Genomic DNA, 57,671 nt, shown 5'->3' on the forward strand with positions numbered 1-57,671 from the left:
AACCGATGCACTGGGAAGAACCGCTTGCGCGCAGATCTCCCGCTTCTCCTCATCAGACCAGCTCCGCCGCTTTCTTCGCTTACTCATTAAGGGCCCTTAAATGTCCATTTAGATAAGTGGACACTTAAGGCACCAAACGGCAACATGTTAGGTCGGGTTCAACGGACGCTCACTCGCGACAGGAGGAAAACCAATTTCATCAACCTTATACATAGCTCAGATCCTCGCCCCCTCAAAAGCGGCCGGCCGGGCAGACGCCCGGCCGGATTTGCGTTTGTCAATGGGCCAGGATGGCCAGGAGCAGGAGGGCCATGATGTTGGTGATCTTGATCATGGGGTTCACGGCTGGCCCGGCTGTATCCTTGTAAGGATCGCCGACCGTGTCGCCGGTCACCGAGGCCTTGTGGGCCTCCCCGCCTTTTTGGTGGGTCACACCGTCCTTGTCGGTGAAGCCGTCTTCAAACGACTTCTTGGCGTTGTCCCAGGCGCCGCCACCAGCGGTCATGGAGATGGCGACGAAGAGGCCGGTGACGATCACCCCGAGCAGCATGGCCCCCAGGGCGGCAAAGGCATCGGCCGGGGTTGCCACCACGCGCACCACATAGAAGACGACGATGGGCGACAGAACCGGCAACAGCGAGGGAATGATCATTTCCCGGATCGCCGCTTTGGTGAGCATGTCCACCGCCCGGCCGTAATCCGGTCGTTCCGTGCCCTGCATGATGCCCGGCTTTTCCTTGAACTGGCGCCGGACCTCCTCCACCACGGCCCCGGCGGCCCGTCCGACGGCGGTCATGGAAATGCCGCCGAAGAGATAGGGCAGCAGGCCACCAAACAGGAGGCCGGCCACCACATAGGGGTTGGAGAGAGAAAACAGGGTATCCACATTGATGCCCGCGAAGATTGATCCTTCTTCAGCAGTGCTGGAAAAGTATTTCAGATCCTCGGTATAGGCAGCAAAGAGCACCAGCGCCCCGAGCCCAGCCGAGCCGATGGCATACCCCTTGGTGACCGCCTTGGTGGTGTTGCCGACCGCATCCAGCGCGTCCGTGGTCGTACGCACTTCGTCCGGCAATTCGGCCATTTCCGCAATGCCCCCGGCATTATCGGTGACCGGACCGAAGGCATCAAGCGCCACCACCATGCCCGCAAGGGCCAGCATCGTGGTCACCGCAATGGCAATGCCGAACAACCCGGCAAAGCTGTAGGTCACCAGAATCCCGGCAATGATGATGATGGCTGGCAGCGCCGTGGCCTCCAGCGAGACCGCGAGCCCCTGGATCACATTGGTGCCGTGGCCGGTGACCGAGGCCTGGGCAATAGAGCGGACCGGCCGGTATTCCGTGCCTGTATAATACTCCGTCACCCAGATGATCAGCCCGGTGACAACCAGACCGGCCAGACCGCAGATGAAGAGGTCAAACCCGCTGAAAGTGGTGCCGCCGGAGGTGGTGTATTCGGTGCCGCCTCCAAGCCAGCCAAACACAATCACGGCCAGGGCGACGGCGGAAAGCACCGCTGTAGCGATAAAGCCCTTGTAGAGCGCCCCCATGATGGAATTGTTCACGCCCAGCTTGACGAAAAACGTTCCGATGATGGACGTCACCACACAGCTGGCGCCGATTAACAGCGGTAGCAGCATCAGATCCGTTGCCTGGGTTCCGGTGAAGAAGATCGAGGCCAGAACCATGGTGGCCACGACAGTCACCGCATAGGTTTCAAACAGATCCGCAGCCATGCCCGCACAGTCGCCGACATTGTCACCCACATTGTCGGCAATGGTGGCCGGATTGCGCGGATCATCTTCAGGAATGCCCGCTTCCACCTTGCCGACCAGATCACCGCCGACATCAGCGCCCTTGGTGAAGATGCCCCCGCCAAGACGGGCGAAGATGGAAATCAGGGAAGCCCCGAAGCCCAGGGCCACGAGCGCGTCGATCACGGTCCGGTCGGTGGCCTGGTAGCCCATCACTCCCGTCAGCAGCGCATAGTAGACGGCGACCCCCAACAGCGCGAGGCCGGCAACCAAAAGGCCGGTGACGGCACCGGCCTTGAACGCAATTTCCAGCCCTGCCCCGAGGCTTTGGCTGGCGGCCTGGGCCGTGCGCACATTGGCGCGGACCGAGACCATCATTCCGATGTAGCCGGCTGCTCCGGACAGAACTGCCCCAATGGCAAACCCGATGGCCGCCGGACCGGACAATAGGATCCAGGCCAGAACGAACACAACCGCTCCGACAATGGCGATGGTTGTATACTGACGGTTGAGATAGGCACCGGCGCCTTCCTGAATCGCTTCTGCGATTTCCCGCATACGGGCATTGCCCGCATCCGCCGCCATGACGGACTGAATGGCCCAGGCGCCATAGGCGATGGACAAGAGGCCACAAACAATGATGACAACAAGCTCGATCATGCTTCCTCCCAGAGCTACGGCGGACTGATTTCATTGTATTTTTGGCCGCCTGACTGCACTTCACGGCCATTCCCTGACGTGAAGACCCACACGATAGCAGCAAAGCAGCTTGGCTCGTCAAGCTCTCCCATCGTTTAATTTTTAAATTACGCTACGTAATTTATTTGATGCACCGCAGTAAATATGCTGCACCAGCGAGGGCTTTTTTCGAGAATGCTTTAACCGGTTGTAACGCCTCGTCTTTCAGCCAAAACGAGCCAGACAAGAAGTCCTGTGCACAGCACAACAAACGGGAAAACCAGCATGTTGACGGCGAACCAGCCAAACGCATTCAACAGGGCCCCGGAGGAAAAAGAAGCGGCTGCAACACAGCCAAAGACGAGAAAATCATTGACCGCCTGCACCAGATTGCGCTCTTCGGGCCGGTAGGTATCGGTCAGCATGGCGGTTGCGCCGATAAAACCGAAATTCCAGCCGAGCCCCAACAGGATCAGTGCGCCCCAGAAATGCGCCAGGTCAATGCCGGTCAGCGCCACCGCAGAGCAACCGGCAAGCAATGCCAGGCCAATGGCAACAATCCGTTCCTTGCCAAACCGCGTGATCAGGCCACCGGTGAAAAAGCTAGGCCCGAACATGGCCAGCACATGCCACTGAATGCCAAGCGCCGCCTGTGTTTCGGAAAAGCCGCAACCGATCATAGCCAAAGGCGTTGCGGTCATGACCAGGCTCATGAGCGCATAGGAGCAGATCCCGCAGGCGGCCGCCACACCAAAGCGGGGCTGCAGCATGATCTCCTTGAGCGGACGGCCTCCAGCCTGGACCCGGGACTGGCGGGGCGGCTTCGGAATCTTGACAAAGGCGACGAGGCACAGGGCCGCCAGCGCCAGTCCGGCCTGTGCCAGATAGGTCCCGGCAAACAGCAGCGGGGCAAACAGGTCCTTGGTGGCAATGACCGTTTGCGGACCAACCACCCCGGCCAGAACGCCCCCGGCCAGCACCCAGGAGATGGCTTTGGGCTTGAACGCGTCACTGGCCGTATCAGCGGCGGCAAATCGGTATTGCTGGACAAAAGCGCCGGCAATACCGCCCAGGCAGCAGGCCAGGGCAAACAGGACAAACTGATCCAGATAAACCGCAAAGGCGGCCAGTAGGCCGGACCAGATCCCCAGGAAAGCAGCCCCGGTGAACCCGGCCCGGCGGCCGAAGCGGCGCATGATCATGCCCGCCGGAATGGTGCCAAAGGCGGTGCCGAGAACCATCGCGGAGACCGGCAGGGTTGCCAGGGACTTGTCGTCCTCCAACATCATGTAGCCGACGAGCGGCCCGGTCGCGATCACGATGGATGCAGATGCCCCGCCCAGCGCCTGGGCAAGAGCCAAAAGAACGGCATTGCGTTTGGCAAGACGGTCATCGACAAAAGGAGTCTCAACAGAGGAAGCCTGTGCAGCGGTCATTTTGGGATCAGCTTTCGGGGTTGGCCAAGAGAAGCAGCGGCGTCGCAGTCAGATCGCCAGCAGGACATGCCCTAGCATGACGCGAAGCTCTCTTGAAAGGAAAGACTTTGACCCGGACGCGTCACGCTGTCCGGACTCCGCCGCTGGCGAAAGCCGCGTTCATCGCGTCTTTCTTTCGCTGCCTGACATCAAACATGCCGGCTCAAAGACGAAATGGTTTGGTACCAAACAAAGGTGGCACGCTTTAGAAATGCGTAAACCCGCCGTCTTCACCGGTCTTAACAGGATGCCCGTCCTGCAGCAGCGAAACCTCTCCCGGCCCGTCCGTCACACAGCCAATGGCGGCCATATCGCAGCCAAGCGCGAAGGCCTTGCGCTGGAACTCTGCCGAGACATCAGCAGGCACCGTTGCCAGAATTTCGTAGTCATCGCCGCCATTCAGACAATTTGCGAAGATCCCGGCCGCACGGGTTCTGAGCGCGCGCAGGGCATCGGACAGCGGAACTTTTTCCATATGGATCTCAAGCCCGGCGCCAGAGGCCTGCGCCATATGCCTGCTGTCGGCCAGCAACCCGTCCGAAACATCCATGGCTGCGGTGGCATGGGTGCGCAACAGATCCGCCAGACATTGCCGGGGCCGGGGCAGCAAATACCGGTCGAGAATATGCTGCTCCTCCTGCGCGGTGAGCCCGTTTTCGCGGCATAGAAGCGGATCCAGGCGGGCCAGAAGCCCCGCAGCCGCATCGCCAATGGTTCCCGACACGAAGAGCACATCCCCCGGCCGGGCCCCGGAACGGCGCACGGCCTGCCCCGCCTCCACTTCCCCAAGCGCGGTGACGGAAATCTGCAGGCCGTTTGAAGAACGGATGGTGTCCCCGCCCAGAAGCGTGATGTTATAGGCAGCCTGATCCGCCGTCAGCCCCAGGCAGAACCGGCGCAGCCAGTCCTCCGTCCAGTCCTCGGGCAAGGCCAGGCCGAGCAGATAGCCCCGGGCACGGGCGCCCTTGGCAGCCAGATCGGACAGGTTTACCCTAAGGGCCTTGGCCGCGATGGCCTCGGGCGCATCATTTTCAAAAAAATGAACATTGGCGGCCAGCAGGTCCTTGGTCAGAACCAGCTCGCATCCGGGCGCGGGTGCCAGAACAGCTGCATCATCGCTCAAGCCAAGGCTGCCCGGCTCCCCGGCCAGAGGCGCAAAATACGCCTTGATCAGTTCAAACTCCCCGGGGCGCCCTTCAGCCATGATCAGCTGATACCATCCGCCTTGCCATCATCCAGCTCTGCGTCGCGCAGTTCATGGGCCAGCCGGTCCAGAACCCCGTTGACCAGACCCGGTTCGTCATCTTCGAAAAACGCTTTGGTCACGTCGATATATTCGGAAATGATGACCTTGGCCGGAACATCCTTGCGGCGCAGCAGCTCATAAGACCCGGACCGCAAGATGGCGCGCAGGAGACTGTCGATCCGCTTCAGCGGCCAGTCTTCCGTCAGCGCCGTGTGGATATAGGGATCCAGGAATTTCTGATCCTGAACCACCCCGGCCAGAATTTGCTTGAACCATTGCTCGTCCGCGTCGCGGTATTGTGCGCCGTCGATTTCCTTGCCGAGGCGAAAGGCGGTGAATTCGCTGACCACACTGGTCAGGGGCGCTCCGCCCACATCCATCTGGTAAAGGGCCTGCACGGCGGCCAGCCGCGCAACACCGCGCTTATTGGCAGGGCGCACAGTCTTAGCCTGGTTCTCCGGGTCGGCTTTTCCGGTCATGCTCTCTTAAACTCCAAGCCGTTCACGCAGGGCGATCATGTCAAGCGCCGCCCTTGCCGCTGCGCCGCCCTTGTTCTTGTCGCCCACTTTTGCGCGGGCCCAGGCCTGGTCGCTGTTTTCAACGGTCAAAATACCGTTGCCAACCGCAAGATCCGCATCGACGATCAGGTCCATGATGACCCGGTTCGACTCGTTGGCGACAATGTCGTAATGGGTGGTTTCGCCGCGGATGACCACACCCAGCAGCACAAAACCGTCGTAAAGCTCACCGTCATTTTCCATCGCCGTCATGGCCATGGACAGTGCCGCCGGGATTTCCAGAACGCCCGGAACGGCGATCCGGTCAAAGCGCGCACCCGCAGCCTCGATTTCCTGGACCGCACCTTCGGCGAGGGCATCGGCGAGATCCTCATAGAAGCGGGCTTCAATGATCAGCAGTTTCGGTGCAGCGCTCATGTGTCATGATATCCTATTCAGGGCCGCGACAGGAACCATGTCCGTCCCGGTTTGTCCAGTCTCAATCCTGCAGGGCAGCCAGAACCTGACAGTATGCTTACCGCATCAACTGGCGCGCTCTGCCTGCGCTCTGGCCGGTTGGTCACTGGTGGTGCGTTGTCCCCTACCCGGCTTTGGGGAATTCCGCAAGCCGCGCCGCGTAGCGAGCCATCATATCCACTTCCAGATTGACGCTGTCTCCGGTCTGGCGCGCGGACCACGTGGTCACATCCAGCGTGTGCGGAATGAGAAAGACGGAAAACAGCGTACCGTCCACCTCATTGACCGTCAGCGAAGTGCCATCAAGGGCCACGGAGCCCTTCCTGGCGATGAAGGGGGCTGCCTCTCGCGGCGCCTCGAACTGGAAATAGACAGATTGCGGATGATCCTGCCGTTTGACGACCCGCGCCAGCCCGTCCACATGGCCCAGCACCAGATGGCCGCCCAGCTCCGCACCCAGGGTTAGGGAGCGTTCCAGATTGAGTTTCTGGCCGGTTTTCCACTGCGATACATTTGTCAGCGCCAGCGTTTCCGCTGCGCTTTCAACCTCGAACCAGTTGCCATCGGCTGTATTCTCCTTGGCGGTCACCGTATGGCAGACACCCTGGCAGGAAATTGAGGCGCCAATGTCGAAGGTCTGTGTGTCATAGGCGGTTTTGATCCGCGTGCGCTGTCCCGCCGGGATGGGGTCAATGGAGAGGATTTCGCCGAGATCGGTCACAATGCCGGTAAACATGTCAGGCTTCCCGCCGTCTGAGATAAATGTAGGTGTCGGAGCCGAAATGCCCGGCGTCGATCCGTTTAAATTTGGGGTCGGCGCATACATCCGCAAGGCTCATGCCGTGCAAGGCAGAGATGCCGCCAGCGCCGATGGTCGTGTCTCCGGTCACCACGCACAGATCATCCACGAGGTCCGCAGCGAGAAAAGCAGACGCCATGCGTGCGCCGCCCTCGACCATAACCCGCGTGATGCCCCGTGTCGCCAGGGCGCCCAGAAGGATGGCCGGGTCGATGGACGTCTCTGCCGCCGGCACACGGATCACATTGATGCCAGCCGCCACCAGCAGCGCCAGCTTGTCCGGGTCCGCATCATTGCCGCTGATCAGCCAGACCGGCACATCCGCACAGGTTCGCACAAGTTTCGAGTCAAGCGGAAGGCGCGCACAGCGGTCGACGACGACGCGCACCGGCGATCGTTCAGACAGTCCCGGCAGGCGGCAGGTCAACTGGGGATCATCGGCAAGGGCTGTGCCCGAACCCACCAGAATGGCATCATACTCGGCCCGGAACCCGTGCACCTTGCGCATGGAGAGCGGTCCTGAAATGCGGACCTGCCCCTCCCCCGCCCGGCCGATATAGCCATCTTTCGAGGCGGCAAATTTCAAGAACACCTGCGGACGCTGCTTCAGCTGGCGCAGGGCAAACCCGGTGTAAAGAGCCCGTATCCGGGCCTCCCGGACCCCAACCGTAACCTCAATTCCGGCCTCGCGCAGCATCGCCACGCCCCGGCCCGCGACACGCGGGTTAGGGTCCAGCATACCGACAACGACCCGCTTGACGCCCGCCTTGATCAGCGCCAGGGAACAGGGCGGCGTGCGGCCATAGTGGGAACAGGGTTCAAGCGTGACATAGCACGTTGCCCCCGCCGCAAGGGCCCCGGCCTGGCGCAGGGCATTGACCTCCGCATGGGCAAGCCCGGGCCGCGAAGTCACACCGCGTCCGGCCAGAACCGGCGTTCCGCTATCCGTGCGCACGATGAGGGCCGCAACAGAAGGGTTCGGCCAGACCCGGCCAAGCCCCCTCCGGGCAAGACGTTCTGCGGCGGCCATGAAACGGCTGTCAATCGTGTCCTGAAGCGGCATGAAGGTCCGATACTACTCTTCGCTCAGCGGTCCTGTTCGAGATCCTCGGAATCGCTGAGTTCATCCAGCAGCGCTTCGAAATCCCTGGCCTCGCGGAAATTCTTGTAAACGGAGGCAAAGCGCACATAGGCCACATCATCGATGGCCTTCAGCCCTTCCATGACGTGGTTTCCGATGGTTTCTGCCGTGATTTCACTTTCGCCCGCGCTTTCCAGCTGGCGGACAATGCCGCTGACCATGCGCTCAATCCGGTCCGGATCAACCGGCCGCTTGCGCACGGCAATCTGAACGGAACGCATCAGCTTTTCCCGATCGAACGGCACCCGGCGGCCGGAGCGTTTGAGCACCATCAGCTCGCGCAGCTGAACCCGCTCGAACGTTGTAAAGCGGCCGCCGCAGGTGTTGCAGATCCTGCGGCGGCGGATGGCTGTGTTGTCCTCGGTGGGGCGGGAATCCTTGACCTGGGTTTCCTCACCCCCGCAAAACGGACATCTCATGTTTCAAAGCTCCTGAGCGAGCCGGCTATGATCATTCCCCGTAGATCGGGAACCGGGCTGTCAGTGCTTCTACCTTGGCTTTAACGGCCGCTTCAACCGCCGCATTGCCCTCTTCACTGTTTGCGGCTTTCAAACCGTCCAAAACTTCCGTGATCAGGGAGGCCACTTCGCGGAATTCGGCAACGCCGAAGCCCCGTGTGGTGGCCGCAGGGGTGCCAAGGCGCACGCCGGAGGTCACAAAGGGCTTTTCCGGGTCAAACGGAATGCCGTTCTTGTTGCAGGTGATGTTGGCACGGCCAAGCGCCTTTTCGGCAATCTTGCCGGTTGCGTTTTTCGGGCGCAGATCCACAAGCATCAGGTGATTGTCCGTGCCGCCGGACACGATATCGAAGCCGTTTTCCTTCAGCGCTTCGGCCAGGGCCTTGGCATTCTCGGCAACCGCGCGGGCATAGGCCTTGAAGTCCGGCTGAAGCGCTTCCTTGAAGGCCACCGCCTTGGCGGCAATCACATGCATGAGCGGCCCGCCCTGAAGGCCCGGGAAGACAGCAGAATTGACCTTTTTGGCAATCACCTCGTCATTGGTCAGGATCAGGCCGCCGCGCGGTCCGCGCAAGGATTTGTGCGTGGTGCTGGTGACCACATGGGCATGGGGCACCGGAGAAGGATGCACGCCGCCGGCCACAAGCCCGGCAATATGGGCCATGTCGACCATAAGATAAGCCCCGACACTGTCGGCAATCTCGCGAAACTTCTTCCAGTCCCAGATGCGGGAATAGGCGGTGCCGCCCGCCAGGATCAGCTTCGGCTTGTGTTCATGGGCCAGGCGCTCGATCTCTTCCATGTCGAGCAGATGATCGTCTTCGCGAACACCATAGGAGACCACGTTGAACCATTTTCCGGACATGTTGACCGGCGAGCCGTGGGTCAGGTGACCACCCGAATTCAGGTCAAGGCCCATGAAGGTGTCGCCCGGCTGCAGCAGCGCCAGGAACACGGCCTGGTTCATCTGGGAACCGGAATTGGGCTGGACATTGGCAAACTGGCAGCCGAACAGTTCCTTGGCCCGCTCAATGGCCAGCGTTTCGGCGATATCGGCGAATTCGCAGCCACCATAGTAGCGCTTGCCCGGATAGCCTTCGGCATATTTGTTGGTGAAGATCGAGCCCTGCGCTTCCAGAACGGCGCGCGAGACGATGTTTTCAGACGCAATCAGCTCGATTTCATGCTGCTGCCGCCCCAGTTCCTTTTCAATGGTGCCGAAAATATCCGCATCGGCCTCGGCAAGACTGCGGGTGAAGAAACCGGAAGAAGACGGGCCGGAGCTTTCCATCAAAGACATCGCATGATCCTTGTGTTCAGATACGGGGCACCGGACCCCGGCTCCGCACCCCGGTTTGCTGGGGGCGCCCGCCGGGCGGCAACATGGCGCGAGGACTTAACACAGCCCCTCAGAAGAACCAAGAGGCATAGCGACGCGGCCGATTTTGATTGCGACACTTGCGGGCGCATTGGGCGCCTTTGGAGCCAATGATTCCGGTTCGGCGGCGCAATCAAGATATCAATAAAGGTTCGGATCCGCCTGTTGCGCGCTCTGGGCGGCGACTTGCTCAATGCGCCGCTGCAGCTTGCGCACCGCAATGCGCCTGAGATCCGTCTGGGCGGCGGAGGCCGGACCGAAGGTGGAGACTTCAATGCCGGTCGCCGCGTCGATCGCGGTGACTTTCACCTGCTGACCGATCGGATGAAATTCAAGATAGATCTCGCCCGGCCGCGGCTCGCGACTCATGCTGTTACTCCGGCTTTGCTTTGCCCCAAAAAGCCACGAAACGCCGAACTGATCAAGACCGGCGTTTCTAGAAGAGCTCGATAGACCCGTCTTGGCTTTACAGGCGGGCTTGGCTTCCGGTCCCGGACAGATCGTCCCGGTTATAGATGTCTTCGCGGAAGTGAACCACACCATCCGCATTGGCCCAGGCCGTCACATAGGTCAGGTAAAGCGGAATGGTTTTTTTCAGCTTCACGTCTTCCCGCTCTCCGGTCCGGATGACTTCATCCACCCGCGACCGGTCCCAGTCCGGCGTGGTCGACTGCAGCAGCCAGGTTACCAGCTCGCGCACGTTTTGAACCCGGACACAACCGGAGGAATGGAAGCGGTAGCCTTCGCCGAACAGGGTCTTGGACGGCGTGTCGTGAAGATAGACCTGATGCTTGTTGTGGAAATTGATCCGCACCGAGCCGAGAGAGTTTTCCGCACCCGGGTCCTGAGTGAAGCGGTACTGTGTCGCTTCATCGGTGTTCCAGTCGATCTGCTGCCAGGACAGTTCGTTGCCGCTCCAGTCGAAGATGCGGATGTTGTTCTTGGCCAAATATTGGGGGTCTTCCTTCATCTTCGGGATCAGGTCCTTGCGGATGATGGAAACCGGAACCGTCCAGTAGGGATTGAAATTCAGTTCGTAGATCTTGCTGTTCAGGATCGGGGTCTGCCGGTCAATCTTGCCGACTACCGCCGTATGGCGGGAGCGGACCCGGCCGTTTTCCACAGCCTCGATCTCGGCAGCCGGGATATTGACCATCACATAGCGGTCGCCCAGGAAGCTTGACATGGACTTGACGCGGACCAGATTGGTTTCCAGCTGGCGCAGCCGCACATCCGCCGGGATGTTGAGCGCCTTGACTGTGTCCTCGCCCATGACCCCGTCCGGGATCAGGCCGTGGCGCAGCTGAAACCGCCGCAAGCCCGCATCCACATAGGAATCGAACGTATCGGAGAGGCCGGCCTGCTGCTCCAGATCGCCGGACACCATCAGGCGGCGGCGCAATTCCACAACGCGCGGGTCGCGCACCCCGATGCGCAGGGCTTTGCCGCCCCCGCTCACAGTCCCCCAGCCCCCCGCCTGGACAATCCCCTGGTAGCGGTCAATGGCGACAGCCATATAGTCGGCGGTTTGCGGCGACAGGGTCGGCGCGGACGACTTTACTTCGGTGATGTGGTCTGTGGCGATATCAAAATTGTCGGTCCACTCAACGTTCTGGCGGTTCTGCTGCAGCGATTGCAGCGCGGTCTGGGCGCTTGCAGACAGGGTTCCGGCCAAAAGGGCTCCTAGTCCCATGGCGCAAACGCTCAAAAACGTTTTTCCCGTCCTCTTTCCGGAGAGGGGATGTGTCCCGGATTGTCCGGCTGCAAGGTGCATTGCCAACCTCTTTCGCTGCGCCTTCAACATTGTCTTCTCATCGTTCAGGCCGATTTAGCACACGGCATAAGGCCGATGTATCTTCGGGGTGCCCCGAGCGTCAACCTTGTCTTGTAACGAATGGGCCTTAACAAATCGCATGATTTTTTAACCATGCCAGGGCCACCAGCGCTGAACAGGCCATTTTTTTGTGACCACAAAATGTCGGTTGCCCTCGCGAAGCAGCAGACACCAATGCGGAAACCCCTGATTTCATGACAGCCACCCATCCATAGGCGGAGATGGTTGCAAGACAGCCGCGGGCAAACGCACAATCCCGTGAGACCGGTAAAAAACGTTCACAAAAACCAAGCGCCGCCCATTGGGGATCCCAATGGGCGGCGCTTTGACATCCAGATGAACCGCAAAATTACAAGCGGTAGAGAATCTGATCGGTCCAGAAGCGCTCAAGACGGCGCAGGGATTTGTTGAGAACAACAAAGTCTTCCGAACCGATTTCTCCGACCTGTTCCACGGACAGGATGTGGCGCTCATAAAGATCATTGACGATCTTTGCCACTTCCTGGCCCTTGTCCGTCAGGCTGACGCGGACGGACCGACGGTCCATGCGGGAGCGCTGATGGTGAATGTAGCCGGTCTCAACCAGTTTCTTCAGGTTGTAGGACACGTTTGATCCGAGATAGTAGCCACGGGTGCGCAGCTCGCCGGCGGTCAGTTCGGCATCGCCAATGTTGAACAGCAGCAAAGCCTGCACGCTGTTGACATCGGACCGGCCCATCCGGTCGAACTCGTCCTTGATGACGTCCAGAAGACGACGGTGCAGCCTTTCAACGAGGGTCAGAGCTTCAAGATAAAGCGGTTTGATTTCCGCTTCTTCCGCTTCGCCCGGTGACACAGCTTCGACTGCCCTACTTGCGGTGATCATTTGATTGCGCCTCTTGTAGTACCTGTTGTTGGACGGATATTTTCCCGCCTTGATCAGCAATCTAGACGACTGTTTCTAAAATCCGCTTAAGAGACACACTGAATCATTCGTTAACATTCAAAGGGTGTTTGACGGGTCTGATTCAGATTTTGTTCATAAAGATCCCCGGAGGAAATTCACGATGCCGGAGAAGTCCTTTTCGTCCCCGCCCGCGTTGCAGAACAGGCTGTAAAGCGCAGATGCCTCTGCTCCCAGAGGAGTCGCCGCCCCTGCACTGCTGGCAGCTTCCTGGGCCAGTTTCAGATCTTTCAGCATCATGGCTGCCGCAAATCCGGGCTGGTAGTCCCGGTTCGCCGGAGACGACGGCAGTGGCCCGGGCACCGGGCAATAGGAGGTCAGCGACCAGCATTGCCCCGAAGCGGTGGAAGAAATGTCGAACAGTTTCTGAGCATCAAGGCCCAGCTTTTCCCCAAGTACAAATGCTTCACAGACACCGATCATCGAAATGCCGAGGATCATGTTGTTGCAGATCTTGGCCGCCTGCCCGTTTCCGGCCCCGCCCGCATGGACGATGGTTTTGCCCATGATATCGAGAAACGGCCTGGCGGCCGCGAATGCCTCTTCACTGCCGCCCACCATGAAAGTCAGGGTGCCGGCTGCGGCCCCGCCAACGCCTCCGGACACCGGTGCATCGACCATTTGCATGGCCTTGTCTTCGGCCGCAGCGGCCACCACACGCGCGCTCTCAACGTCAATGGTGGAGGAATCGATCAGAACCGTGCCGGGCCTTGCACTGGCCAGAATGCCGCCATCGCCCTGATAGATCTGGCGCACATGTTTGCCCGCCGGCAGCATGGTCACCACCACGTCAGCCTGCTCTGCCATCTCTGCGATGCTAGCAGCCGTTTCACCGCCAGCGGCCGCGTGGGCCTCCAGGGCTGCCTCCGACAGATCAAATCCCAGCACACGGTGCCCGGCCTTGACCAGATTGGCGGCCATCGGCCCGCCCATATTTCCAAGACCGATAAAGCCGATCGTGCTCGCCATTTGTGTTCTCCCGAATGATTTTATGAGTCCTTTGAATCGGTTGCCCGATTCCGTTGAAGGGGTTTTTCAGGTCCTCGCTGATCACAGCGCGCTCGACCCACCAGGCCAGAACAGCCCCCTCAGGCAGTCCGGCCCGTCAGACGCTGCCGCCTGACAGGCCTTTAGGCAGCCCGGGTTTCCCGGTGCGTCAGATAGGCAAGCCCCGCATAGACCGCGATGGTGCCCAGCAGAAAGGCGATCTCGTAAGGCCGGCGGCCATAGAGATCGGAAAAGGCCGTGTGCATCACGATCTGGCAAAAGCAGCGGAAGATCCACATGACCGTGCCCCAGGACACGGCGAGCCACAGACCGGTGGCCGCCACCAGATCCAGAACGGCAAAAAAAACGATGGCCACCTGAAGGGCAATCGGCATTTCCCAGAAGAAATGCCCGCGCCATTCCACAATGCCGACAATGCGGGCCCAGTAGATGACCCCGCCCCCGATCAAGATGACGGCGATGACCCGCAGATACCAGACCAGGATCGAGTTCCAGGGCGGGCGGGCGTCAAGAAGGTCCTGAAAACTGGTGATCATGGCCGGTCCGGGTTCGGGTCAAAGGGGCAGGTCTCCGTCAGACGGTTCCTCGAAATACGACGCCAGATCCGCTCTGTCCACTTGTCCCATGTCATTAGGCGACCATTTTGGCGCATGATCCTTGTCGACCAGCACGGCACGGATGCCTTCGTAAAACTCCGTGCCCTTCAAGATGCGCGACACGATCCGGTATTCCAGCCGCATGCAGTCTTCAAAAGTCATCTGCGCTCCGCGCTGCATCTGCTCAAATGCAATCAGGACGCTGGTGGGCGATTTTGAGCGGATCGCTTCGGCCGCCTTGTGCGCAAACGGGTCTGCGGATCCGTCCAGCCGCGCCAGGATGCCGTCCACGCTTTCAGCCGAAAAAGCCGCTTCGATCAGGTCCTCATTCGGCTTCAGCTCGCCGCCTTCGGGCGCGGTTTCAAACGGCGCCAGGGCCGCATCAATATCGTCAGCCGTCTCCAGCACCTTTTGCAGCTCCGGCAGACTGTCTGAAGAGACCGCATGGGTCAGAACCCCCGCCCACAACGCATCGGCCTGTTTCAGCCGCCCGGCGCTCAAGGCGCAATAGACACCTGCTTTGGCCGGCAGGCGCGGCAGAAAATAAGTGCCGCCCACATCCGGAAAGAACCCGATGGCAGTCTCGGGCATGGAAAACAGTGTTTTTTCCGTGCCGATCCGGTGGCTGCCATGCACCGAAACCCCGACACCGCCGCCCATGACAATGCCGTCGATCAGCGCAATATAAGGTTTGGGGAAGGTTTTGATGAGCGCGTTCAACAGGTACTCGTCCCGGAAGAACGCGCTGAGCTCCTCCCCGCCCCCGGCCATCTTGGCGTCATAGACACTGCGGATGTCACCACCTGCACAAAAGGCTTTTTCCCCGGCCCCGCGGATCACCACATGAGCCACCTTCGGGTCCTGTGCCCAGCGCTTCAGCTGCTCCGACAAGGCTGTGACCTGCCCATGGCTGAGCGCGTTCAGGGCGCGGGGCCTGTTCAAGGTGATGAACCCGGCCTTGCCGCGCAGCTCAAATAGGATGTCTTCGTTCATACTCTAGCCTGACAAATAGGAGTCTTTTCAAAGGGAAGCGGAGCGTCGGTCCATCAATCTTTCAACAGATGGCGGGCAATGATCAACCGCATGATCTCGTTGGTGCCTTCCAGGATCTGATGAACGCGCACGTCGCGGAAAAACCGCTCGATCGGATAGTCCCGCAAGTATCCGTAGCCGCCATGAAGCTGCAAGGCCTCGTTGACCACCTTGAACCCGGTATCGGTGGCCAGACGCTTGGCCATGGCCGCAAGTTTGGTGGCTTCCGCCGTCTTGCCGTCCACGGCGCTGGCGGCCTTGTGCAGCAGCAGACGGGCTGCCTCCAGCTCCGTGGCCATGTCCGCGAGGCGGAATTGCAAGGCCTGGAATTCGGCGATCGGTTTGCCGAACTGCTTGCGGTCTTTCACATAGGACAGCGCGTGCTCCAGACAGGCTTGCGCGCCCCCGAGCGAACAGGCGCCGATGTTCAGGCGGCCGCCATCCAGCGCGGCCATGGCGATCTTGAAGCCCTGGCCTTCTTTTCCGACAAGATTGGCCTTGGGCACCCTGCAATCCTGGAAATTGACCTGGGCCGTCGGCTGGCTTTTCCAGCCAAGCTTGACCTCGTTCGCGCCGAAACTGAGCCCCGGCGTGCCTTTTTCAACCAGAAGGCAGGAGACCCCGGAGGGGCCCTCGCCGCCCGTGCGCACCATCACCGCATAAAGATCGCTGACACCGCCGCCGGAAATGAAGGCCTTGGATCCGTTGAGCACATAGTGATCCCCCTCTGCGCGGGCGCTGGTGCGCAGGCTGGCCGCATCGGAACCCGATCCCGGTTCGGTCAGGCAATAGCTGGTCAGACACTCCATGGCGCACAGCCGACTCAGATATCTCTGGCGCAGCTCTTCAGACGCGAATGTGTCAATGATCCAGGCGACCATGTTGTGGATCGACAGATAGGCCGCCGTGGAGGTGCAGCCCTTGGACAATTCCTCAAAGATCAGCGCCGCATCCAGCCGGGTCAAAGCGGACCCGCCCACGTCCTCGCGCACATAAATGCCACCAAAGCCAAGCTCTGCGGCCTGTTTCAGGGTCGGGACCGGAAAGTGGCTTTCCTCGTCCCATTGTTTGGCATGGGGCATAAGAGCGTCCCGGGCGAAATTCGCGGCCATGTCCTGAAAGGCGCGCTGGTCCTCATTGGGTGTAAAATCCACAAGTGTCCTCCCGTTCGTGCCGGAGCATCCGATTCCGGCCCTGAAGCCTCTTTGAGCGTTCGGGCTGCACTAAAGCACATTTGACGCAAACGTCAAACAAACTCTTTTTCCTTATACTTTTCAGCTATCTTGACACAAGTTGGATTGCGCCGATCTGCGTGATAGATTGGCGCTCCGCTGTTGTTAAACAGGCGTCTTTCCACCGCCATTGCCGAGTTCGAATTCTCCATGCCGTCCAAAGCCCCGCTCCCGCCGATCACTTCCGACCATATGGACACGCTTTTGTCGGGCGTCCGATTGCGCCGGAACCGGCGCACCGACTGGTCCCGGCGGCTGGTCCGGGAAAACACGCTCACCGTGGATGACCTGATCTGGCCGATCTTTCTGGTGGACGGGGAGAATGTGCGCCAGCCGGTCACCTCCATGCCCGGCGTAGAGCGCCTCTCCGTGGATGAAGCAGTACGCGAGGCGGAACGGGCGGTCCGGCTGGGCATACCCGCTCTTGCTCTCTTTCCCTATACGGACCCGGACCTTCGGGACGCCACCGGTTCGGAAGCCTTGAATGACGAAAACCTCACCTGCCGCGCCCTGAGAGCGATCAAGGCCGAAGGACTGGACGTGGGGCTGATGACCGATGTGGCGCTGGACCCCTATACAAGCCACGGCCATGACGGGCTGATGGCCGGGGAAACGATCCTCAATGACGAGACCGTCGACCAGCTGTGCCGCCAGGCCCTGGTCCAGGCTGAGGCCGGGTCCGACGTGATTGCCCCGTCCGACATGATGGACGGCCGGATCATTGCCATCCGGCAATCCCTTGACAAGGCCGGCTTCCGCGAGACACAAGTCATGTCGTATGCAGCCAAATATGCCTCGGCCTTCTATGGCCCCTTCCGCGATGCGGTCGGCACCTCAGGCACCTTGATAGGCGACAAGCGCACCTATCAGATGGACCCAGCCAATACAGATGAAGCCCTCCGTGAAGCCGGCCTGGACATCGCGGAAGGGGCGGACATGGTCATGGTCAAGCCCGGAATGCCCTATCTCGACATTGTCAGGCGGATCAAGGACCAGTTCCAGGTCCCAACATATGCCTATCAGGTGTCAGGAGAATACGTGATGATCATGGCGGCAAGCGGCAATGGCTGGCTCGATGGCGAGCGGGCCATGCTGGAAAGCCTTTTGGCCTTCAAACGGGCCGGTGCCGACGGCATCTTGACCTATTTCGCACCGAAAGTGGCCGAAAGTCTGGCCGCCAGCAAATGAGTGCCACAGCAGAAAAAGACCACAGCCTCCCGGTCTGCCTGGAAGACATTCAGGCTGCGGCCGACCTTATCCGGGACGCCGTTCTGGAAACCCCGTTTCTGGAAGCTCCCAGACTGTCCCAGCTCACCGGGGCAGAGGTGTTTGTCAAATACGAAAATATGCAGGTCACCGGCGCCTTCAAGGAACGCGGCGCCCTGGTTAAGCTCTCCAGCCTGAGGCCGGAAGAAAAGGCGCGGGGCGTCATCGCGGTCTCCGCAGGCAACCATGCGCAAGGGGTCGCCTACCACGCAGGCCGCCTCGGCATTCCGGCCACCATCGTCATGCCGGTCCTGACACCCTTCGTGAAGATATCGGCAACGCGTGGCTATGGCGCGCAGGTGGTTCTGGCCGGCAACACGCTTGCCGAAGCCAAGGCAGAAGCGGACCGGCTGGCACAAGACAACAATCTGGTTTGGGTGCATCCCTATGACGATGCCCATGTAATCCAGGGCCAGGGCACGATCGCCCTTGAAATGCTGGCAGCCCGGCCGGATCTCGACATGATGGTCGTTCCCATTGGCGGCGGAGGACTGATTGCCGGCATGGCAACCGCTGCCAAGGCACTGAAACCGTCCCTGGACATTATCGGTGTGGAAACCACCCTTTATCCGGGCATGTGGGGCGCCTTTTACGGCAAGGAGGTGCGCTGCGAAGGCGCCACCATCGCCGAGGGCATCGCCGTGCGCGACATCGGCACGCTGACCACCCGGATCGTCAAGACCCTGGTTGATGATGTGGTTCTGGTCTCAGAGACCAGCATCGAACAGTCGATCAATGCCTATCTGACCTTGCAGCGCACGATTGCCGAAGGGGCCGGGGCTGCGGCCCTTGCCGCGCTGCTTTCCGACCGGAAGCGTTTTTCAGGCAAGAAGGTCGGTCTGGTCCTGTGCGGCGGGAATATCGACCCAAGGCTTCTGTCCAAGATCGTGGTGCGCGAGCTCGCCCGGGATGGCAAGCTTGTCTCCATCCGGATCGACACGCCGGACCGGCCGGGCACTTTGGGAGAAATCGCAACCGTGATCGGCGATCTTCAGGGCAACGTCGTCGATGTGGAACATCACCGGCTATTTTTGAATGTTCCCGCCAAGGGTGCCACGCTGGACGTGTCTTTTGAGGCTTTCGACCGGGACCATGGCGAGCGGATCGTAGCAGCCCTCCGCGCGCGCGACTATGTGGTGCGGTATCTGGAAATCGGTGAACGCATGGACTGATCGCCAAGAGCATGCCGCGTTCATCCGGTTTCAAACTCGTTTTGTCTCTTGCGCTGACATCTGTGATCTCAGGCTGCGAATCACAAATCAGATGAAACGCGATTTGCTTACAGCGATCCTGTGCCGGAAAATCAGCTCTGGCGGCCCGCAGGCAGCGGGCCATTTGAGATGTTGGCCGCCCGCGTCAAAAGCCCTGCCTGCGGCAGACAGAAAATTCAGGCTTTCCTGCCCTTGCGCCCCCTCCAGACCAACAGGCCGAGGCCTGTCGCCAGCAGCGGCAATCCGGCAGGCAGCGGCACAATGGCCGGCGCAGTGAAGCTGTAGGTCAGTTTCAACGCCTCCGTGTCCGAGTCCGCGCTCGTCGGAGTTCCTGAATAGTATGGACTAAACCCCCGGGCCGTTGCGAGATTTCCGGCATTCAGGATCAGCTGAGCCCCGGAAGCGAACTCAAAGATCAGGTCGGACATGAGGCGCAATTGTGCGGAATAGCAAAAACAGCCCGCCCCGCCGAGAGAGTTGATTTTCGACCGGTAAAGTCCGGACAAGGTTGCGGACTGGGACAGTGTTTCCGTGCCATCACTCACGGTCACCGTTACCGGCTGGGACAGACGCGCAGTCCGGTTGGCATTGACCGCAAGGGCCGTAATCGTAGACGTTGAAGATGTGGCGCTTTTCCTGAAGTCTCCATCTTCGGCCGAAAAGGAAAAATTCAGCGGATTCCAGGTCATGAGTCCAGACAAACCGGCACCGGCATTTGACGTCACCGTAAGTGTTGCCGCATTTCCAAGAGCCGGCAATAAACAAAAAACAAGCACTGCAACGTATTTCATGAAACCCATAATAAACACCTCTCAGCCACAAAAATAAATACATTCACCACATTAACTTAATATTATTTTAATCTCAAGTTCTTTTAGGTTTTTTTTAAAAAACTCACCAATGAAACAAACTTTTTTCAACCAATTTAAAATTTTTCAATTTAAAATTGAATCATTTTCGAAACTCTATCTTGGATAGCCTTCCGTTCTGAGATCGGCAATTGCACCGTCAAGCGGTTCCTTACGTGCCGCCTTGAAAGGTCTCTTCACCAATTTCCGGGGCTTAGAGCCCGGCCCCATAAATTATGCCTTCAAGCCGCAGAGGAAGTGAGCTTCTTCAAGGCGTAAAAGATCAGAAAATCTAAATCGTTTTCAAGCTTTCTCAACACTGAAGAGGGCTATTTCCTTCGAGAATTTTCAGACGCAAACCGGATTGTGGAAGACTTAGTCAAAAGCTTTGCCCCATGCCTAGCATTGTTCCGCAGTTTTTTCCTGACTTTCTATGTCCGAATGACGCCCGGACACCAAATTCTATAAATCCATCCCTAGTCCGTCTTTAAGGCAACTTGTAGACACACTGTCTCTGTATTTTGGGAAATTTGCCTTTTTGAGCATAAACCCCCACATGATGGTTCAGACATGTACAAGGAGCTATTTGATGACTGCCGCCACAGCCGACCAGCCGCGCCAGGATGTTTTTGATCCGGGTCAGCATCCGGACCTGTTTTCGGGCGTACGCAGCCGTCGGATCTTTGCCTTTTTCATTGACGCGATTGTCATTGCGATGCTGATCTGCGGCGCAGCCATTCTGGTGTTCTTTCTCGGAATTTTCACCCTAGGACTCGGCTTCCTGCTCTATGCTATTCTGCCCGCATCGGTCGCCCTGCTTTATGTCGCCTTCACCTTGGGCGGACCGCAGGCCTCAACCTTTGGAATGCGCGCCATGGGTCTTGAAATGCGCCTGTGGTATGGGTCCAAGCCATATCCGTTGCTGGCAGCCGTCCATGCCCTTTTGTTCTGGTTTTCCGTCTCGCTGCTGACACCTCTTGTGCTGCTGGTTTCCCTGTTTTCTGACCGCAAACGTCTGCTCCACGACATCATTCTCGGCGTGGTGGTGATCAACTCGGAGTATCACCGCAGCTTTGTGCAAAGCCCCGCCTGATCAGGGCGCGTGCAAGACCTGCGTCAGTTGAGCCAGCCGAGCGAGACATTCAATAGAGCGGCAAAGCCGACCCAGAGCGCATAGGGGCAGAACAACAGAGCGGAGACCCTGTCTGCCCGCTATGCCGTGCGGATAAACAGCACAACCACTCCCAAAAGGGCCATAATCACCCCAAAACCGGCCCACATCAGATGCAGCCCGAAAAAAACCGGTGACCAGGCCCAGTTCAGCCCCATCTGAGCGCCCCAAAGCGCCATCCCCAGGGAGCGCGGCGCCCGCATCGCTGTGCGCCAGCCTGCAATGGCGATAAAGATGTAAAGCACCGCCCAGACCGGCCCGAAGATCCAGTCCGGCACGATAAAGACCGGTTTATGCAGCCTTTGATACCAGCTGCCAGGTGTGACCATCAGCCCAATGGCAATGCCCACCCCGAGAACACTGATCACAAACACCGCAAACACTGCAACAGAACGCAGGGTTGAGAGCGGTTTGGGCGCAGCAGCAGGCACAGGTCAGGGTCCCGACACATTAAAAGAGCCTCAGACTTGCGCAAAAGTCTGGACGGATTCAAGCGCCTGCCCGTGTTCGTATGTGCCCCAGACCATCCGCGACTTCCAGGCGACAATGGCCTCAAAGCCTCTCAAACGATCAAATTTCTGAGTCTCAAGCTCCATTTTTTGAAAATAGCCTGTGCTCAACCTCAAAACATGAATATTAGAGTCGACTTTACGGTTCAGCTTTGCTAACGCTGCGCCGCTAACAAACCAACAGGAACATCAAATGTCCCTTTTCAAACGCGTTGGCGCAGTGACATGCGCATTCGTGGCCGGTGCCCTATTGGCTGCACACTCCACATCCGCTTCGGCAGAAGCCCTGACCTTTACGGATATTGCGGGCCGCGAAGTCACCCTCGCGGACAAGCCTGAGCGCATCATCCTTGGCGAAGGCCGCATGATGTACGGCATCTCGGCTGTCACCGAGGGAAATCCATTCGAAAAAATCGTCGGCTGGAACAATGATCTGATCCTCTACGACCCGGACGGCTACAGGAAGTTCCGGGAGGTCTTTCCGGAAGACGTCGACCGGCAGATCAATTTCGGCAACCCTTATGCTGGCGACTTCAGCATCGAAGCCGTTCTGGAAGCCGATGCGGATCTCGTGCTCCTGGAGGCCGGCAGCCTGTTCAAGGCCGAAGAAACCGGCCTGATTGACAAACTCGGCACTGCGGGCGTTCAGGTCGCCTTTATCGACTTCCGCCGCAACGCAACCGAAAACGCCGTGCCCTCGCTGCTGATTCTCGGACGCCTGCTGGGGGAAGAAAAGAAGGCCTCTGAATTCATCGATTTCTACATTGCGCAGATGCGCAAGGTCACCAATATTGTTGATTCGATTCCGGCTGAGGACCGCCCGCTGGTGGTGGTTGAAAACGCTGCCGGCTGGCAGACCGACTTCTGCTGCTGGTCCTTCGGGCCCTATAATTATGGCCGTTTTGTCGAGCTGGCTGGCGGCCTGAACTATGCCTCCACCCTGGCCAATGCCTATTCGGTGACCTTGAACCTGGAAGGGATCATTGACGCCGATCCGAAACATTTTGTGGCCACCGGCGCCAACTGGGCCGAATCCAAGCCCGAAGTGACCTCGGTTCTTCTGGGCTACGAAGCCGATGACGCGGCCAACACCAAACGCCTGGAAACGCTGGCCGCCCGCGGTGGCTTTGCCGATCTGGATGCCGTCAAGGACGGCAACTATCACGTCATCTTCCACCAGTTCTACAACTCGCCCTACCATTTTGTTGCCATCCAGCAGCTGGCAAAGTGGTTCCACCCGGACGATTTCGAGGATCTGGATCCTTGGGCCACCTTCGAAGAACTGCATGAGCGGTTCCTGCCCTTCAAACCCTCCGGCACATTCTGGATGTCGGCATCCGCTCCTCAATGAGGCGGCCGGCTCGCGGGCCCTGCCCGCGGGCCGCTTGGAGACTTCTTTCAAAATGAGCGAACATTTGCTGGCCAGTGAGCCCCAATCCCTGGTGAAGGCCTATCAGAAACGGTCCGGGCGCCGCCTCGCGCTGGTCGCCCTGGCCTGTCTGGCGCTGGCCGCCCTGGTGATTTTCGACATCACCACCGGGCCTGCCAATCTCAGTTATTTCCGGACCCTGCATGTGATCCTGGATCCGTCCATTGCAACTCCGAAGGAAACGGTCATCATCTGGCAGGTGCGGCTGCCCGTGGCGCTGCTTGCGCTTTTTGTCGGCGCAATGCTGGGCGTGGCCGGGGCGGAAATGCAGACCATCTTGAACAATCCGCTGGCCGATCCCTTCACCCTGGGCCTCAGCTCTGCCGCCAGTTTCGGTGCAGCCCTTGCCATTGTTCTGGGCTGGTCCGTAATTCCCGGTGCCGGTGGCCTGTTCGTGTCGGGCAACGCCTTCGTCTTTGCCATGCTCACCTCCTGCGCGCTCTACCTGTTCACCCGCCTGCGCGGCGCGACCCCGGAAGCCATGATCCTGGTGGGCATAGCCATGCTGTTCACTTTCAATGCGCTTCTGGCCTTCCTGCAATATGGCGCCTCAGAGTTTCAGCTGGCCCAGCTGATCTTCTGGCAGCTGGGTTCCCTCGCCCGGGCCACCTGGCCCAAGGTCGGGGTCTGTTTCCTGATCCTCATTCTGGTCCTGCCCTGGTTCATGAGCCGGTCCTGGGCCCTCACAGCCCTGCGCATGGGGGAAGAAAAAGCCGCTGCGCTCGGGGTCAATGTGGGCCTGCTACGGATCACGGTGCTGGCAGGGGTATCCCTGCTTGCGGCCGTGGCCGTGTCCTTTGTCGGGGCAATCGCCTTTGTCGGTCTGGTCGGTCCGCATATTGCCCGCATGGTGGTTGGCGAGGACCAGCGTGGCTTTCTGCCCCTGTCGGCCCTGTGCGGCGCGCTGATCCTGTCCGGCACCTCCATCGCCTCCAAGGCGATCACGCCGGGCATTGTCTATCCGATTGGCATGATCACGTCGCTGATCGGTATCCCGTTTTTCCTTCTGCTTATCCTGGGTCAGCGCAAGAGGCACTGGCAATGAGCGCTCTGTCAGCTGAGGGTCTGCGCTTTTCATATGGCGCGCGAACGGTCTTTGACGGGATCAGTTTCGCCCCTGTCACCCCGGGCCAGCTCACCGCCCTGATCGGACCCAATGCGGCGGGAAAGTCCACCTTGTTCCGGCTGATCTCCGGGCTGTTGAAGCCTGCCTCGGGCAAGGTCTATCTGGACGGGGAGGATCTGGACCGCCTGCCGGTGCGCACCCGGCTGCAACGGGTCTGCTTCATGCCGCAGTTTTTCACGGCCAATGCGGCCCTGACCGTTTTTGACGTGGTCATGATGGCCCACAAGCAGCTGAAAGGCTGGCGGGTCTCCGAAACGGACATGCAAACTGTTGCCGCCGCACTGCACGAGGCCGGGATCGGACATCTGTCGGACGCCTATGTGAGCGAGCTGTCCGGCGGGCAATCCCAGATGGTCTCCGTTGCCCAGGCATTGATCCGCAAATCGGATGTCTACCTGTTCGATGAACCCACCTCGGCGCTCGACCTGCGCCACCAGATGGATGTTCTCGCCCAGATCAAGGCGGCCATCGCCCGGCGCGGGGCTATCGGCATTGTCGCTCTGCACGACCTCAATCTGGCCGCCCGCTTTGCCGATCACCTGATCCTGATGGGCAATGGCCGCATTCTGTCCCAGGGCACCCCGGCCGATGTATTGAAAGCCGAAGCCATTTCACAGACCTATGGAGTGGCCATTGAAACCTCCACAGGCCCAAGAGAAGAACTGATTGTCCATGCTTACCCGTCGTGACTTCGTTCTGTGCATGACTGCCATGGCAGGCGCCAGCTCCGCCCTGGCCTGCCCTGCCCCGGCACCGGTCAAGGGGGCTGAGGGCCGCGCCCACAGCCTCTTGATGCTCAATGCCGGGTGCGGCGATCCGGACACACCCAATGTGTTCGAACCGGCAATCCTGCGCATTCAGCCAGGCGACAGCGTGACCTTTGTTCCAACCGACGAAGGCCACAACTCGGCCTCCAAACGGGGCATGATCCCGGACGGGGCCGAGCCCTGGAACGGGGCGCTGAACGAGGCGCTCACAGTCACTTTCACCGAGCCGGGTCTTTATGGGCATATCTGCCTGCCACATTATGAATGGGGCATGGTTGGGCTGATCGCCGTCGGCACCGACTGGCCCAACCTGAAGGCTGCCCGCAAGGTGCGCCATCCCGGCAGGGCCCGAAAAGTGTTCCGGGCGCTGTTCAAGGACCTGCAGGCAGAGGCCTGATCAAGCCCATCCCCTGTTTGCCGGGCCGTCCGGCAGGCGTGTGAGCCCATGACTGCCGTCTTTCAACTGCAATCTTCGCCTTTCCAGGGCCTTGAGAGGTATAAGCTCTTTCAATGCACTGGCCGCCTGATCTAAAGTGCCGGTTCGGCAAGTCGCCACATGAGGCTTTGGACAGGTGAATGCATTCCGTTGATATTGCGATGGCGCTGACCTTTCTGGTGCTTGCGTCCACCGTCATCCTCTACGCTCTGGAGCGCTACCCGATCGAAACAGTCGCTCTTGCGTCCGTGACAGCGTTCATTCTGATCTTTTCAGTCTTTCCGGTCGAAACCGCCACAGGCAAGGCGGTCACAACGGCTGATTTCCTGATGGGATTTGCCAATCCGGCGCTGGTGACCGTGATCTGTCTGCTCATTATCGGCCAGGGTCTGTTCCAGACCGATGCGCTGGAAGCTCCTGCCAAAACCATTGTGCGCATGACACGGGGGCGCTCGCATTACGCCGCCATTCCGATCCTGGCGGCCGTCGCCGTTCTGAGCGCCTTTTTGAACAACACACCGGTCGTGGTGATGTTCCTGCCGATCCTGACCGCTGTTGCGGCGACAGTCGGCCAATCCCCGGCCAGGGTTCTGATGCCGCTCTCCTTCATCGCGATCCTCGGTGGCATGACCACGTTGATCGGCTCGTCAACCAATCTGCTGGTTGCCAACTACGCCGCCCAGAATTCCGATGTGAAACTCTCCTTCTTCAGCTTTACCCCAATTGGCCTGATCGTGGCCGGAACCGGGGCGGTCTATGTGCTTTTTTTAATGCCCCGGCTGATGAAGACACGCCAGACCATGGCGGAAGAGTTTCAGGCAACCTCCGGCAAGCAGTTTATCGCCCAGATCGAAATCACCTATGGCCATCCGCTTGTCGGGGTGGAATCGGTCTCCGGCATGTTCCCTCAGCTCAAGGACATGACCGTCCGGCTGGTGCAGCGCGGCCAGAAGCCGATCCTGCCACCTTTTGAGAATGTGGTCCTGTCCCCCGGCGACACGGTGATTGTTGCGGCCACCCGCACAGCCCTTGCCAATGCCCTCGCCCGCCGCCAGCCCCTGATGGAAGCCGATACGGACACAAACGGCATCGGCCGGGATCAGCAGGCGGCCCAGCCCGGCTCTATCAGCCTGGCGGAAGTGGTCGTAGCCCCGGCCTCCCGGCTCATGGGCCGCACCTTGCCCCAGTCCGGCTTTTATGCCGATACGGGCTGTCTGGTCATGGGCATCCAAAGACGCAGCCGCATGCCGCGCATGGCCATGAACGATATCCGCCTGGAAGCAGGTGATGTGCTTCTGGTGGCCGGCAATGAAGACGAGATTGCCCGTCTGCGCGGCAACCGGGATGTTCTGCTGCTGGATTGGTCAACGGCCGAAGTGCCCCGGCGCCGCTATGCGCCGCGGGCTCTGGCGATCTTTGCCTGCGTCGTGGTGCTGGCTGCCTCGGGCTTTGTTCCGATTGTCTCAACCGCCATCGCCGGTACCTTTGCGATGATTGCGTCGGGCTGCCTCAACATCCGCCAAGCCATGCGTGCCATCGACAGCCGCATCTTCATGCTGGTTGGCGCCTCGCTCGCCGGGGCCGTCGCGCTGGAATCCACCGGAGGCGCCACGGCCATTGCCGGAGGCCTGGTCGAGCTGCTGCAAGGGGCCTCTCCTGCCATGGTCTTGTCCGCCCTTTTCTTCATTGTCATGGTGCTGACCAACTTCCTTTCCAACAACGCGGCCGCCGTTCTCTTCACGCCGATAGCGCTGAAGCTGGCGGATCAGATCGGCCAGCCTCCAGAGGCCTTTGTGGTCTGCCTGATCATCGCCGCCAACACATCCTTTGCAACCCCGGTCGGCTATCAGACCAACCTGATTGTTATGGGCCCCGGCCATTACCGGTTTGTCGACTTCCTGCAGGCAGGCGCTCCCCTGGCCCTTATTTTGTGGTTGACCTTCTCTTTGGTCGCGCCATGGTATTATGGGATGTAGACTGAACCAGACTTCACACCTCCAGACGCTTGAGGTTTCGCGGGACAAAAAGGTGACACGGCATCCCACAGATCATCCGCAATTCTATCTGACGGCCCCTGCGCCCTGCCCTTATCTGGAGGGCAAGCACGAGCGCAAGGTGTTCACGCATCTGGTCGGCCATGGCGCTCTGGCGCTGAATGAGGTTCTGACCCAGGGCGGGTTCCGCCGCAGCCAGAACATTGCCTACCGCCCGGCCTGCGAAAACTGTCAGGCCTGCATCTCCGTAAGGGTGCGTGTGAATGATTTCAAATGGAGCAAATCCTTCAAGCGGGTCTGGAAAGCCGGGGCGGATCTGGTTGGGGCCCGCCTTCCGGCAAGCCCCTCCGCCGAGCAATATGACCTTTTCCGGGACTATCTTCAGGCCCGCCACGAAGATGGCGGCATGACGGAAATGAGCGTTCTTGACTATGCCATGATGGTCGAGGACACCCATGTGGAGACTCTGGTGATCGAATACCGCCGCCGGGGGCCGGACAGTTTCGTGACCGGAGCCGGGCACGGCCCGCTGCTGGGTGTTGCCTTGAGCGATCAGCTCAGCGACGGCCTTTCCATGGTCTATTCCTTCTACAATCCCGGCTTTTCAGACACCGCGCTCGGCACCTACATGATCCTGGATCACATTGAGCGTGCCCGCAAAATGCGCCTTCCTTACGTCTATCTCGGCTATTGGGTCGAGGGGTCGGCCAAAATGTCCTACAAGGCCCGCTTCAAACCCCAGGAACATCTGGGACCGAATGGCTGGACGGTGGTGGAAGCGGACAGCTCCGCGGCGGAGCCAGGCTAGAGCATCGTGCGATAAGTCTGCACCATTTGATGCTGGACAGCAGATCCTTCGGCAAGGCGCTTCGCGCAGCGCGATGCGGTGTATCGGGCAAGCGACGCAACGCTGCCGATGGGCTGCTTTCCATCACCCGAGGGGCCGGTCTGCTTTGCCCGCTGACATCGTTGGATCGCACTTGTGGTGGGAAACACCAAGGCGCGCGATCCGCCTCCTCAGCAGACAAAGCAAATCCGGTCAAATGGCGCAGACTTGTCGCACGAGGCTCTAACGGCAGCCGGACCCGGCACACCTCTGCGCAGGTCCAGTCAAACCCTTCCTTGCGTCCCTCTATTCCGGTAGATAAGCGCTGATCTTGTCAAAGACCGAGCGGAACATCTCTTCCGTCAGGCGGCCCGTATTGGTGTTGTAGCGGGAGCAGTGATAGCTGTCGAAAAGGGCCAGCTCATATCCCGGCAAGGGATGATGGGCTCCATGGGCGAAGGGAAATTGTGCACGGCGCAGCTCCAATGCCGACAAGAACGTCTCATGGGCAATCCGCCCCAGCGCCAGAACGGCCCGAATGGAAGGATTGGCGGCGAGCGTGGACAGAAGATAGGGCCGGCAGGTCTTGATTTCAGGGCCCGTCGGCTTGTTCTGCGGCGGCAGGCAGCGCACCGCATTGGTGATCATGGCGTTGCGCAGCTTGAGGCCGTCATCTGGCCGGGCCAGATAAACCCCTTCGGCAAAGCCGTAATCCAGGAGCGTCTTGTAAAGGAGGTCGCCTGCATAGTCGCCCGTGAACGGGCGGCCGGTGCAATTGGCCCCCTTCATGCCCGGGGCCAGCCCGATCACGAGTAGCTGTGGCTTGATGGACGTAAAGGAGGCAACCGGGGCGTTGTGCCAGTCTGGATGGGCAAGCTTCAGCTCTTCGCGGAATGCGACGAGCCGGGGACATTCCGGGCAATCCAGAGGCGGATCGACCGGTACGTCATGTGCGTCAAAAACCGGCATCACCCTGTCTTAGTAATCGTCATCCTCATCGTCCTCATCATCATGGGACGACAATTGCGGGCGCACAGGGCGCTCGGACGGATCGCGGCCGATCTTGTTGGCCAGGCTGGCCAGATCTATGAAGTGGTCGGCCTGGCGGCGCAGATCGTCGGCAATCATCGGCGGCTGGGTTTTCAGTGTCGACACAACACTGACCTTGCGCCCCTTGCGCTGCAGAGCCTCAACCAGAGACCTGAAATCGCCGTCGCCGGAAAACAGAACGATATGATCGACAGATTCCACAAGCTCCATGGCATCGACAGCAAGTTCGATATCCATGTTGCCTTTGACTTTCCGCCGCCCTGCACTGTCCACAAATTCTTTGACCGGCTTGGTGATCACCTTGTAACCGTTATAGTCCAACCAATCGATGAGCGGGCGGATGGACGAATATTCCTGATCTTCGATCAACGCAGTATAGTAATACGCGCGAAGCAGATATGCTTGCCCTTGGAATTCTTTCAGCAACCGCTTGTAGTCGATGTCGAATCCAATTGCCTTAGCTGTCGAATACAAGTTGGCTCCGTCAATAAACAAAGCAACTTTTTCTCGAGCGTCAAACATATGATGTGAAACCTTTCCGAGTTAAATGCGTTGTTCATGAAAAGCAACGAAGTGGCTGGATCCCGCAGCCAAACCGGTTTTCTCCACCATTCAAACAACACATTTTACTGAGGGGACCAGCAACGCAGCCGCTACTCTCAGCTTATTGTTTTCTTTTTCCCACCGACCTGTTGATTCTTATAGGCCCCAAATATTGCCCTACACTATATTATTGGAGCGCTGCAACGCAAAAGCGAGCAGGGTTCATAAAAAAATCGATAAAATTCAAACAAAACCGGATGGGCCTCCCGAAGCCCCTCACCTGCCAAAGTTGACTGGGGCTTGCATTTTCCAAGTGTGGCCACTATACGCTGGTTTTTCAAGTTCATTTAACCTATGGAGACGTCGAATGGCGCGCGTGACCGTCGAGGACTGCATCGACAAGGTCGAAAACCGGTTTGAGCTGGTGCTGCTTGCTGCGCATCGCGCTCGCATGATCTCGAGCGGTTCGCCGCTGACCATCGACCGCGACAATGACAAGAATCCGGTCGTTGCCCTGCGCGAGATCGCCGAGCAGACCGTCAGCCCGGAAGATATGAAAGAAGACCTGATCCACTCTCTGCAGAAATTTGTGGAAGTGGACGAGCCCGAGGCCGAAGCCGTGCCTGTGGTGCCGTCTGCCAATCAGCATCAGGTCACCCAGGTCAATGCCGTCGATGACAGCGCGGTGGAATTTGACCGCATGTCGGAAGAAGACCTGCTGCGCGGCCTGGAAGGGCTTGTGCCGCCGGAGCGGACTGACGACGTCTGATCCATCGTTCAAGAGCCGCCTGAAATGCAGCCAATCCGGTAACGCGTTTCAGGCGGTCTTTCCTTTCCCTGCTGAAGTCTCAGCCGGTTGCCTGGGTCGGTTGCGGCCATGATGCGTCAATACGAACTCGTTGAACGGGTTACGCGTTACAATCCGGAAGCAGATGAGGCCTTGCTCAACAAGGCTTATGTCTATGCCATGCAAAAGCATGGCTCGCAGATGCGCGCCTCCGGCGATCCCTATTTTTCCCATCCGCTTGAAGTTGCCGCGATCCTGACCGACCTGCGTCTGGACGATGCGACCATTGCCGTCGCCCTTCTCCATGACACGATTGAGGACACGGACGCCACCCGGGCCGAAATCGACGACATGTTCGGTGAGGAAATCGGAAAGCTGGTCGAGGGACTGACCAAGATCAAGCGGCTCGATCTTGTATCCCGCAAAGCCAAGCAGGCAGAAAATTTCCGCAAGCTTCTGCTTGCCATTGCAGATGATGTGCGCGTGCTTCTGGTCAAGCTGGCCGACCGGCTGCACAACATGCGCACGCTGCACCATATGCCGGAGCACAAACGCGGACGGATCGCCGAAGAAACGATGGAAATCTATGCGCCGCTGGCCGGGCGCATGGGGATGCATGACATGCGCGAGGAGCTGGAGGATATTTCCTTCCGCACCCTCAATCCGGAAGCTTATGAGACCATCACGGACCGGCTGGCGGATTTGCGGGAAAAAAACCGGGATCTGATTGCCGATATCGAGACCACCTTGAGCGAGCGCCTGAGCGAGCGCGGCATGGCAGCCGAGGTCAAGGGCCGGGAAAAGCGCCCCTATTCGATCTTCCGCAAGATGCAGCGCAAGGCCATCGGCTTTGAGCAACTGTCCGATCTTTACGGCTTCCGGGTCACGGTCGGCACGGAAGAAGCCTGCTACCGGGTTCTGGGGGTCATCCATACGACCTGGCCCACCGTTCCGGGCCGGTTCAAGGACTATATTTCCACCCCGAAGCAGAACGATTACAAGTCGATCCACACGACCATTGTCGGCCCCTCGCGCCAGCGGGTTGAATTGCAGATCCGCACCATCGCGATGGACCGGGTTGCCGAATACGGCATTGCCGCCCATGCGCTTTACAAGGACGGGGAACTGGGCGGGCGCAACATTGCGCGCCACACAGAAGACTGCCGGGCGTTTGAATGGCTGCGCCGCACCACCGAGCTGCTGGCCCAGGGCGACACGCCGGAAGAATTCATGGAGAACACCAAGCTGGAGCTTTTCCACGATCAGGTGTTCTGTTTCTCACCCAAGGGCCGGCTGATCGCTCTGCCCCGCGGGGCGACCCCCATCGACTTTGCCTATGCAGTTCACACCGGCATCGGCAACACCTGTGTGGGGTGCAAGATCAACGGCAAGATCATGCCGCTTGTGACCGAGCTGCATAACGGGGACGAGGTGGAGATCATCCGCTCTCCGGCCCAGACCCCGCCCCCGGCCTGGGAAACGATTGCAGTCACCGGAAAGGCCCGGGCCGCGATCCGCCGGGCCACCCGGGAATCGGTGCGCAAGCAGTATGGCGCGCTCGGTGAACATATTCTAAAACGGGCCTTTGCCCGGGCCGACAAGGTCTATTCGGAAGATCTTCTGGAGGCGGTTCTGGGCGAGCACCACCAGTCCACCGTCGCCGATCTTCTGGCTGCTGTCGGCCGGGGCGATCTCAGCGCCCAGTCGGTCTTAAAATCCGCCCATCCCGACTATCAGGACGAACGGGTCGCCATGACCGGCCCGCCGCTGGAAGAAGGCTGGTTCGGCCTGAAACAGGGGCACGGGCTTAAATTCCGGATCCCGCCCGGTGAGCTGGGGGCGGAGACGGAGACACAGTTGCAGACGGGCGCGCAAATGGAGGCTCCAACGGGAACACAGACCGGTGGTCCGGAGGGGGACGGCGGCTCTGAACAAGCCCCTGCACTGGCCATCCGGGGCCTTTCAGGGGACATTCCAGTCAGTTTCGCCCCCGATGGCGGCGCTGTGCCCGGCGACCGGATTGTCGGCATCTTGACCCCGTCGGAAGGACTGACCATCTATCCGATACAGTCACCGTCGCTCAAGGCCTATGACGACCATGCGGAGCGCTGGGTCGACGTGCGCTGGGACATTGACGTGAACAACCCCGAGCGGTTCCCGGCCCGACTTGACATTTCGGCCGCGAACGAGCCCGGATCCCTGGCCACCATCGCCCAGGTCATCGGCGAAAACAGCGGGAATATCGACAACGTGAAGATGGTCCAGCGGGCCCCGGATTTCCACCAGATGATCATCGATCTGGAAGTCTGGGATCTCAAACACTTGAACCGGATCATCAATCAGCTGCGGTCCAAGCCGAACGTCTCAAGCGTCAGCCGGGTCAATGGCTAGGTCAGGACCGTCCGGCCGCACTGGCTGGAGATCCGGACTTGGAATGCGCTCAATGGTTTAAAGCCTTTTATGTGCTCAGCCAGTCTTCAATGTGCTGTGCCAGAGCAGATCAGGCGAAAGAATGAAGACTGAGAGGAAACCTGTTTCATGACACGCGATGAAGTGTTGTCTCTGTTCCGCGAAGCCGGGGCGATTCTGGAAGGCCATTTTATTCTGACCTCCGGGCTGCGCAGTCCTGTATTCCTCCAGAAAGCCCGTGTGTTCATGTATCCGGACAAGACTGAAAAACTGTGCAAGGCACTGGCTGAAAAAATCGAAGCCGCCGGCCTCGGTCCGATCGACTATATCGTTTCCCCGGCCCTGGGCGGGCTGATCCCGGGCTATGAAACCGCCCGGCACCTGAAGGTTCCGGCCATGTGGGTGGAGCGCGAGGACGGGGAGTTCCGCCTGCGCCGTTTCGACCTGCCGCAAGGCGCCCGGGTCATTGTTGTTGAGGATATCGTAACCACGGGGCTGTCGAGCCGCGAAACGGTAACCTCGTTGAAAGCTCTTGGTGCTGAAGTTCTGGGAGTGGCCTGTCTGATTGACCGGTCCGGTGGAGAAGCAGATGCCTCCGTTCCGGTGATCGCGCTGGCGGAATACAAGGTGCCGGCCTATGAGCCGGACAATCTGCCCCCGGAACTGGCCGCCCTGCCTGCGGTGAAACCGGGAAGCCGTGGCTTGACCTGATCTGAGATGCCCCGAGGGAGAGACTGATCTAAATGCTGTTCCAACGCCGACACAGACCCTCGCGTATCGAACGCCTGCGCGTTGCCGTCTGGCCCCGGAACAGCTGGTCCCGCTCGACCCGCTATTTCGGCAAAAGGGTGCTGCGCCTGACCGCAACGCCCCATGCCATCGCCATTGGCTTTGCCGCCGGGGCCTTTGCCTCCTGTACCCCTCTGGTCGGATTTCACTTCCTCACGGCCTTCGCCTGCGCCTATATCGTGCGCGGCAATCTGATCGCCTCCGCGCTTGGAACCTCGATCGGAAATCCACTGACCTTTCCCTTCATCTGGGCCTCGACCTTCAAGCTGGGACAGTGGATTTTGTACGGCCGTGCCCCGGAAGCCGACCCGCACCAGGTGCATCAGCGCTTTCAGGAGGGCCTGTTCGAACGCTCTTTTGATGCGCTCTGGCCCATGCTCAAGCCCATGTTTGTGGGCTCCGTACCCATCGGGCTGGTGGTTGGTACCGTCTCTTATTTCATCGTCTATAAAAGCGTGGAAGTTTACCAGCGCCGGCGCAAGCAAACCCTGGCCGAACGGGGCAAACGCGCCTTTCCCCCTCCGGGCCCGCCTCTTGAAGGCGATGGCGGTGCTTGAGTTTCCAGGCCAAGTCCCCACCTATGGGGACGGCCCATTTGTGAAACCGGATTTCTGACAGTATGATCCTTGGCATTGGCAGCGACCTGATCGACATAAGGCGCATCGAAAAGACGCTTGAGCGTTTCGGCGCGCGCTTCACCAACCGGGTATTCACGGAGATCGAGCAGGCCAAGTCGGATCGGCGCGCGCAGCGCGCAGCCTCCTATGCAAAACGGTTCGCGGCCAAGGAAGCCTGTTCCAAGGCCCTGGGCAGCGGAATACGGATGGGCGTGGCCTGGCGAGAGATGGGCGTTGTCAATCTGTCTTCGGGCAAACCGACCATGGCCCTGACCGGCGGCGCGGCCGAACGCCTGGCCACGATGGTGCCAGACGGGTTCAAACCCGCCATCGACCTGACCATCACGGACGATTTCCCCCTCGCCCAGGCCTTTGTCGTGATTTCCGCCTGGCCGGAGACCTGGCCTGATCCCCCCGCTTCCCGCCCGGACTAAACTGTTCGCGGGCACAGTGCACACCGCATTGCGTCCAATTGGGTTACCCTTTAAGAGTTGCGCGTGGCAGCGACCCTGTCGTCCCGAGCCACAGTCAAAATATTTCAAGGATTGTTATGAGCGTGTCGGAAAACAAAAAGAGCAAGGATGGCGGTCTTTATGAACTCGTGAAGGTTGTTGTTCAGGCACTGCTGCTTGCCCTCCTTGTGCGCACCTTCCTGTTTCAGCCGTTCAACATTCCGTCAGGGTCCATGAAGGACACGCTGCTGGTTGGCGACTATCTGTTCGTCTCCAAGTTCAGCTACGGCTATTCGCGCTACTCCTTTCCCTTTGGCTTCATTCCCTTTTCCGGCCGGATCTGGGAAACGGATCCCAAGCGCGGGGATGTGGCCGTGTTCAAGCTGCCAACCGATACCAAAATCGACTATATCAAGCGGGTGATCGGCCTGCCCGGCGACACGGTTCAGGTGCGCCAGAGCGTTCTTTACATCAATGGCGAACCGGTGAAGAGAGAACGGATAGACGACTATATCGAAACGTCGGAATCCGGCCTTGTCCGTCGGGTGCCGCGCTACCGCGAGACCCTGCCCAACGGGGTGTCTTACGATACGCTCGATATCACGCCGCGTGGTGCGCTTGACAACACCCGGGAATTCAAGGTGCCGCCCGGCCACTATTTCATGATGGGCGACAACAGGGACAATTCCCAGGACAGCCGGGTCCTGTCCCATGTCGGCTATGTTCCGCTGGAAAATTTCATCGGGCGGGCAGAGGTTCTGTTCTTCTCCGTTGAGGACGGAAAGGCGGGCTGGCAGTTCTGGTACTGGCCGTGGTCCGTGCGCTGGAGCCGGATCGGCACACTCCTTTAGGTCCCAGCCGGCAAACCGCGTTTCCTTTCTGAAATTTTATCAGGCCCGGATACGGAACTTTGTTCCCGTTCCGGGCTTTTGCCTTGTGCACTCTCTGGTATAAGCAGGCCGCATGACACAAAAGCAGACGCAAAATGCGATTTCGCGCCTCAAGGCGGCGCTTGACCACGACTTCAAGGATCTGGAGCTGCTCCGGGTCGCCCTGACCCATGCCAGTGCGCTTGCGCCGTCAGAAACGGTTTCGGGCAGCTATCAGCGGCTCGAATTTCTGGGAGACCGGGTGCTCGGGCTGGCGGTGGCCTCCATGCTGCATCAGCACTTTCCAAAGGCCGATGAAGGAGAACTGGCCCGGCGGTTCAACCATATGGTCAAACGCGAGACCTGCGCGGACATCGCCCAGGAGCTTGGCGTCGGTGATGCCATGCGGATCGGCCTTGCCGAGGCCCAGACCGGCGGGCGGAAAAAGACCGCCCTTCTGGCCGATATTTGCGAAGCGCTGATTGCCGCGATCTATCTTGATGGCGGCTTTGACGCAGCGGCGCGTTTTGTCAGGCGCCTTTGGGAGCCGCGCATGTTATCCTGGACCGGCCCCTTGCGGGACGCCAAGACAACATTGCAGGAATGGGCCCAGTCCAAGAGCCTGCCAACGCCGCGCTATGAAGTGACCGGACGGCATGGACCGGACCATGCCCCCAGCTTTACCGTGGCCGTTATCGTGAAAGGGCTGGAGCCGGGTGAAGGCATAGGCGGCTCCAAACGGATTGCTGAACAGAATGCAGCCGAGGCTGTTTTGCGCCGAGAAGGCGTTTGGAAGGAATGACACGACTTTGAGCGACGACCATCAGACCGGCGACAACAAGCAGCCGGAAGACGAAGACACCGGCTTCATTGCCCCTGCCCCACGGTTCGACATGCCTTTGCCCGAGCCGCTGCCTGTCATGCCCGCAGATACGAAAGCCGGGTTTATTGCCCTGATTGGTGCACCCAACGCAGGCAAGTCGACCTTGATCAACCAACTGGTCGGCACCAAGGTCTCCATCGTCACCCATAAGGTTCAGACCACCCGCTCGATTATTCGTGGGGTTGCCATGCATGACGCGGCCCAACTCGTCTTTATCGACACGCCCGGCATATTCAAACCGAAGCGGCGGCTCGACCGGGCCATGGTGGACACCGCCTGGGGCGGTGCCCGGGACGCGGACCTGATTGCCCTTCTGATCGATGCCCGCAAGGGGATCGACGACGAAGTCGAATCCATTTTAAAGCGCCTGAAAGGCCAGTCCGCCCCCAAGGTTCTGATCCTCAACAAGACCGATGTCGCCAAGCGGGAAAGACTGTTGCAACTGGCGCAAAGGGCCAATGAGTTTCTTGAGTTTGAAGAGACCTTCATGATCTCCGCCCTGACCGGCGATGGCACCCAGGCAATTCTGGACCATTTTGCCGCCAAGGTGCCGGACGGTCCCTGGCTCTATCCGGACGATCAGCCTTCGGACCTGCCCTTGCGCATTCTGGCGGCAGAAATCACCCGCGAGAAGCTGTTTGAGCGGCTGCATCAGGAACTGCCTTATATTTCGACGGTGGAGACCGAACAGTGGCAAAGCCGCAAGGACGGCTCTGCACGCATCGAACAGACCATCTATGTGGAGCGGGACAGCCAGAAAAGCATCGTTCTGGGAAAAGGCGGCCAGACGATCAAGGCGATTTCGAAAGCGGCCCGGGAGGAACTCTCGGAGATCATCGAAGCCCCCGTGCATCTGTTCCTGTTTGTGAAAGTGCGCGAGAACTGGGCCGATGATCCGGAGCGCTACCGGGAGATGGGGCTTGAATTTCCCAAGTAACCGGCCCCACAACTGTCCTGTGGCAGATCAACGATCTGGCGCGGGAGCAGACCCCTTGACCGTAAAGACACGGAACGGCTCGAACACAGGACGCAGCCTTTGGAATGGAGCAGCCGCGGCGTGGTACTGTCCACCCGCAAACACGGCGAAAATGATGTCATTCTGGAAGCCCTGACCCTGGACCATGGCCGGCACCTGGGGCTTGTACGCGGCGGGCGATCCCGGCGCAACCGGCCCATTCTGCAGCCCGGCAACGAACTGGACCTGACCTGGTCCGCCCGCCTGTCCGACCATCTGGGGTCTTTCCGCCCGGAACCGCTAACCCTGAGGGCGGGCGGCCTGATGACCAGCGCCCTTGGCCTTGCCAGCCTGCAGCATCTTGCCTTTCTGCTGCGGCTCTTGCCCGAACGCCATCCCTATCCAAGGCTGTTTCAGGCGCTTTCGGTGGTTCTGGAACATTTGGAAGCACCGGATGCTGCGGCAGCGCTTCTGATCCGGTTTGAGCTGGAACTGCTTCAGGACCTCGGATCCGGTCTGGATCTCAGCGCCTGTGCAGCAACCGGGCACACGGAGGATCTGATCTATGTGTCACCGAAATCAGGCCGTGCGGTCAGCCGGGAGGCGGGCACTCCCTATCACGACCGACTGCTTCCCCTGCCCTCCTTCCTGCTGGACGGCCAGCGCCAGCAGGGCAGTGAACTGACCTGGCGCGATGTCGCGCAAGGTTTTGAATTAACTTCGTTTTTCTTGCAGATCCAGCTGGAGGAGTACGGCAAGGACAGCACCGCGACCAAAACCGCCCTCCTGAGTGCCCTCGAAAAACGCTACCGCCAGGACTTCCCCTGGAATTTTCCGGACTAGAGCGTCGACAAGGATATGCCGCCCGGCGTGAGGAGGCCGGAAACCTATGGAATGTCCGGCTCAAGCGAACGCCAGACGAATTCGCGCTGCGGGCCGGAATAATAAACATCCCTCGCAACACCCGTGACATCCTTGATGGGAATATACCCGATAGCGCCCAGGACCCGGCTGTCCTGCGAACGGTCCAGATTGTCCCCAAGGACAAACAAATGGCCTTCGGGCACCAGATATTCCCGGGTATTGTCCAGTGCACCGTCAGGCGCCACGTTCAGGACTTCATACGACCGGCCGTTGGGCAGTGTGATCCTGTCCTTTTCAAAGATTTCCTCAGTCCCATCGTCACTTTTCATGACATAATCCGCAGTCCGCATAGCTGGCAACGGGGCCCCGTTCAAGACCACCTGCCCATCCCGCATCTGAATGGTTTCGCCCGGCAGGCCAATCAGTCGTTTTACGTGGTCTAACCCTCGTTTCGATTTGAAAACAATAATATCCCCCCGGACCGGGGCGTAGGTTTCTCCGAAACCGGGATAGACAACCGAGGCAAAAAACTGGTCCCCCACTTCCAAGGTGGGCAACATGCTGGTGGCCGGCACGGAATAGTTCTTGGCACGCAAGACATAGTAGCCTTGCCGGTCAGCCCAAAAGGCGGACGCCCCCAGGACCAACACGATTGCGACCGTCAAGAAAACCGCTTTTTTGGACATCCGTCCCATAGCTCGGCAAAATTGCCAATTAACAATACCACCTATAAGTATTTTCCCTTTGGTTACAACTTGTTTTGGCAAACGCACGGTCTTCCTCTTGCCGGAGGCGCAGCACCGCCACCCACAGAACCGGGAAACATGCTGAAATCCGTTGAAAATCGGCCATTTCAGGCTTCGAAATACAGGGAACGAATTGCGCAGGCGGGCCGAACCGGGTAGCAGAAACCTTATGGGAAAAGAGACGACACCACCGCCAAGCGGCATCGAGGGGATCAACCTCAAGGACGCGCTGGAAGAGCGCTATCTGGCCTATGCCCTGTCGACCATCATGCACCGGGCTTTGCCGGATGTGCGGGACGGGCTGAAACCCGTTCACCGGCGACTGCTCTATGCCATGAGACTTTTGAAGCTGGACCCCGGGGCAGGCTTCAAGAAATGCGCCCGTGTGGTTGGCGATGTCATCGGTAAATACCACCCGCATGGGGACCAGGCGGTTTACGACGCTCTGGTGCGCCTTGCCCAGGACTTCGCGCAGCGCTATCCGCTGATCGACGGCCAGGGCAATTTCGGCAATGTGGACGGCGACAATGCGGCGGCCATGCGCTACACCGAAGCGCGCATGACCGACACCGCCAAGCGCCTGCTGGACGGTCTTGACGAGAATGCGGTCGACTTCCGGGAAACCTATGACGGGGAGGACAAGGAACCGATCGTTCTGCCCGGCGGCTTTCCCAACCTGCTCGGCAACGGCTCTTCCGGAATTGCGGTGGGTATGGCCACATCGATCCCGCCGCACAACGCCCATGAGCTCTGCCAGGCGAGCCTGCATCTGATCAAGAACCCCAAGGCCGAGGTGGACGAGCTGCTGGAGCATATCAAGGGCCCGGATTTTCCGACCGGCGGGCTTCTTGTCTCCGATCAGGGCTCCATCCGCGAAGCCTATGCGACAGGGCGCGGCAGTTTCCGTGTCAGGGCCCGCTGGGCAGTTGAGGATCTGGGCCGGGGCCAATGGGCCATCGTAGTCACGGAAATTCCCTATCAGGTGCAGAAATCGCGCCTGATTGAAAAGATTGCCGAGCTGCTGACCGCCCGCAAATTGCCGCTTCTGGACGATGTACGCGATGAATCGGCTGAAGATATCCGCATTGTGCTGGTGCCCCGCTCCCGCAATGTGGACGCCAATCTGCTGATGGAATCCCTTTTCAAGCTGACCGATCTGGAAAACCGGTTCTCCTTGAACATGAATGTGCTTTCCATGGGCAAGGTGCCCATGGTGATGGGTTTGAAACAGGTGCTGCGCGAGTGGCTGGACCACCGCAAGAACGTTCTGATCCGCCGCTCCGAGTACCGGCTTGGCCAGATCAATCACCGGCTTGAAGTTCTGGAAGGCTATCTGGTTGCCTATCTGAACCTGGATGAGGTGATCCGCATCATCCGGGAAGAAGATGATGCCAAGGCCGAACTGATCCGCACTTTTGAACTGACAGATGTTCAGGCGGAAGCCATCCTCAACATGCGCCTGCGGTCCTTGCGCAAACTTGAGGAAATGGAAATCCGCAAGGAACATGACAAGCTGAGCGCTGAGAAGGACGAGCTGACCAGGCTGCTCGGGTCCGATGCCCGTCAATGGACCCGGATCTCCAAGGAAATCACCGAGATTGCCAAGGTTTATGGCCCGGAAACGGAGATCGGCCGCCGGCGTACGGACAAATCCGAGGCACCGGAAGCCGATCTGGTGGATATCCAGCAGGCGATGATCGAGAAAGAACCGGTCACGGTCATCATTTCCGAAAAGGGCTGGATCCGCGCCCTGAAAGGGCATCAGAGCGATCTGTCCAGCTTGTCCTTCAAGCAGGGGGACAAGCTGAAACTGTCCTTCCATGCGGAGACGACCGACAAGATCCTTGTCTTCTCCACCGGCGGCAAGTTCTTCACCCTCGGCGCCGACCGGCTGCCCGGCGGGCGCGGCCACGGCGAACCGATCCGGCTGATGGTGGAGATGGACGAGGCCCAGGATGTGGTCAATGCCTTTGTGCACAAGCCAGGCCGCACTCTGCTTCTGTCTAGTTCTGAAGCCCGTGGCTTTGTTGTGTGCGAGGACGATGTGATCGCCAATACCCGCAAGGGCAAGCAGGTGCTTAACCTCAGCGCCCCGGCGGTGGCCTCCCTTTGCGTTGACGCCACCGGTGATCAGGTTGCGATAATTGGTGAAAACCGGAAGCTGCTGGTGTTCCCGATTGCTCAGGTCGCCCAGATGAGCCGCGGACGCGGCGTGCGCCTGCAGCGCTACCGGGACGGCCATATTTCCGATCTGCGGGTCTTCTCCAGTGAGGCGGGCCTCACCTGGACCGACAGCTCCGGGCGCAGCTTCACCCGTACGCTTGAGGAACTGGCCGACTGGCGCGGGGACCGGGGCCAGGCCGGGCGCTTGCCGCCCACCGGGTTCCCCCGATCCAACAAATTCGGCCCAGGAAAGCTGTAGGGTGCAACTCTTTCAACCCGCCCAGAGGCTTCAAAAGGGCCAACAAGATCTGTCCGGCTGACACGTAGACAGGCGCGGGCAAGCTGTTTCAAATGCTGCTGGTGGACTCAATGAGCTGCCGCCAGCGTCCAGGAGAAAAGCCATACGTCTGTTTGAAATGGCGGCTCATATGGCTTTGATCCGCAAAGCCGCACTCCAGAGCGCTGGCTGCAAGAGAGGCCCCTCCGCTCAGCAGCGTCTTGACGTTCTCAAGTCTGCGCATGATCAGAAATCGGTGCGGACTGGTGCCATAATACTGTTTGAATTGCCGCGACAAACTGAAACGGTCGAGACCAGACAATTTAGCAAGATCTTCCACCTTCACCGTCTCGTGGCAGGTCTCGCGCAAATACTCCGCACATCGTTTTATGGCGGTCTCATGCACCGCAGAGCGAGCTGGATTTTTGCCGCTGCCATGCTTTGCCAGACAGGCCGCAAGATCCGCAACGAGATCCGTGCGCTTCAGGTCCCCGATCTCGCAACGGATGTCACTCAGCGCAGCGCTCACATCCTGCTGAAACTGCCGGTCGGACAGAACCGGAGAGGCGACAAAAGGCAGGCCTTTGATCCCATTCGCGTCAAGCGCCTCCGCTATCTTTTCCGGTGAGATGTAAATCATGCGGTAGCGAAGCCCCAGTTCAGTGCCGGCGCCGCCGTCATGCACCTCGTCCGGATGGATCACAATCACCTGCCCCGGCAACGAAGCCCATGCTTCCCGGCGATAGGAAAATGACTGAACGCCAGCGAGTGTCAGCCCGATGGCATATGTGTCATGCCGATGAGGCTCAAACCCGTTGCCGTGAAAACGCGCTTCGATCCGTTCGATCCCCTGCTCCGGCGGCGATGTCCAAATCGCGTCCTCTCCCCGCCTGCACAAACGTTCAAGACCCGCCCCCTCTGCTGTCACTAGGTTTCTTTGGACGCCCGTTGAACAAATCCCCTTTATGGAGTTCTCCTGCATGTTCGAGACCAAATTTGTCGTTGTGGTTCGAGACGATCTGGCCACCTGGCAAAAACTCAACGTGGTCGGCTTCCTTGCCACCGGCGTGGCAGCGGCAAAACCCGGCATTATTGGCGAAAATTACCGGGATGCAGCCGGAAATCTTTATCACCCCATGAGTGTTCAGCCAATCATCGTCCTCAGCGCGGATGCTCCGGCTTTGAAAAAGATCCACCAAAGATCGATCCAGCGCGAGGTGCAGACCAGCCTCTATCTGGAGGAGATGTTCCGCACCGGCCACGATCACGCAAACCGGGAGATCTTTGCCAAATTCACACCAGATGACGCAAAAGTGGTTGGGCTTGCGCTGCACACGGACAAGAAGATCGCAGACAAAATCACCAAGGGCGCACGCATGCACTCCTGATGCGAACATGTTGCCAACGCGCATGATTTTTCTCGACGCCCCTTCCGCCAGACGGCATTCTTCCGTATCGACGCAGGTGAAACCCGCCTGCCGGACCACCGTTCCATGAAGATACCGCACCGAGTTTCCACATGCCTTCCACACCTCCTCCACAGGCTGCCCGGCCAGCACCTCTGCCAAGAACCCACTTCAAGGCGTTTCGACAGATCCCCACCCGGTGGATGGATGTGGACATCTACGGCCATGTCAACAATGTGCAATATCTGAGTTTCTTCGACACGGCCGTCAATGGTTGGTATGTGGACCAGGGTCTTCTGGATCCGCGGGCCGGAAACGAGATCTTTCTGGTGGTCGAAACCGGCTGCCATTACTTTGCCGAACTCACCTTTCCCGGCCTGGTGACCGCTGGCCTAAAGGTCGAAAAACTCGGCACAAGTTCTGTTGTTTTCCGGGTTGGGCTGTTTTCAGAAGCGGCTGAAACCACGGCTGCCCATGGCCGGTTTGTTCATGTTCTGGTGGACCGGCAGACCCGGCGCCCCTGTCCCATGGGCGAGAGGGCGCAGCGTGCGCTTTCAAGCCTTGCGGATTGACAGCGCCAGCCCGTCCCCTGGCCGCCATTGCACAGGCATGCCACAGGCTATCCCCGGGAAAAACGACGTAAAAGACCTGGTAAACTGCTGGCTTTTCCACAAGCTGCCCACAGCTTTTCCGCAAACTGTCCCCATGATGACCGGAATCAGGAGCGCGCGCATTTGCTCAAGCGGTGTGGAAAACTGGACAGGTTTCAACGATCTGTCCGCAGAGACAGCAAAAATCAGCTGAAATTCTTCATCAAGCGGGCTTTTTCCCGCTGCCAATCGCGTTTCTTTTCTGTTTCGCGCTTGTCATGCAGCTTCTTGCCCCGTGCCAGAGCCAGTTCCAGCTTGGCCCTGCCCTGCTCATTAAAATAGAGCTTGAGCGGGACAATCGTCTTGCCTTCCTTTTGAACCGCACCGGCCAGCTTTCCGATCTCCCGCTTATGCAGGAGGAGCTTGCGCGGGCGCCGCGGTTCATGGTTGAATCGGTTGGCCTGAAGATACTCGGGAATATAGACGTTGTAGATCCAGATCTCGCCGCCATATTCGGCCGCGTAGGATTCGGCAATATTCGCCTTGCCGTTGCGCAGGGATTTGACTTCCGTGCCCTTCAGCTCGATCCCTGCTTCCAGCGTATCCTCGATTTCGAAATTGAAGCGGGCCTTCCGGTTGTCCGAAATGATCGTCCGTCCCGGAACGCCTCCCTTTTTCGCTGCCATTTTTATCCTTCAGAGAGCTTTGCCGAGCGAGAGCAAATCGCGTCTTTTGAAATTTACCTTTTCCCGCTTGAAATCAGGGATTTCAACGCAAAAGATAAACCAGTTTGACTCCATATCACGCGACCCGCTCAAACCTCAGTTGATCAAGCCTGCATGGGCCATGGCTTCACGAATTTCGCGTTTGGTGTCTTCCGACACCGGCACAAGCGGCAACCTCAGCTCTTCTTCAATCTTGCCGAGAAGCGACAATGCATATTTCGCTCCGGTCGGGTTCGGCTCCAGAAAGAGTGCCCGGTGCAGCGGCGCGAGACGGTCCTGATACTCGAGCGCCTTTGCGAAATCTCCTTCAAGCGTCGCCGCCTGGAAGTCCGCACACAGGCGCGGCGCCACATTGGCTGTCACCGAAATGCAGCCGACGCCACCATGGGCATTGAAGGCCAAAGCGGAGATATCCTCCCCCGACAGCTGAATGAAGTCCGGACCACACAGATGGCGTTGGCGGCTCGCCTTGGCAAGATCAGCGGTGGCATCCTTCACGCCCTTGATGTTCCCGCAGGTCTCATAAAGCTCGGCCATGGTTTCCGGGGTCATGTCGATCACTGACCGGCCCGGAATGTTGTAAATCAGGATTGGCAGCCCGACAGCATCATTGATGGCCTTAAAATGGGCCTTCAGACCCGGCTGGTTCGGCTTGTTATAGTAGGGCGTCACAACCAGAAGCGCGTCCGCGCCCGCCTTTTCCGCATGCTGGGCAAAATCAATGGCTTCCACTGTGTTGTTGGACCCGGCACCGGCAATCACCGGCACCCGGCCCGCGGTTGCTTCCACACACAGCTCAATCGCCCGCTTGTGCTCGTCATGGCTCAAGGTCGGGCTTTCGCCGGTGGTTCCAACGGGAACAAGCCCCATGGAGCCTTCTGCGATCTGCCAGTTCACAAACTCCTGAAACCGTTTCTCATCAAGCGCTCCGTCCTTGAACGGGGTAATCAGCGCTGGAATGGAGCCTTTGAACATCTCGGTTTCCTCTTGGACAAAGCTTGTGATTTTGCGAGCGGACCAATCTCCTCTCAATGGAGGCGCAACATACTCATCTGATGTCAAAGGAGCAATGGGTTTGGCTGCTTTCCGAGCCCGGCAATGCACTTTCTTTTGACCTGCCCCTTCCGCGCAACGCTGCCAGACCTGCGCCGCGCCCAGATGGGATTTCTTTAGCCCATGCTTTGAAGACCGGTCCTCTTCAGATGTCATCGCAATCCCACCGTCGCGTTTGCGCGCAGCGCCCGACGGACTTATGGCCAATGGCGCGATGGGCTATCTCAACCCTGTGTAGAAGTTACGTAAGGGTTCTTCCTATTGGCAGACGTTCTCCCCGCCCTCTATCTTGTTACAAAATACAAGTTGGATGGAAACGTTTTCGGGAGACCGTCATGACGGCCGCACAACAGGAGGTGTCCGCCCCCCGTGACGCCGCACTTCTTCCAAACGGGGAAGACTTCACGTGGGAAAGTTCCGACGGCCTCTTGCTGTCAGGCTGTGAGTGGCGGCCTGCGCCATCAAAATTCATTGCCCACCCCGACCGCATTCCGCTTCTCTGCCTGCCGGGCCTTTCCCGGAATACCAGAGATTTCAAGGATATCGCCCAGTTTCTTCAGGCAAATGGCCATCGGATCCTCGCTCTTGACTATCGCGGACGCGGCAAGAGCGCCTGGGACAAGGACTGGCACAATTATGCGCTGCCGGTTGAGGAAAACGACATTGCAGCCGCGCTCGACGCGCTTGAGCTGGACCGTTTTGCGGTACTGGGCACCTCACGCGGGGGGCTGCACGCGCTCGCCATGTCCAACCGCTACGGTAGTGAGCGCATGGCTGCCGTGATTTTCAATGATATCGGGCCGCATATCGAGATGCAGGGCATTCGCCGGATCGCAACTACCCTTGGCCACAAGATGAAGTCCGGCAGTTTTGAAGAGCTCGCGCATTCTCTGGAACACATGCTTGGACGGCAATTTCCGATCTTTTGCCAGAAGAGTTGGCTGAAACTGGCTCACCAGCTGGCGTCCGAACGCAAAGGCGAGGTCGTTCTGGACTATGACCCGGCGCTGGCCTGTCAACTGGCCAGTGTCGATGACGCGACACCCCTGCCCGACCTGTGGCCTCTCTATCAGAACCTCACCGACAGGCCGGTTCTTGTTCTGCGCGGCGAGCATTCCGATCTGCTCAGTCCTGAAACAGTCCGGCAAATGGCCGCTGATCATCCGAACGCTGAAGTCAGGACCATTCCCGGACAAGGTCATGCTCCCGCACTTTGGGACCGGGACACCCATGAGGCTGTTTCAGACTTTCTGGAACGTCTTTAGAGGAAGCCGCGTTTCACCGGAATTGGGTATCGCAGCCTGAATTTAGAGATTTCAACGCAAAAGACAAACCGGTTTGAACCCGTTTGAACGCAATTCACTCTATGGCAAATCGCGTTTAACCGGATTCAGATCTCACTGTCTCTCGGCTGCGCCTCGAACGCGAAATCTGAAACAGTCTGAATTCAAATAAACGCGATGCGCTCTAAAAACAAGAAAACCCGGCGTTGCCGCCGGGTTTTCCATCAAACCTCTTTTCGAGGATTGATTAGAACGTGCGCTGCATACGAACGCCGAACTTGAGTTCGTCAGTGTCAGTGCCAGACGCACCGTTGAGGCCGTCAACATCGGTATTGGCGTAACCAACGTCAGCGCCCATCACGAAACCGGAGACCGGCTCCCACTGAACGGACCCATCAATTGCCCAACGGTCAACATCACCGATCGAAGCATTTTGGTCCATGTCAACCTGAGCATAAGAACCGTCAAGTGCGAGGCCAATGGTCGGGGTCGCCTGGATGTACGCACCAGCGGAGAGAGAGAAACCGCTGTTGGTGTCGTCGCCGGTGTAGTCGGAAACGCCGGTCACGTCAGTGATGCCATTACCGATGTAGGACAGTGCGCCATCAGCATAGAAACCCTGGAAGAAGATGTTCGAACCAGAGTTCGCGAACGGCAGGTTGAACACGGCGCCAGCACCGATTGCCCAGCCGTAGTTGTCTTCGCCGCCAGTTGCATTGTTGTTAGCAACATCCGGGTAGACCTGATGCAGAGCACCAGACAGCTGTGCAGAGCCCCAGCCCTGGGACACGGCGAGAACACCGACAACGTCCGGAGCGCGCGTGCCGCCATAAGCACCGACTTCACGGTCAGAACGATCTTCAAGAGCAAGAGTTGCAGAGAAGCCGTTGCCGAAAGCAGCGGTGTAAGCGATCTGGTTGGTCGTGACATCGGACCAGTCACGGGTCACAACACCAACGAAGGCCTGACCGGTGTAGATGTTGAAGTTGGAACCGAGGTAACCAGCTGTCAGTCCGCCCCACTGGATGTAACCAGCGTCAAGCTTGGATTTAGCTTCACCGTTGGTGATCTCCTGACGCAGAGCAACATAGGCACGCAGCGTGCCGAATTCAGTTGCCGTGCGGGCGTCAAGGTAGACATAGCCGCGTGTCAGCCAGCTGTAGCCGTCAGCATCACGGTCGCCCCAGGCACCATTGTCCATCACGTTGTTGACAACGAACTGCGTGCGCAGACGACCGCCAACGCGCAGGCAGGTTTCGGTGCCCGGGATGTAGTAGAAGCGAGAGCCGTAAGCGTCACAGACGCGAACATAGTCGACCGGCTCCGGAGCAACCGGAAGATCGGCCGCCTGAGCGGTGGTAGCGGTAGCAGCAGCTGCCACGCCGAGCATCAAGCCCTTAAGTTTCATATCTGACCTCCAAAAGTCATTTTACGTTGGAGCCGACCGCTTTTCCCTAAAGTCGAAGCGGGCTCCGTCCCCGCGATTTCCTTCAAAAACGACTTTGGAATTCATTCCTGATCGTTTTCACTGGCGATTTCTCGCCGTCGCATCACCTTAAAGACCAAACCAAGCGGCAATCTTCAAGCGCTAAACGCCCGGCAGCAGCACAAGCAAATCCCTGTGTGTTTTTTGTGCAACATTTCGTTTACGGGCCTCGGCTTCTCCATTTGACACAACGCATACGCTGCGAAAATATTCAGATTAAAATCAGGTCAATATTTAAACAAAACAAGCGTCATCCGCTTATATTTACCAGCTTCCCTCAATGCCATTGAATTCAATACGATTTAAAATATTTCGATCTTAGATTTTTATATTTTGAACAATACGATAATTTCTTATTTATATTTATTTTTTCGAATTATTTAATGTATTTCTCGGAAAATAAATCCTTCTCCTTCAGTATTCGCTTGAAGCTCTTTCGACGGAAAAGTTAACACGGCTTTTGCTGCATCAGAGGGTTCGACCAGGGAAAAGACGAGCCGCAACGGTAGCCCCGCTGTCTGGAAGCCTTGCGATTCTCCGTTCCGGTTCAGTCTGTTGACGCTTGAGAGCGGGTTACCGAATCTGCACCGTGACGCCCGCACGCTGTCCCCGGGCATCCAGAATCGTCACACTTGCAAAGCCAGGCGCTTCCGGTTGCCAGATCAGCTGACGGTCAAGGGTGTCATACCCGAGTGGGCGTCCATTGATCAGCACCCCATAGGGGGCAGTGCCGCCCTTGAACTTGACCACAAGGGGCTGTGCCGTCTCTGCATCACCTGTTACATCCGACATCCCCAAATCAAGTTCTGCCCCCTCCGGGGGAAACGCGATTCGCAGGTTGGCACGTTCTGTGTCTGCGCTCTGCCGGGCGGCCGTCCGTGCGTAGCGCAAGGGTGCCGGTGGCCGGTCCTCCAGCAAATCCTGAAGAGACGGCGGAAGGGTCGGCAGCGGCACGCGCCTGGCGCCCAGCACTTGAAACGTGTCTTGAAGAATCGGCACGGCGGCCGTGCGGCCCGTTTGACCCGGCACTGGCGAGCCGTCCGGACGCCCCACCCATACGGCCACGGCAAACCGTCCGTCATATCCCGCGGCCCAGGCATCCCGGTAGCCGTATGAGGTGCCGGTCTTATAGGCGATCTTGCTGGTTCCAGCGCTTTGCACTTGTGGCATGCCCGTCAGAATGCCGCTGACCAGGGCGGCGGCCTTGGGCGACAGAACCGGCGCCTTGCCAACCTTCTCCCGCTGCTCCGTCCCGCATCCGGACCGGCAGACATGGAGCTGGACCGGACGTCCCCCGCCCGCAAGCGCCGCATAAGCTTGCGTCAGATCCTTCAGCGACAGGCCGAGACCGCCAAGGCCGATGGCTAGCCCGGCCCCCGTTTTGCTGTCCAGAACCGGCCGGGCCCCAGCCCGCCTCAACCGGGCCATCAGCCGCGCCGGTCCCACCGCTTCCAGCAATTGGACCGCAGGCGTGTTGAGGGAGGCCAGCAACGCTTCGCGCAGGGTGACGGTGCCTTGATACGCCCGGTCGAAATTGGTTGGCCGGTATCCGCCAATATCGGTCGGCCGGTCCACAATCAGGCTTTCCGGCAGACCGATTCCCTCTTCAAACGCCAGACCATAGATGAAGGGTTTGAGTGTGGAGCCAGGCGAGCGCAGAGCCCGGGTCATATCCACATGCCCGAAACGGGTATCATCCAGAAGATCCGGGGCACCAACGCTGGCCAGGATCTCACCGCTCTGGCGATCGGCAACCACAATCGCCAGGGAAACAGGCGCTGGCAACGCCTGCGCCCGCCGTCTGGCAAGCTGTTCAAGAGACGCCTGCACATTCTTGTTCAGGGTCAGCCGATGAACCGGCTGGTTTGGCGCTGCAAAATAGGCGGCCCGGCTTTCATGGGGGGCTAGAAAGGGCATGGCGTGCCGCCGGGCCCGCACCGGCTCGGCTTGCGCGGACGCAACTGTTTCGGCCGAGAGGACGCCTGCGGCCTGGGCTCTGGCCAGCACCCGGTTGCGGGCCACACGGGCTCTTTCCGGATGCCTGTCCGGCCGCCGGGCTTCCGGGCTCTGGGGCAAGGCCACCAGCAGGGCCGCTTCTGCAGGGGTCAGGCGGCCCGGTTCCTTGCCCAGCCAAGTCAGACTGGCCGCGCGAACCCCCTCCAGATTGCCGCCAAAAGGCGCCCGGAGCGCATAAAGCGTCAGGATTTCGTCTTTGGTGAGGGTCTGCTCCAGCTGCACAGCCTTCAGGAACTGGTGGTATTTGCGCTGCAGGCTTCGGGTGGTGTGTTCCTCCAGCAACCGGGCCACCTGCATGGTCAAGGTCGACCCGCCGGAGACAATCCGCCCATGCCGGAGGCTTTGCAGGGCTGACCGCACCACGGCCCGGCCGTCAATGCCGCCATGACCGTAAAAACGTTTGTCTTCAAAAGCGAGCAGAAGCTTCAGGTACAGCGGATCAATCTCGTTGAGAGCGACCGGCAGGCGCCATTTCTGATCCCGGCTGATGAAGGCCCGGAGCAGACGGTCCTCCCGGTCCAGAACGACCGCCGACACCGGAACCCCGGCCGGGCTGACCGGCGGCGGCAAGGCCTGATAGTCCCGGACCACCTTCCAGGCGCTCCCAGCCAGAAAGATCCCCAGCAACAGGGCCAGCCCTCCGAGCGCCGCCGCCGTCCGGCGCCAGCCGGCGCCTTGCTTTTGCTGAGGCTTGCCCGCGGCCACGTCCGTTTACCTGACCGGGCCCAGGATTTTGAACCGGCCCGTCTCCGTGATGGCATGCCGGTCAGGCCGGTACATGTCCTCCACCGTTGCGGGCGGATGAACAAACGCCCCCGGAGTTGCCGCCCTTGCCAGATAGGCAAAGGTCATCACCCGGTCGCTGACCCGGTTCTGGTCGACGGCCACTTCAAACCTGTCCTTGAAAACTCCGGCATGCTCGGTGTTCTGAACCATGTTCAGGAACGGCAATCCACCAAGGTCACCGGAACGCAACAGCCGGGGATTGTCGATCACAAGTCCGGCGGGCAGCCGGTCAACGACCATGAGACGGCCCGGCTGGTCGGTCAGCGCACGGACCGTCAGCACGACCGCCAGCCGGGTGTTGACCGCAATGGCGCCGGGATCGACCGGAGTGCCATTCAGATCATAGACGTGACGCTCGATCTCATAGTCAACCCCGCCAGCCGGTTCCGGCACACTGGGCTTTCCGCTCACGGACACCAGCAAATCGACCGGATCCGTGCCCTTGTTTCTGATCAGGGCGGGGCTTGCCTCAAGGCCTGCCCCCTCCATTTGCCAGACCAGCCGCCCGGGCGTTTCCACACCGTTAAAGGCAACTCTTGCATCTTCCGTCTTGTCGTTCAGGGCATTGGCCGCCAGAAGCAGCCAGACCATATCCTGGGTCGAGCGGCGCCCGGCCACTTTCTGGACCGATGTCAGCAATCCAAGTGCTTCGTCTTTCAAATGGGGATCAAGGGACGCGGACACCACATAGTCTGTCACCGCAGCAATGTCGCGCAACTTGGAGCCGAAATCGAGGCGGAACTCAGCGTCTTTTTCCCGGTTCAAGGCGGACAGGGCTGCTTTGAACCCGGTAACCGCCCGGTCTTTTTCCCCGTAAAGGGCCAGGCCGGCCGCCAGCTGGGCCTTCGCAAGGGGCGTTCGGAAGTCTTTCAGCTTCACATCCAGATAGTAGCGCAGATCCCCCATGGACGCCCGCCCGTTCCGGGCCAGAACGTAAAGGGCATAGGCCGTTCCTTCCCCGCCCTGTTCAAAGCCGGTGCTGTAGGACAGGCGGTTTTCAAGATTGTCCAGCGCGGCGATAAAGGCCTGCTCCGGCACGTGATAGCCTTTGTCCCGCGCCTGGGTCAGGAAGTCTGTCGCATAGGCACTGAGCCAGATCCCCCCGTCAATGTAACTGCTCCACAGTCCGAAAGCCCCGGACGACGACTGCCTGGAGAGAACCTGGGTAATGGCAGCTTCGACCTTTTCCTTTACGGTCTTGTCCGTTCCAAGTCCGGCTGCTTCCGCAACCTCGCCCAGATACAGAAGCGGCAATGCCCGGCTGGTGGTCTGTTCGGTGCAGCGGTAAGGATACCTGTCCAGAGCCATCAGCAGACCGGCGACATCGATAGAGGCCGCGCCGCCCAAGGTCAGGCTGACATCCACCGTGTCGCTCAAAAGGCCGTCAAAACTCTCCGGCCCCAGCTCAAGGCTCGCGCCAGCGTTCAGCTGAAAGGACGTGCGTCTGACCACATCCGGCTGGGTGTTGCGCACATTCAAAGCAACCCGCTTCACCACTGCCTGCCCGTCCGGTCCGGTCAGGGCCAGCAGGACTTCACCATTCACCGGGGTGGGCCCAGCGGCAACCGGCAACCGCACGACCGCCTTGCCCCCGGCCTCAAGGTCCAGCAAGCGCTCTGCCCGGCCTGCATTGTCGACCATCAGGCCGCGTGTAGCCGATACATCCAGAGTATAGGACCCGGCCGCGCCGTCCAGATTGTCGATTTCAATGGCAATGCGGGAGGTGTCGGCCGGCGCGAGAAACGCAGGAGCGCTTGCGCTGATCACGACCGGGGAGCGGACTTCGATGTCCTGTTCCCCATGGCCAACCCCGTCCTTGCTCCAGGCCACGGCTATCAGCCTCAGCGCCCCGTTGAAATCGGGAATGTCGAAGGAAACACTTGCTGTTCCATCCGGCCCAGCCTCCACAAGCCCGGAGAACAGCGCCAACGGTTCGTCCTCAGGCGGCGTCGCGTCGAGCCGCTGCGCCATGGCATCCCCGCCAGAGCGGATCCGGCCCGCCGTTCCGGCCATCCGGTCAATCAGCTGTCCGTAAAGATCCCGGATCTCCGTGCCAAGACGGCGCTGGCCGAAATACCAGCCCTCCGGATCCGGGGTCTTGTAGCCCGTGAGGTTCAAGATCCCGGCATCCACGGCGGCAATGGTCAGATACGCCTTTTCACCCGCCTTCAGATTCGCCAGCTTGACCGGCACGTCCAGCACCGTTTCCGGCTTTATCCGCTCCGGCACGCTCAACTCCACCTGGAGCTCGCGCGCGCCCGGGTCGACCTGCAGCCAGGCAAGGCCAATCGCTCTGGACGGCATCCGTTTCTGGGCAAGATCCATGGGCCGGAACAGGCTGGCGGTCACATAGGCCCCTGCCCCCCAGGTCCCGGAAACAGGAATGCTGACCTCGGTTTGCGACCCGGATACTTCAACCGTCTGGCTGGACAGCACGCCGCCTGCCAGCACATTGATGACGGCAATGCCGGCCATCTGCGGTTTCAGCCGCAATTTGGCAATATCTCCCGGCTGGTAGCTTGCCTTGTCGAGCCCCACGTCCAGAAAATCCGGTGTTTCGGAGGTTTCTCCCGCTGAATACCAGCCGGCATTGAACGTCACGCTGGTTGCCGTTTGAAGCCCGGTGCCGCCTTTGACCTCAAGCCGGTACTCGCCCCAATCCACCGGCACAGACAGGTCGACCGGTTTTGAGGCGCTGGTTGAAAGCGCTCCGGCAGCCACCTGTTTGCTTGTTACAATCGGTTCGTAGGACCAGCGTCCGTCCAGCTTGTACCATTGAAAGCGCCGCTCGATCTGATAGAGGGTCCAGGCCAGATCCGGGACCTCCTGCCGCTTGCCATCGGCCCCAAGCACAATGACCGAAAAGTCAGCCGGTCCGCCTTCATCCACATCCCCGTCAAATGCCGGTTTGATGCCGATGCGCGGGCCGTCCTGTTCCACTGGCAGATCCAGATGGCGCTCCACGGCCCGCCCGCCAGCCTCCACCAGCCGGGCCACCACGGTGCCATCGTATAGCCCGGTCGTGTCGGTCAGTTCTGGCAGCACAACGTTGAAGGACAAACGGCCCGTTTTGTCGGTCTTCAGGCCATCGGGCAAACCGCCCCGCAGGGGATAGCCTTCCTCGTTTTCCAGGCCGAACTGATAGCCGGGAAACGCCTTGTGCGTGCGTACGGGCTGCACAATGACATCGCCTTGCAGCAATTGGCCGCTGGCCGGAGAGCCATAGAGGAACCTGGCTGTCAGGGAGACCGGCGTGCCCCCCTTCCGGCTGAAAGCCTCAGCCTTGGTTTGCAGATCAAAATCCACCCGTTCGGGCTGATAATCCTCCACCAGGAAAGTTGCCTGAGCCAGCGCGGGGGCTTTCGGATCGGCAAAGACCTGCCAGGACCACTGGCCTTGCTGGGCTGAATCACTCAGGACGAGATCCTGCAAATGCCCTCCCAGACCGCTGTCGGCGACAGTGTATCTGGCATGTTCGACACCATCCGGGCGCGTGAACAGGAAGGTCAGCGGAAACGCTTCCTGTGCGATGGCCTTAGCCGTGCGCAACAGGGCCTGGGCATGAACGGTTTCGCCGGCCTTGTAGATGCCCCGGTCCGTCCAGGCGAAGACATCCAGCGGCCCCGGCGCGGGCCGGCCTTCAACGCCCCGGTCCGAGAGGTCAAAGGCGGGTTTGCGCAGATCCAGGAAGGAATAGTCCCCGTCCCTGGTTTGTGCGACCAGCACGCCGGGAGCAAGACCGCCGCGCCCACGGGTCAGACCGGCGGCGAATTCTGCCCGCCCGTCCGCATCGCTGGTCGTTTCGCCAAGCACCTCATTGTTCACGGCCAGCAGGCGCACCGTCGCCCCTTCGAGCGCCCTGGCTGTTCCAAGAGAACGGATATTCGCGACAATACCATTGTCGCCGGACAAGGCACTCAACCCCAGATCTGAAACCAGAAACCATTGGGTCGCCACTTTGCTCCAGTCGTCTTTCCGGCTCAGCTTCGAGCGGGCCGTCATGGCATAGACACCCGGCTTCAGCGTCAGGCCGGTTTTTGTGACCGGGAAGGCGGTTGTCACATCCTGATTGAGGCGGTTCTCCGTCTCCAGGACACCGGACCAGACCTTTTCGCCCAGCTCGTTTTCAATTTTGTCCGCCTGCCAGCTGCTCAACTGGCGCAGGAAACTCTTGTCCCGAAGGACGCCGACGACGGACCGGTTGCCGATCCGGTAAATGCTTGCTTCCACCTCGCTTGTATTGACCGTGACCACTGGGATCGTGGGCGATCCGCCGGAGGGCAGGACATAGGAGCGGCTCAGGAACCGGACGGACGGAGACCGGTCCGGCACATAGACAGACAGATCCACCGCCTTTTCAAGGGTCTCGCCATCCAGGGCCGGCAAGCCGCTGCGGATCGTGACCTCGTAGCGGGCGCCGTGCTCAAGCCCCTCAGCACATAGCTGGTTGCCTTGCGCGTCAATGGAGACTGTTCCGGGACCCTGGACAACCATGTACGGGCTGAGATCTTCTCCAACCGGCAGCTTTTGTGACAGGACCACGCAGACCCTCGGTGTCGTTCCCTCCGTTTCAACCGAGTGACTGAGAATCCTGAAACCGTATTCGGCAATAAGCCGATCATAGCGTCGGCGCCGTTCAGGTGTATCTTCCAGGGCAAGGGCTGCCCGCGCTGCCTTGATCGAGCGCATGGGCTTGTCGCTCTTGAGCAACGCCCGGCTGAGCTGCTCCAGCACGAGGGCCTGTTCCCTCGGATTGACAGCGCGCAGATAAGCATTGATCCCGGCCGAAATCGCGTTGCGGCGATTGATCTTCCGCTCGTCCCAGTCCGGCACCTCCCGGATGATCAGAGCCTGGGTCAGCCCCACCCAGCCATCAAAATCCGACGGGTCCAGATTGAGCAGCATCACGAAACTTTTTTTTGCAACGTCCCCTTGCCAGCGCCGCAAAGCCTCCTCGCCCCCCTGGCGCAGAGCGCCGATGGAGGTTCCCCGCGGCCCGCGCCGATGGGCGATGCGTGCGGCAAATGTCTTGGCGTCTTCAAGCTCGTCCGCCGTCAGGAATGTCAGGTCTGCCTTCCGGTCGGCCACAATATCGGCGGATGGTGCCCGCACTTCCACCACCCGGCCGGCAACGGCCCCCGCAAAGCTCTGCAGCGAGCCGAAATCCGACTTCAAAAAGCACCAGCCAGCGGATGTGTTGAAGGTAAAGGCCCGGCATTTTTCGTCCTTGAGACAGGCCGATTTGCAGCCCTCAAGGTCGACCTCCTTGACTGTCTGGTAGTCGCTGCCAAAAAAATCAGCGTCCTCAATGGTGACGATTTTGCGGTCCTGCGCCCGCACCTCGGCCGCCTGAAATGTGGCACTGCCAAAGGCAAGAGCACTGGCTGCAACGGCTAGAAGCGTTTCGCGCGCCAAAAGCGGTTTCACGGAAAAAATCGGGGTGAAGAGATTGAAAATATGCAGCAAGGTCTGCCTCCCGGACCAGGAACTGCACATATGAACGCACTGGCACGTGACAATTGCAAGGCGGTTTTGTGCAGGTTTTATGCAACTTTGTCACAATAAGAGCGCGTCACTCCCGCCATGATTGGTCTACCAACGAGAGCCTAAAACCGCAGTGAAGAGGTCAACACTCCGCACTGCCCCAACACCGCGTTTGATCTTCTCACGCTCCTGTCGAACAGTATTTTCAACTCAAAAAGCCGATCCTGAGCGCTTTTGACAATTTCAGCGTATCGCGTCATTGAGCAGTTATTGCACTTGCAAAACATCTTCAAGAACAGAAGAAAATACGCCCTCCAGCGGCATTCCTGATCCATCATGAGCACCGAATTGTACAATAGCATTAGCTTTCGAATTGTGAATTACCGAATTTGGCGGAGACACCTCAAAGACACGTTGCGCTGAAACATAAACAGGCCGCTCATCGAGCATGCGCAGCTTCACCAGTGGAGCGGCAGCGGCAAACCGCTCAACAAGCGCCTCAAGAGGCTCTCGGCTGAAACTTTGCTGCGACTCCGACTGAATCATCACTTTGTCCCCCGGTTCATAAAAGAAAACCGTTGGCCGGCTCCGAATTAAGCTATGAGCTGGAATTGTTTTTGATGATCCATCAAGCAATTGAAAAGCAACAAACATCTCTTCCCCCTATTGAAAGACTATTTGTTCACATGTGTATTTTGAAGGACAATTCTATTCCTCAAAAACGCTGAAATGCGATTGAATTATAAGTAAATAAATTTGAAAAGATATCTTTCAAGCCTAGCTTGATTCGATCAGCACCGCACATTTACCCGGTCCGGGAGACAAGTTCCTCGATCAAGGAGGCCACTTCCAGGGCGGCTTTGCTTGTGGGGGCTTCTTCGGTCACGGCAAAGCCCTTGCCCATGGCGGCTGCAAACACGGTGCGGTTGCCCAGGCGGGTGGTCAATGTGTCATAGCCGGATTCGACAATTGCGTCGGTCATTTCCGCCGTCAGCGATGCCCGCGGCGGCACACGGTTGAGCACCAGCAGGGCTGGCGTGCTTTCCCGGGAGGCCAGTTCGATGGTCTGGGAGGTCGCCCACAGATCAACCGGCGTCGGCTGCACCGGAACGATGACATAATCTGCCGCATCAATCGCCGGTTTGGCGTCCGTGTCGGTTTTCGGGGGGGTGTCGACCACCACATAGCCATGGGATCTGGCCAGGGACCGGGCTTCCCGCCGGGCGCCCCAGCCCGATGCGGTGCGGAACTCCAGACCGGTCTCATCCTCGCCAAGGCTGCGTTCACGGGCTTCGTACCATGTTC

At 59.4% G+C, this 57,671-nt stretch carries 50 protein-coding genes and 1 pseudogene (1 of these 51 running past the window's edge); 22 read left to right on the forward strand and 29 right to left on the reverse strand.

The features are described from left to right. Window positions 1–277: 277 nt before the first annotated feature. From ACXAH0_RS21095 to ACXAH0_RS21170, 16 genes are all read right to left on the reverse strand, one after another. Window positions 278–2,416 carry a sodium-translocating pyrophosphatase gene (locus ACXAH0_RS21095; protein ID WP_475194868.1) on the reverse strand — a complete coding sequence of 713 codons (2,139 nt, stop codon included), beginning with the start codon at window positions 2,414–2,416 and terminating at the stop codon, window positions 278–280. Window positions 2,417–2,634: 218 nt separating this feature from the next. Beyond that, entirely contained in the window at window positions 2,635–3,870 is a 1,236-nt protein-coding gene (locus tag ACXAH0_RS21100) for an MFS transporter (protein WP_475178704.1), read from the reverse strand. Window positions 3,871–4,114: 244 nt separating this feature from the next. Continuing rightward, window positions 4,115–5,113: a thiamine-phosphate kinase gene (gene thiL / locus ACXAH0_RS21105; RefSeq protein ID WP_475178701.1), complete on the reverse strand. Its 999-nt coding sequence runs from the start codon at window positions 5,111–5,113 to the stop codon at window positions 4,115–4,117. A gap of 2 nt (window positions 5,114–5,115) precedes the next feature. Then, window positions 5,116–5,634 carry a transcription antitermination factor NusB gene (gene nusB, locus ACXAH0_RS21110; RefSeq protein ID WP_475178696.1) on the reverse strand — a complete coding sequence of 173 codons (519 nt, stop codon included), beginning with the start codon at window positions 5,632–5,634 and terminating at the stop codon, window positions 5,116–5,118. 6 nt (window positions 5,635–5,640) lie between these two features. Next, window positions 5,641–6,090 carry a 6,7-dimethyl-8-ribityllumazine synthase gene (ribH, locus tag ACXAH0_RS21115; RefSeq protein WP_475178691.1) on the reverse strand — a complete coding sequence of 150 codons (450 nt, stop codon included), beginning with the start codon at window positions 6,088–6,090 and terminating at the stop codon, window positions 5,641–5,643. Window positions 6,091–6,253: 163 nt separating this feature from the next. Continuing rightward, complete coding sequence (locus tag ACXAH0_RS21120) at window positions 6,254–6,865, reverse strand: riboflavin synthase (RefSeq protein ID WP_475194869.1); 612 nt, start codon at window positions 6,863–6,865, stop codon at window positions 6,254–6,256. A 1-nt stretch (window position 6,866) separates the two neighbouring features. After that, window positions 6,867–7,991 (reverse strand): bifunctional diaminohydroxyphosphoribosylaminopyrimidine deaminase/5-amino-6-(5-phosphoribosylamino)uracil reductase RibD, encoded by a 1,125-nt coding sequence (gene ribD, locus ACXAH0_RS21125; RefSeq protein WP_475194870.1) that lies wholly within the window; start codon window positions 7,989–7,991, stop codon window positions 6,867–6,869. 23 nt (window positions 7,992–8,014) lie between these two features. Beyond that, a complete protein-coding gene (gene nrdR / locus ACXAH0_RS21130) occupies window positions 8,015–8,488 on the reverse strand; it encodes a transcriptional regulator NrdR (protein WP_475194871.1) in 474 nt (157 codons plus the stop codon). A gap of 31 nt (window positions 8,489–8,519) precedes the next feature. After that, entirely contained in the window at window positions 8,520–9,827 is a 1,308-nt protein-coding gene (glyA, locus tag ACXAH0_RS21135) for a serine hydroxymethyltransferase (RefSeq protein WP_475194873.1), read from the reverse strand. A 219-nt stretch (window positions 9,828–10,046) separates the two neighbouring features. Then, window positions 10,047–10,274, reverse strand: coding sequence for a DUF6898 family protein (locus tag ACXAH0_RS21140; RefSeq protein WP_475178674.1), 228 nt, complete (start codon window positions 10,272–10,274; stop codon window positions 10,047–10,049). Between the two features lie 97 nt (window positions 10,275–10,371). After that, on the reverse strand, window positions 10,372–11,598 hold the full coding sequence (locus ACXAH0_RS21145) for a L,D-transpeptidase family protein (protein ID WP_475194876.1): 1,227 nt from the start codon (window positions 11,596–11,598) through the stop codon (window positions 10,372–10,374). Between the two features lie 490 nt (window positions 11,599–12,088). Next, window positions 12,089–12,604: a transcriptional regulator LdtR gene (gene ldtR / locus ACXAH0_RS21150; protein WP_475178666.1), complete on the reverse strand. Its 516-nt coding sequence runs from the start codon at window positions 12,602–12,604 to the stop codon at window positions 12,089–12,091. Between the two features lie 153 nt (window positions 12,605–12,757). Beyond that, window positions 12,758–13,651, reverse strand: coding sequence for a 3-hydroxyisobutyrate dehydrogenase (gene mmsB / locus ACXAH0_RS21155; RefSeq protein WP_475194879.1), 894 nt, complete (start codon window positions 13,649–13,651; stop codon window positions 12,758–12,760). Window positions 13,652–13,812: 161 nt separating this feature from the next. Continuing rightward, entirely contained in the window at window positions 13,813–14,226 is a 414-nt protein-coding gene (locus ACXAH0_RS21160; RefSeq protein ID WP_475178662.1) for a DUF6163 family protein, read from the reverse strand. 18 nt (window positions 14,227–14,244) lie between these two features. Further along, on the reverse strand, window positions 14,245–15,279 hold the full coding sequence (locus ACXAH0_RS21165) for an enoyl-CoA hydratase/isomerase family protein (RefSeq protein ID WP_475194881.1): 1,035 nt from the start codon (window positions 15,277–15,279) through the stop codon (window positions 14,245–14,247). A gap of 53 nt (window positions 15,280–15,332) precedes the next feature. Beyond that, window positions 15,333–16,472: an isobutyryl-CoA dehydrogenase gene (locus tag ACXAH0_RS21170; protein ID WP_475178653.1), complete on the reverse strand. Its 1,140-nt coding sequence runs from the start codon at window positions 16,470–16,472 to the stop codon at window positions 15,333–15,335. A 270-nt stretch (window positions 16,473–16,742) separates the two neighbouring features. On the opposite strand from ACXAH0_RS21170, the gene hemB reads away from it, so the two are divergent. Continuing rightward, complete coding sequence (gene hemB, locus ACXAH0_RS21175) at window positions 16,743–17,738, forward strand: porphobilinogen synthase (RefSeq protein ID WP_475194961.1); 996 nt, start codon at window positions 16,743–16,745, stop codon at window positions 17,736–17,738. After that, window positions 17,735–18,988: a threonine ammonia-lyase gene (locus ACXAH0_RS21180; protein ID WP_475194882.1), complete on the forward strand. Its 1,254-nt coding sequence runs from the start codon at window positions 17,735–17,737 to the stop codon at window positions 18,986–18,988. Before hemB ends, ACXAH0_RS21180 begins: the two co-directional genes overlap by 4 nt. A 215-nt stretch (window positions 18,989–19,203) precedes the next feature. On the opposite strand, the gene ACXAH0_RS21185 is transcribed toward ACXAH0_RS21180, so the two are convergent. Then, window positions 19,204–19,716 (reverse strand): hypothetical protein, encoded by a 513-nt coding sequence (locus ACXAH0_RS21185; RefSeq protein ID WP_475178646.1) that lies wholly within the window; start codon window positions 19,714–19,716, stop codon window positions 19,204–19,206. A gap of 748 nt (window positions 19,717–20,464) precedes the next feature. Between ACXAH0_RS21185 and ACXAH0_RS21190 the strand changes: the two genes are divergently transcribed. Further along, window positions 20,465–20,968 (forward strand): RDD family protein, encoded by a 504-nt coding sequence (locus ACXAH0_RS21190; protein WP_475178644.1) that lies wholly within the window; start codon window positions 20,465–20,467, stop codon window positions 20,966–20,968. A gap of 23 nt (window positions 20,969–20,991) precedes the next feature. On the opposite strand, the pseudogene ACXAH0_RS21195 reads toward ACXAH0_RS21190, so the two are convergent. Then, window positions 20,992–21,375 (reverse strand): annotated as a pseudogene (locus ACXAH0_RS21195) (TspO/MBR family protein). 373 nt (window positions 21,376–21,748) lie between these two features. On the opposite strand from ACXAH0_RS21195, the gene ACXAH0_RS21200 reads away from it, so the two are divergent. The 6 genes from ACXAH0_RS21200 to ACXAH0_RS21225 all read left to right on the forward strand — a co-directional run bounded on the left by ACXAH0_RS21200 (window position 21,749) and on the right by ACXAH0_RS21225 (window position 28,115). Then, a complete protein-coding gene (locus ACXAH0_RS21200; RefSeq protein WP_475194884.1) occupies window positions 21,749–22,906 on the forward strand; it encodes an ABC transporter substrate-binding protein in 1,158 nt (385 codons plus the stop codon). Window positions 22,907–22,958: 52 nt separating this feature from the next. After that, the gene (locus tag ACXAH0_RS21205; protein ID WP_475194886.1) at window positions 22,959–24,029 is read left to right on the forward strand and encodes a FecCD family ABC transporter permease; all 1,071 of its coding nucleotides are present in this window, start codon (window positions 22,959–22,961) and stop codon (window positions 24,027–24,029) included. Then, window positions 24,026–24,799 carry an ABC transporter ATP-binding protein gene (locus ACXAH0_RS21210; RefSeq protein WP_475194888.1) on the forward strand — a complete coding sequence of 258 codons (774 nt, stop codon included), beginning with the start codon at window positions 24,026–24,028 and terminating at the stop codon, window positions 24,797–24,799. Before ACXAH0_RS21205 ends, ACXAH0_RS21210 begins: the two co-directional genes overlap by 4 nt. Next, complete coding sequence (locus ACXAH0_RS21215) at window positions 24,783–25,274, forward strand: pseudoazurin (RefSeq protein WP_475194890.1); 492 nt, start codon at window positions 24,783–24,785, stop codon at window positions 25,272–25,274. Before ACXAH0_RS21210 ends, ACXAH0_RS21215 begins: the two co-directional genes overlap by 17 nt. A gap of 179 nt (window positions 25,275–25,453) precedes the next feature. After that, entirely contained in the window at window positions 25,454–27,289 is a 1,836-nt protein-coding gene (locus ACXAH0_RS21220) for a sodium:proton antiporter (RefSeq protein WP_475194893.1), read from the forward strand. A gap of 52 nt (window positions 27,290–27,341) precedes the next feature. Beyond that, complete coding sequence (locus tag ACXAH0_RS21225; RefSeq protein WP_475194895.1) at window positions 27,342–28,115, forward strand: arginyltransferase; 774 nt, start codon at window positions 27,342–27,344, stop codon at window positions 28,113–28,115. A gap of 324 nt (window positions 28,116–28,439) precedes the next feature. Here the strand turns inward: ACXAH0_RS21225 and ACXAH0_RS21230 are convergent, their stop codons facing one another. Together ACXAH0_RS21230 and ACXAH0_RS21235 are read right to left on the reverse strand one after the other, a co-directional pair. Continuing rightward, on the reverse strand, window positions 28,440–29,102 hold the full coding sequence (locus ACXAH0_RS21230) for a uracil-DNA glycosylase (RefSeq protein WP_475178619.1): 663 nt from the start codon (window positions 29,100–29,102) through the stop codon (window positions 28,440–28,442). Window positions 29,103–29,111: 9 nt separating this feature from the next. Continuing rightward, window positions 29,112–29,705, reverse strand: a complete 594-nt coding sequence (locus tag ACXAH0_RS21235; protein ID WP_475178615.1) for a LabA-like NYN domain-containing protein — start codon at window positions 29,703–29,705, stop codon at window positions 29,112–29,114. Window positions 29,706–30,093: 388 nt separating this feature from the next. On the opposite strand from ACXAH0_RS21235, the gene rpoZ reads away from it, so the two are divergent. From rpoZ to recO, 9 genes are all read left to right on the forward strand, one after another. After that, on the forward strand, window positions 30,094–30,495 hold the full coding sequence (gene rpoZ, locus ACXAH0_RS21240; protein WP_475178610.1) for a DNA-directed RNA polymerase subunit omega: 402 nt from the start codon (window positions 30,094–30,096) through the stop codon (window positions 30,493–30,495). A 108-nt stretch (window positions 30,496–30,603) separates the two neighbouring features. Then, a complete protein-coding gene (locus ACXAH0_RS21245; protein ID WP_475178607.1) occupies window positions 30,604–32,904 on the forward strand; it encodes a RelA/SpoT family protein in 2,301 nt (766 codons plus the stop codon). Between the two features lie 147 nt (window positions 32,905–33,051). Beyond that, entirely contained in the window at window positions 33,052–33,633 is a 582-nt protein-coding gene (pyrE, locus tag ACXAH0_RS21250) for an orotate phosphoribosyltransferase (RefSeq protein ID WP_475194897.1), read from the forward strand. A 32-nt stretch (window positions 33,634–33,665) separates the two neighbouring features. Continuing rightward, window positions 33,666–34,268 carry a DUF2062 domain-containing protein gene (locus tag ACXAH0_RS21255; RefSeq protein ID WP_475178598.1) on the forward strand — a complete coding sequence of 201 codons (603 nt, stop codon included), beginning with the start codon at window positions 33,666–33,668 and terminating at the stop codon, window positions 34,266–34,268. A 62-nt stretch (window positions 34,269–34,330) separates the two neighbouring features. After that, a complete protein-coding gene (gene acpS / locus ACXAH0_RS21260) occupies window positions 34,331–34,762 on the forward strand; it encodes a holo-ACP synthase (RefSeq protein WP_475178594.1) in 432 nt (143 codons plus the stop codon). A 116-nt stretch (window positions 34,763–34,878) separates the two neighbouring features. Further along, the gene (gene lepB / locus ACXAH0_RS21265; RefSeq protein WP_475178590.1) at window positions 34,879–35,631 is read left to right on the forward strand and encodes a signal peptidase I; all 753 of its coding nucleotides are present in this window, start codon (window positions 34,879–34,881) and stop codon (window positions 35,629–35,631) included. Window positions 35,632–35,743: 112 nt separating this feature from the next. Next, window positions 35,744–36,451: a ribonuclease III gene (rnc, locus tag ACXAH0_RS21270; protein ID WP_475194899.1), complete on the forward strand. Its 708-nt coding sequence runs from the start codon at window positions 35,744–35,746 to the stop codon at window positions 36,449–36,451. Window positions 36,452–36,542: 91 nt separating this feature from the next. Beyond that, window positions 36,543–37,469, forward strand: coding sequence for a GTPase Era (era, locus tag ACXAH0_RS21275; RefSeq protein ID WP_475194962.1), 927 nt, complete (start codon window positions 36,543–36,545; stop codon window positions 37,467–37,469). Window positions 37,470–37,568: 99 nt separating this feature from the next. Next, window positions 37,569–38,330: a DNA repair protein RecO gene (recO, locus tag ACXAH0_RS21280; protein WP_475178583.1), complete on the forward strand. Its 762-nt coding sequence runs from the start codon at window positions 37,569–37,571 to the stop codon at window positions 38,328–38,330. A gap of 44 nt (window positions 38,331–38,374) precedes the next feature. On the opposite strand, the gene lepB (ACXAH0_RS21285) is transcribed toward recO, so the two are convergent. Further along, a complete protein-coding gene (gene lepB, locus ACXAH0_RS21285) occupies window positions 38,375–39,124 on the reverse strand; it encodes a signal peptidase I (RefSeq protein ID WP_475194900.1) in 750 nt (249 codons plus the stop codon). Between the two features lie 142 nt (window positions 39,125–39,266). Between lepB (ACXAH0_RS21285) and parC the strand changes: the two genes are divergently transcribed. After that, window positions 39,267–41,519: a DNA topoisomerase IV subunit A gene (gene parC, locus ACXAH0_RS21290; RefSeq protein ID WP_475194901.1), complete on the forward strand. Its 2,253-nt coding sequence runs from the start codon at window positions 39,267–39,269 to the stop codon at window positions 41,517–41,519. Between the two features lie 88 nt (window positions 41,520–41,607). Here the strand turns inward: parC and ACXAH0_RS21295 are convergent, their stop codons facing one another. After that, window positions 41,608–42,465 carry an AraC family transcriptional regulator gene (locus ACXAH0_RS21295; RefSeq protein WP_475194903.1) on the reverse strand — a complete coding sequence of 286 codons (858 nt, stop codon included), beginning with the start codon at window positions 42,463–42,465 and terminating at the stop codon, window positions 41,608–41,610. A gap of 52 nt (window positions 42,466–42,517) precedes the next feature. On the opposite strand from ACXAH0_RS21295, the gene ACXAH0_RS21300 reads away from it, so the two are divergent. Together ACXAH0_RS21300 and ACXAH0_RS21305 are read left to right on the forward strand one after the other, a co-directional pair. Next, window positions 42,518–42,925 (forward strand): DUF2000 family protein, encoded by a 408-nt coding sequence (locus tag ACXAH0_RS21300; protein ID WP_475194904.1) that lies wholly within the window; start codon window positions 42,518–42,520, stop codon window positions 42,923–42,925. 131 nt (window positions 42,926–43,056) lie between these two features. Beyond that, window positions 43,057–43,515, forward strand: a complete 459-nt coding sequence (locus ACXAH0_RS21305; protein WP_475194907.1) for an acyl-CoA thioesterase — start codon at window positions 43,057–43,059, stop codon at window positions 43,513–43,515. A 224-nt stretch (window positions 43,516–43,739) separates the two neighbouring features. Here ACXAH0_RS21305 and smpB read toward each other — a convergent pair whose 3' ends face one another. Both smpB and dapA read right to left on the reverse strand, forming a co-directional pair. Continuing rightward, the gene (smpB, locus tag ACXAH0_RS21310; protein WP_475178564.1) at window positions 43,740–44,219 is read right to left on the reverse strand and encodes an SsrA-binding protein SmpB; all 480 of its coding nucleotides are present in this window, start codon (window positions 44,217–44,219) and stop codon (window positions 43,740–43,742) included. 135 nt (window positions 44,220–44,354) lie between these two features. Next, a complete protein-coding gene (gene dapA, locus ACXAH0_RS21315; RefSeq protein WP_475194908.1) occupies window positions 44,355–45,233 on the reverse strand; it encodes a 4-hydroxy-tetrahydrodipicolinate synthase in 879 nt (292 codons plus the stop codon). 413 nt (window positions 45,234–45,646) lie between these two features. Between dapA and ACXAH0_RS21320 the strand changes: the two genes are divergently transcribed. Beyond that, on the forward strand, window positions 45,647–46,576 hold the full coding sequence (locus tag ACXAH0_RS21320; RefSeq protein ID WP_475194909.1) for an alpha/beta fold hydrolase: 930 nt from the start codon (window positions 45,647–45,649) through the stop codon (window positions 46,574–46,576). A 265-nt stretch (window positions 46,577–46,841) separates the two neighbouring features. Here the strand turns inward: ACXAH0_RS21320 and ACXAH0_RS21325 are convergent, their stop codons facing one another. From ACXAH0_RS21325 to parA, 5 genes are all read right to left on the reverse strand, one after another. Beyond that, entirely contained in the window at window positions 46,842–48,002 is a 1,161-nt protein-coding gene (locus tag ACXAH0_RS21325; RefSeq protein WP_475194911.1) for a porin, read from the reverse strand. Window positions 48,003–48,653: 651 nt separating this feature from the next. Then, window positions 48,654–50,801, reverse strand: a complete 2,148-nt coding sequence (gene pbpC / locus ACXAH0_RS21330) for a penicillin-binding protein 1C (RefSeq protein WP_475194913.1) — start codon at window positions 50,799–50,801, stop codon at window positions 48,654–48,656. Window positions 50,802–50,807: 6 nt separating this feature from the next. After that, entirely contained in the window at window positions 50,808–56,348 is a 5,541-nt protein-coding gene (locus ACXAH0_RS21335; protein WP_475194915.1) for an alpha-2-macroglobulin family protein, read from the reverse strand. A gap of 285 nt (window positions 56,349–56,633) precedes the next feature. Next, complete coding sequence (locus ACXAH0_RS21340; protein WP_475194917.1) at window positions 56,634–57,020, reverse strand: hypothetical protein; 387 nt, start codon at window positions 57,018–57,020, stop codon at window positions 56,634–56,636. A 151-nt stretch (window positions 57,021–57,171) separates the two neighbouring features. Next, window positions 57,172–57,671, reverse strand: partial view of a ParA family partition ATPase gene (gene parA / locus ACXAH0_RS21345; RefSeq protein ID WP_475178537.1) — the 3' portion only. The gene runs 142 nt beyond the window's last position; 500 of the gene's 642 nt are visible here — the last part of the coding sequence; the start codon falls outside the window, past its right edge — the gene reads right to left on this strand; the stop codon is at window positions 57,172–57,174.

The sequence above is a fragment of the Roseibium sp. AWQ4_290 genome (assembly GCF_056160985.1).

Coding starts and splice junctions, on each gene's coding strand:
- ACXAH0_RS21095 (WP_475194868.1), bottom strand. CDS start 2,416: ATGATCGAGCTTGTTGTCATCATTGTTTGTGGCCTCTTGTCCATCGCC.
- ACXAH0_RS21100 (WP_475178704.1), bottom strand. CDS start 3,870: ATGACCGCTGCACAGGCTTCCTCTGTTGAGACTCCTTTTGTCGATGAC.
- thiL (WP_475178701.1), bottom strand. CDS start 5,113: ATGGCTGAAGGGCGCCCCGGGGAGTTTGAACTGATCAAGGCGTATTTT.
- nusB (WP_475178696.1), bottom strand. CDS start 5,634: ATGACCGGAAAAGCCGACCCGGAGAACCAGGCTAAGACTGTGCGCCCT.
- ribH (WP_475178691.1), bottom strand. CDS start 6,090: ATGAGCGCTGCACCGAAACTGCTGATCATTGAAGCCCGCTTCTATGAG.
- ACXAH0_RS21120 (WP_475194869.1), bottom strand. CDS start 6,865: ATGTTTACCGGCATTGTGACCGATCTCGGCGAAATCCTCTCCATTGAC.
- ribD (WP_475194870.1), bottom strand. CDS start 7,991: ATGCCGCTTCAGGACACGATTGACAGCCGTTTCATGGCCGCCGCAGAA.
- nrdR (WP_475194871.1), bottom strand. CDS start 8,488: ATGAGATGTCCGTTTTGCGGGGGTGAGGAAACCCAGGTCAAGGATTCC.
- glyA (WP_475194873.1), bottom strand. CDS start 9,827: ATGTCTTTGATGGAAAGCTCCGGCCCGTCTTCTTCCGGTTTCTTCACC.
- ACXAH0_RS21140 (WP_475178674.1), bottom strand. CDS start 10,274: ATGAGTCGCGAGCCGCGGCCGGGCGAGATCTATCTTGAATTTCATCCG.
- ACXAH0_RS21145 (WP_475194876.1), bottom strand. CDS start 11,598: ATGGGACTAGGAGCCCTTTTGGCCGGAACCCTGTCTGCAAGCGCCCAG.
- ldtR (WP_475178666.1), bottom strand. CDS start 12,604: ATGATCACCGCAAGTAGGGCAGTCGAAGCTGTGTCACCGGGCGAAGCG.
- mmsB (WP_475194879.1), bottom strand. CDS start 13,651: ATGGCGAGCACGATCGGCTTTATCGGTCTTGGAAATATGGGCGGGCCG.
- ACXAH0_RS21160 (WP_475178662.1), bottom strand. CDS start 14,226: ATGATCACCAGTTTTCAGGACCTTCTTGACGCCCGCCCGCCCTGGAAC.
- ACXAH0_RS21165 (WP_475194881.1), bottom strand. CDS start 15,279: ATGAACGAAGACATCCTATTTGAGCTGCGCGGCAAGGCCGGGTTCATC.
- hemB (WP_475194961.1), top strand. CDS start 16,743: ATGGACACGCTTTTGTCGGGCGTCCGATTGCGCCGGAACCGGCGCACC.
- ACXAH0_RS21180 (WP_475194882.1), top strand. CDS start 17,735: ATGAGTGCCACAGCAGAAAAAGACCACAGCCTCCCGGTCTGCCTGGAA.
- ACXAH0_RS21185 (WP_475178646.1), bottom strand. CDS start 19,716: ATGACCTGGAATCCGCTGAATTTTTCCTTTTCGGCCGAAGATGGAGAC.
- ACXAH0_RS21190 (WP_475178644.1), top strand. CDS start 20,465: ATGACTGCCGCCACAGCCGACCAGCCGCGCCAGGATGTTTTTGATCCG.
- ACXAH0_RS21200 (WP_475194884.1), top strand. CDS start 21,749: ATGTCCCTTTTCAAACGCGTTGGCGCAGTGACATGCGCATTCGTGGCC.
- ACXAH0_RS21205 (WP_475194886.1), top strand. CDS start 22,959: ATGAGCGAACATTTGCTGGCCAGTGAGCCCCAATCCCTGGTGAAGGCC.
- ACXAH0_RS21210 (WP_475194888.1), top strand. CDS start 24,026: ATGAGCGCTCTGTCAGCTGAGGGTCTGCGCTTTTCATATGGCGCGCGA.
- ACXAH0_RS21215 (WP_475194890.1), top strand. CDS start 24,783: ATGCTTACCCGTCGTGACTTCGTTCTGTGCATGACTGCCATGGCAGGC.
- ACXAH0_RS21220 (WP_475194893.1), top strand. CDS start 25,454: ATGCATTCCGTTGATATTGCGATGGCGCTGACCTTTCTGGTGCTTGCG.
- ACXAH0_RS21230 (WP_475178619.1), bottom strand. CDS start 29,102: ATGCCGGTTTTTGACGCACATGACGTACCGGTCGATCCGCCTCTGGAT.
- ACXAH0_RS21235 (WP_475178615.1), bottom strand. CDS start 29,705: ATGTTTGACGCTCGAGAAAAAGTTGCTTTGTTTATTGACGGAGCCAAC.
- rpoZ (WP_475178610.1), top strand. CDS start 30,094: ATGGCGCGCGTGACCGTCGAGGACTGCATCGACAAGGTCGAAAACCGG.
- ACXAH0_RS21245 (WP_475178607.1), top strand. CDS start 30,604: ATGATGCGTCAATACGAACTCGTTGAACGGGTTACGCGTTACAATCCG.
- pyrE (WP_475194897.1), top strand. CDS start 33,052: ATGACACGCGATGAAGTGTTGTCTCTGTTCCGCGAAGCCGGGGCGATT.
- ACXAH0_RS21255 (WP_475178598.1), top strand. CDS start 33,666: ATGCTGTTCCAACGCCGACACAGACCCTCGCGTATCGAACGCCTGCGC.
- acpS (WP_475178594.1), top strand. CDS start 34,331: ATGATCCTTGGCATTGGCAGCGACCTGATCGACATAAGGCGCATCGAA.
- lepB (WP_475178590.1), top strand. CDS start 34,879: ATGAGCGTGTCGGAAAACAAAAAGAGCAAGGATGGCGGTCTTTATGAA.
- rnc (WP_475194899.1), top strand. CDS start 35,744: ATGACACAAAAGCAGACGCAAAATGCGATTTCGCGCCTCAAGGCGGCG.
- era (WP_475194962.1), top strand. CDS start 36,543: ATGCCTTTGCCCGAGCCGCTGCCTGTCATGCCCGCAGATACGAAAGCC.
- parC (WP_475194901.1), top strand. CDS start 39,267: ATGGGAAAAGAGACGACACCACCGCCAAGCGGCATCGAGGGGATCAAC.
- ACXAH0_RS21300 (WP_475194904.1), top strand. CDS start 42,518: ATGTTCGAGACCAAATTTGTCGTTGTGGTTCGAGACGATCTGGCCACC.
- ACXAH0_RS21305 (WP_475194907.1), top strand. CDS start 43,057: ATGCCTTCCACACCTCCTCCACAGGCTGCCCGGCCAGCACCTCTGCCA.
- smpB (WP_475178564.1), bottom strand. CDS start 44,219: ATGGCAGCGAAAAAGGGAGGCGTTCCGGGACGGACGATCATTTCGGAC.
- dapA (WP_475194908.1), bottom strand. CDS start 45,233: ATGTTCAAAGGCTCCATTCCAGCGCTGATTACCCCGTTCAAGGACGGA.
- ACXAH0_RS21320 (WP_475194909.1), top strand. CDS start 45,647: ATGACGGCCGCACAACAGGAGGTGTCCGCCCCCCGTGACGCCGCACTT.
- ACXAH0_RS21325 (WP_475194911.1), bottom strand. CDS start 48,002: ATGAAACTTAAGGGCTTGATGCTCGGCGTGGCAGCTGCTGCTACCGCT.
- ACXAH0_RS21340 (WP_475194917.1), bottom strand. CDS start 57,020: ATGTTTGTTGCTTTTCAATTGCTTGATGGATCATCAAAAACAATTCCA.